Consider the following 54,730-nt stretch of genomic DNA (forward strand, 5'->3'; position numbering starts at 1 on the left):
CGCCCGGAGGGCGGGTCCGGCGGCGTCCGGTGCGTGCGATCGCAAGGCGGAGGGTCGCCCCGATACTGGATGTATCGGGGTGATCCCGACAACGCCGCGAGCGTGCGTGCCGGGCGTCGCCGGACAGGCGGGACTGTCGACACACGGCCTAGGTGTCCGTACGCTCCGCCCCGGCGGCGCAGTCGCGGCACCGGCCGAAGATCGCGAAGTGCTTGAGGTCCGTCTCGAAGCCGAAGGTCTCCCGCAGCTTGGCGGTGAACTCGGCGGCCACCTCGGTGTCCGCCTCGATGACGTCCGAGCAGTCCCGGCAGACCAGGTGGATGTGGTGGTGGCGGTCGGCCAGGTGGTACGTGGGGGCGCCGTGGCCGAGGTGGGCGTGGCTGACCAGCCCGAGCTCCTCAAGGAGCTCCAGGGTCCGGTAGACCGTGGAGATGTTGACCCCGGACGCGGTCCGGCGCACCTCGCAGAGGATGTCGTCGGGCGTCGCGTGCTCCAGCGCGTCGACCGCCTCCAGCACGAGCTGGCGCTGCGGCGTGAGCCGGTAACCGCGCTGCCGGAGGTCGGTCTTCCAGTCGGTGCTCACCACGGGGCCAGTGTACGGCCGCCCTTGCGGGGCATCACCCTGCGCGGCATCCCCCGCGCGAGGGGGATGCCGTGGGACTCGTGGGAGTTGGGCCTACTTGAAGAAGGCGATGCCGTCGTCGGGGAGGTCGCCGAGGCTCTTCGCCATCTCCTGGACCTCTTCCGGCGTGACGACCTTCTTGAGGTGCGCCGACATGTAGGGGCGCAGCTCGACGTCGGGGGTCGCCTTCTCGCCGACCCACATGAGGTCGCTGTTCACGTAGCCGTAGAGGCGCTTGCCGCCGCTGTACGGGCCGGAGGCCGCGGTGCGGGCGACCGCGTCGGTGACGACGTCGATCTGCGGCTTCTGGTCGGCGAGCTCGCCGTACCAGACCTCGACGACGCCCTGGTCGCGGACCATGACGATCTCGACCTTGCGGTCCTTGTCGATGCGCCAGTAGCCGGACTCGGACTCCAGCGGCCGGACCTTGTTGCCCTCGGCGTCGAGCACCCAGGAGTGCGACACGTATTCGAGGAAGTCACGGCCGTCGTGGCTGAAGGAGACTTCCTGGCCGAAGTTGCACTTCTCGTCGCCGGGGAAGTCGGCGACGCCCGCGCCGGCCCAGTTGCCCAGGAGGAATGCCAGCGGGACGAGGTCCCGGTGAAGGTCGGACGGAATCGAGATCATGAGCGGCTCAGGCGATCTGTGAGGGAGGGGCGGAGGTCGACGAGGGTCAGCGCTGGCCCTGGTACAGCTTCTTCACGGTCACACCGGCGAAAGCGAGGACGCCGACGCAGACCAGGACCAGCAGGGTGGAGAAGAATGCCTCAAGCACGGGAGCTCCTCGTCATGAGCGAATCGCGGCAATGGCGCCAATACGGGGCCGGGCCCCAGCCTAGTCGGTGGGGGCCCGGCTCTCTCGTTCAGGTCCTCGCGCTGCCCCGCGGTACGGCACCCGGCAGTGTTCGGTCCTGCGCTCAGCCCAGCAGCTGGTCCTGGAGGATCACGGTCTGCTGGAACGGCACCTTCGCCGTCTCCCCGCTGCCCTTGTGGGACTGCACGATCACCGCGAGGGTGTCCCCGGCGACGACGTACGCGACCCGGGTGTGCTCCTTCTCGTACGGCTTGGACTCGGTGAAGACGTTGGGCTGGACGTACTCCGGCATCGGGGCGTTCGGCCAGGACTCGTCCAGTTCCAGGCCGGTGGTGCCGTCGAGCAGCGGCTGGTCGTCGCCCCACCCGGTCAGCTCGTCGCCGAGCGCCGTGGAGAAGCCCACCGAGTTGAACTGGAGCAGGTGGATCCGGGACGAGGTGCCGTCCGGCATGGTCCAGCCGCGCGCCGTGGTGTGGCGCAGCGCCGAGTCCTGGAGTACCTGGGCGAGGTGGCTCCGGTCGTCCTCGGCGAACTCCGAGACGAGCAGCGACGAGGACACCCAGCCGCCGGTCAGCTTCTTGTCCGGCACCGATCCGGCCGGGGCGGGCAGCAGCAGGTCCCGCACGTCGGCGTAGTGGATCTCCGCGTCGTTGGAACTGTCGAAGGGACGGCCCTTGCCGGGCGGCAGCGCCGGAAGGGAGAGGGCGGGGTAATCCCACCGCCCGTCGTTCACGGTGGAGAGGCCGGGCACGTCGGTCCGCTCCATCGAGGCGATCTGGTACGCGGTGCCCGTGGAGGCGGCGCCGAGGACCAGCACCGCGACCGTCCAGCGCGCGACGGCCCGCAGGACGCGCCGGGGCTTACGGGTCCGCGCGGAAGGCTCCGGGCCGTCCGGGACGGGCACGACCGGCGCCACGGTGGGCATCGGCGGGAAGTCCGCGGGGGCGGGCGCCTGGGCGGCGGGCGCGGGGTCCGCCGGTACGGGGTCGACCGGTACGGGGGCGACCGGTACGGGCTCCGCCGGTACGGGAGCGACGGGTGCGGGTTCGACGGGTGCGGGTCCGTCCGCCCGGGACTCCGGGGGCACCGTCTGCTCGGTCATATGTACTCCCCCGGGGACTTGATGTGGTCGAGCTGGTCCTTCACCAGGTCGGCGACGACGGACATGTCCATCGGCTCCGCGCCCTCGACGGCAACGGTGATGAAGAGCTCCCCCTCGTAGGCCACGCAGGTCACGCCGTCGAGCTTCGTGTCGGTCTTCGGAGCCCGGAAGCAGCGGGCCTCCTTGTGGTCCTCGACCTTCGGTCCCTTGCGGAAGACGCCCACCGCGTCCATGAGCCCGGTGTTGGAGACCCACAGATCGTGGACGGCCCCGGTGTCCTTCATGCTCAGAATCCCGATGACGGCCTTCTGGCTGGAATCCGTCGCCACCGACACGTAGGACCGCTGGGCCATGCCCTGGATCTTCAGCCGGTCGACGCTCTTCTCGTAGGCGCGGCGCTCCCTGCCCGCGAGGCCGGGTACCGACTTCTTGACGGCGGCTGCCGCCTCCTTGGCGCTGACCTCGTTGTCGTTGCTCAGCTTGCCGATGTCCGGGCCGAGTTCCCAGGGCGCGGCGGCGGGCAGGAGCAGCTTGCTGAGTGCGGTGTCGGACCGGCCCGTCCGGGCGGCTCTGCCCCGGTCGGGCCCGCCTTTCTGCTGCCTCAGCGAGTCCGCCGCCTCCTCCTTCGTCCAGAGGGTGGTGGGCGCGGTGCGGTCCGCCGAGTCGACGGTGGCCTTGGTGTACGCGCCCGCGCCACCGATCACTCCGAGCACGAGGACGGCGGGCACCACGTACCGCGCGGCCTTCCACACCCGGCCGGAACGGGGCGGGGCCACCGGAGCCGTCTCCGGGGCCGCTTCGGGAGCCACTTCGGGAGCTGCTTCCGCGATCGCTTCCGGGGTCGCTTCCGGGGTCACGGCTTCGTTCTTCTCGTCCGTCACAGCCGCTCCAACTGGCGCTCGGCCAGAGTCCGGATGGTCGTCTTGCTGATCGGCTTGGTATCGAAGATCACGACGTCCATCACGATGTCCCCGCGCACGGCGATGGCCCTGGCCTGGTAGTTCGGCAGGTATCCCGCCTCGCGGTCGGCCGGGTAGATGAAGTAGCGGCCCTCGAGGCTGCCCTCGATCGGGTCGCCTTCGTTGCCGGCCCCGTCCTCCTCGTCCGGCAGGTACTCCATCTGGCCGTCGAAGTGGTCCTTGGCCCCGAGGAAGCTGACGGAGCGGTACTGCACGAGATCGATCTTCGTCTCGCGGTCGCCCTCCAGCCAGGACTGCCGCGCGATCCGCCGGACGCTCCCTCCGGCCACCTCGCCGAACATGTAGTCGGGGCTCTCGTACCAGGCGGCGAAGTCGGCCAGATCGATCCAGCCGCTGCCGAAGTAGTCGTCCTTCTTGGCGCCCTTGGGGGGGCTCACCACCATCTTGGTCAGGTCGCCGTCCGTCTTCACCTGACGGTCCTCGGAGGCCGGCAGCGGATCGGGGACCTTGTCGGCCGCGAGCGGCTTCGCCGGGTAGGCGAGGTGCGCCTGCGCGAGTGTTCCCAGCGGGGTCGGGTCGCGGTCGGCCTGCACGCCGTACCCGACGGCCCCGCCGATGACCACGCCGAGCACCGCGGCGGCGAGCACGATCAGCGAGGTACGGCCGCGCGGGCGGCGGCGGACGGCGTCCGGGGCGGGCTCCGGCGCCTCGGCGGACTCGGCGGCTTCCGGGGCTTCCGGCGCCGGCTCGGCCACGGCTTCCGGTGCCGCGGCGGGCACCACGGGAGCGGACGGTACGGGCTCGGGAGCGGCGGCCGGGGTCAGGTTCTCACCGGCGTCCGCGGCGGGCGGCGCCTCCGGCGACTCGACCGCGTCGCCGGAAGTGGTGTCTTTCGGTTCCAAAGGGTCCCCCCATAAGAGACCTGAAGCGCGGGTTCCAAATACCTGCGCACACAACTGACCCACAAGTCACAGGAGAGGTTGCACGGCCGCCGGTTACAGTTCGGCATATGCCGAAGAAGCTCGTGATCAAGGTGACCGCAGGGGCCGACTCCGCCGAGCGGTGCTCGCAGGCGTTCACGGTGGCGGCGGTCGCCGTCGCCAGCGGGGTGGAGGTCTCCCTCTGGCTGACCGGGGAGTCCGCCTGGTTCGCCCTGCCCGGCCGCGCCGCCGACTTCGAACTCCCGCATGCCGCACCGCTGCCCGACCTCATCGAGTCGATCATGGCGGGCGGCCGGATCACCCTCTGCACCCAGTGCGCGGCACGGCGGGACATCACGGAGCGGGACGTCATCGAGGGCGTACGGATCGCGGGGGCGCAGGTCTTCGTCCAGGAGGCGATGGCCGACGGCACGCAGGCGCTGGTCTACTGACGGAGCGTCATTCGGAGTCCGGCCTCAACGGTCGTACTTGCGCCGCTTCCTGCCGTCCAGTTCGTCCCACCACTCGTCGGACTTCGGGTCTCCGGAGGGGTACTCGTCCCACCAACGGTCCTCGGGCCCACGGCGGTTGGCGACCATCGCGGCGATCGGCGGGATGACCATGGCGACCACGCACATGCCCACGGCGACCGGCACGGACCAGAGGCGCACGACGGCCCAGGCGGACACGAAGAGGACGACGCATCCGCCCATCAGCAGGAAATAGCCGCGACGGCGCCGGGCGTACATACCTCCAGGGTAGGCCCGCAGTCGCCGATCGGTGCCGATCGGCACAGGCCGGCACCGATCGGCGCCCGGGCAGCACGAAGGGCCGCACCCCATTTCCGTCACGGGCGTCCAACCCCCGGGGTGCGGCCCTCCGGCCCTGCCTCATCGGTGCGGCCCCGGCTCGCGCCGGAGCCGCACCGATCAGCGGCTCACGTCGTTCAGACGGCGATGGCCACCTCGGAGAGGCCACCGGTCTGCGCGACGACGGTGCGGTCGGCGCTGCCGCCCGGAACCAGCGCGCGGACCGTCCAGGTCCCCTCGGCCGCGTAGAAACGGAACTGTCCGGTCGCCGAGGTCGGGACCTCGGCGGTGAACTCACCGGTCGAGTCCAGCAGGCGGACGTAGCCGGTGACGGGCTCGCCGTCGCGGGTCACGCTGCCCTGGATCGTCGTCTCGCCGGGCTTGATGGTCGAAGCGTCGGGGCCGCCGGCCTTTGCTCCACACATGGTGTTCAGTCCTTCTGGGTCGGGGGTCCTGCGAATTACTTGTTGGCGCCGAGCTCGATCGGCACGCCCACGAGGGAGCCGTACTCGGTCCACGAGCCGTCGTAGTTCTTGACGTTCTCCTGGCCGAGCAGCTCGTGCAGGACGAACCAGGTCAGCGCGGAGCGCTCGCCGATGCGGCAGTACGCGATGGTGTCCTTGGACAGGTCGACCTGCTCGTCCTCGTAGAGGGCCTTGAGCTCGTCGTCCGACTTGAAGGTGCCGTCGTCGTTGGCGTTCTTCGACCACGGGATGTTGCGGGCGCCGGGGACGTGGCCGGGGCGCTGCGACTGCTCCTGCGGAAGGTGCGCCGGGGCGAGCAGCTTGCCGCTGAACTCGTCGGGGGAGCGCACGTCGACCAGGTTCAGCGTGCCGATGGCCGCCACGACGTCGTCGCGGTAGGCGCGGATCGACTCGTCCTGGGCCTTGGCCTTGTACTCGGTGGCCGGGCGCGCCGGGACGGCGTCGGTCAGGTCGCGGGAGTCGAGCTCCCACTTCTTGCGGCCGCCGTCGAGGAGCTTGACGTTCTCGTGGCCGTAGAGCTTGAAGTACCAGTACGCGTAGGAGGCGAACCAGTTGTTGTTGCCGCCGTAGAGGACCACCAGCGTGTCGTTGGCGATGCCCTTCTCCGACAGGAGCTTCTCGAAGCCGGCCTGGTCGACGAAGTCACGGCGGACCGGGTCCTGGAGGTCCTTCGTCCAGTCGATCCGGATCGCGTTCTTGATGTGGTTCTTCTCGTACGCCGAGGTGTCCTCGTCGACCTCGACGATGGCGACCTGCGGGTCGTCGATGTGGGCCTCGACCCAGTCTGCATCGACCAGTACGTCGCTGCGGCTCATGCTGTTCTCCTCCGGGGCAGTCTGCGGCGGTGTCATGCGGAGTGAAGAGTGCTGCGGGTGCACGCGGACGCGGGGCGTGGGCGTGCGCCGGGGGCACGGACCGGCCCCGACGGTTCAACGGTCGATGGGCCGGACGGAAGCGGGACGGAACGAACGTCCTGCTCAGAAGGTGCGACAGAGCATGGCGGCGACGCGGCACAGGTCTACTGCCCGCCGCTTCGTGAGGTCCGCCTGTCGTTTCATGTGTCCGATCGTAGGGAGCCGGGGGCGGGGATGTCACCGGCATGTCGGATGATGAGACAGGATCGTCCGCGATGCGAGACAGAAAAGCGGAATCCATCCTTCCGCTCCCCCTCGGGGGGACCGGGGGCGGCGTCGTATCTGCGGTACGGACACCGACGTCTCACCATCCGGTCACATGCCCCGCACGCCCGTCCCGTACACCCGCCCCGCCCACGCCCCGCGCACCCGCTCCGCACACCCGCACCCCCGTCCTGACCCGCGCTCCACGGGGCAGGACGGGGGTGCGGCGGCGGGTGTCAGCCGGCCAGGGCGATGTCGGTGGCCTCCACGGAGATCTCCAGGCCCTCGGGCAGCGCCTCGACCTTCTTCAGCACCACACCGTTGGGCAGCCCGCCGACGGTCCGCTCGAAGTCGGTGCGGGAGCGCACCAGCCCCTCCAGCCCGGGGATGTCCTCACCCGGGACGGCGTCCGCGCGGACCCGGACCGTACGCCCGTCGACCAGGGTGACCGAGGAGACGACGCTGCGGGTGAGGTCCTTGCCGAGCACCTGCACGGTGCCGGTGACCTTCACCTTGCCGTTGTCGGCGTACTGCACGGTGACGCCGTCCTCGGCCGCGTCGCTCAGGTCCGCGTAGCTGACCAGCGCGGTGCCCTTGACCAGACCGGCCCGGGCGCTGGTGTACCCCTCGCCGATGGCGACCCGGTCGAGCTCGGCCCGCAGCTCGCTGATCCGGATGGTGTCGCCGTTGGTGCCGGCCTCGATGCCCTTGAGCGTGATGTCGACCCGGTCGAGGTCCCGGCCCACGATCTGGGTGAGGAAGGGGAAGCCGTGGATCGAGACGTCGGTCGAGGTGGCCGTGGCACCGGTGAACTCGACCCGGTCCGCCGCCTCGTTCTCGGCGAAGTGGACGGCGAGCCGGTCGACGGCCACGAACAGGCCCCCCAGCACCACCACGACGATCAGCAGTATTCGCAGTGCGCGCATGCCTGTTCTTCTCCCACTCTCGCCCGACGGAATCCGGGCTTCCCGTATGCCTGGTACGGCCACGGAAAGCCCGGAGTGAGCGACGAAGCGGGGGACCCGGTCGGTTCCCGGAAGGATCAGCCGATCATGCGGCCGACGAGGTAGACGGCCGGCGCCGCGGCGGTCAGCGGCAGTGCCACACCGGCCGTCATGTGGACGAACCGGGACGGGTAGTCGTAGCTGGCCGCCCGGAGACCGACGAGCGCGCACACGCCCGCCGCGAGCCCGGCCGCCGCCGCGCCCGCCAGGCCGAGTCCGACCAGGCCGCCGCCCAGCGCGCCCACCACCGTGGCGGCGATCAGCGACGCGACCACGGAGGCCGCTCCGGGCAGCGGCACCGCGCGCACGAGCGCGGCCACGGCGACGGCGAGCGCGCCCGCCACCACCACGTCCGGGTCCGCCGCGAGGTGCCCGCCCGCCAGCACGGCCAGGGCCGCCGACACGACGGTGGCCATCAGGCCCTGCATCCGCTCGTCGGCCCCCGCGTGGCTCCGCAGCTGGAGGACGAGGGTGAGCAGCACCCACACGCCGAGGGTGCCGAGCAGGGCGGCCGGGCCGTGCTCGCGGCCGGCGGCGAGCAGCGCGACGTCCGCGACGAACCCGCCGAGGAAGGCGAGCGCGATGCCCTGCCGGGCCGGCCACATGCCGTTGAGCCGGAACCACCCGGCCGCCGTCACGGCCTGGAGCAGCACCAGCGGTACGGCCAGGGCGTACGAGCCGATCCCGGCCCCGAGCGCCAGCAGGAGTCCGAGTACGGCGGTCAGCGCGGCGGGCTGCATGCCCGGCGCGATGATCGGCGACCGGCCCTCGGCGCGGGCGCGCTGGGCGTCGGTGATCCGGGCGTTGCCGACGGTGGTGGGGGCGCTGTAGCCGTCCGCACCGGGCTGCGCCGGGGCGGGAGCGGCCGTGGCCGCCGCCGGTACGGGCGCCGGGGCCGCCGGGGCGGTCACCGGGACCACCGGGACCTCGGGCGGCAACGGGTAGGAACCCGACGCCGCCGACACCGCCGACGCCCCGACGACCGGCGGCAGAAACGCGGTCTCCGCCGCGTCGGGCACGGCCTGCTGAACCTGCTGGGGCTGAACCTGCTGGGGCTGCTGCTGCCCGTACGCCTGCTGGGGCTGCGCGGCCTGCTGCCCGTACGCCTGCTGGGGCTGCGCGGCCTGCTGGGGCTGCTGCCCGTACGCCTGCTGCCCGTACGGCTGCGACGGCTGCTGCCCGTACGGCGGCTGCACCTGGGCGTACGCCTGCTGCGGCTGTCCGGGCTGCCCGTACGCCTGCTGCGGCTGCCCGTACGCCTGCTGGGCCTGCTGCTGCTCGTACGGGCTCGGCGGGTACTGCGCCTGCGGCCGGGCCTGCTGCGGCTGCTGTGGCGGCTGCTGCGCGTAGCCCTGCTGCGGCTCCTGCGGCTGCGCGTAGCCCTGCTGCGGCTGCTGCGGCTGGACCGTGGGCTGGTACTGGGTGTCCCAGGTCTGGCCCTGCCAGGTCTGCGCGGCGCCCGTGTCCTCGGCGGCTCCGTAAGCGGGCGCCTGCCCCGGGGCCTGCTGCCCGTAGCCGCCGCCATGGCCCTGCGGCCCGTAGCCGCCGTGGCCCTGCGGCCCGTGGCCCGGCTCCCCGTACGCCGGGGCGGCGGGGGTGCCGGGGTACGGCTGCTCCGGGTAGGCGTGCTCGGCGGGGTACGCCTCACCGCCGCCGTAGGCGTACGGCTCCTGGCCCTGCGGCCGGGGGCCGCTCTGGTCCCTGTTCTGTGCGCTGCTCATCGTCTCCGGTTCACCCTCCTGCGAACGGCGGGAGCACCTCGACCGTGCCGCCCTCGGCAAGGCGTACCGTCTCATGCCGCCGTGTCCCGACCGGATCGCCGTCGACCAGGAACGAGCACCTCAACAGCACGCGCACCAGCTCTCCGGGGTGACGTCTCCGCGCGGCGTCCAGCGCCTCGGCCAGTGTCGTCGCCGCGTACGGCTCCTCGGCCGTACCCGCGGCGGCCTTGGCCGCGGCCCAGTAGCGGATCGTGCCCGCCGCCATGGCGGCACCCCTTTCGTCGTCCGTCCGTCGTCCTGTCACACGCGCCACACACATCGCACGAGCCACATGCGTCACGCGGAACCACGCGCCCGGTCGTTCCGCGCGCGCTGTCCATGATGGGTCACGCGCCGACGGCCCAGTCGGCCATCCGGCCCAGCAGCGACTCGTCCGCCGCGTTCTCGGCGTGTCCCATGCCCCGCTCCAGCCAGAGTTCGGCGGCGCCCTCGGCCGCCGCACCGGCCAGCATCCGGGGGTGGTCCAGCGGGAAGTACGGGTCGCGGTCGCCGTGCACCACCAGCAGCGGGGCGGGCGCGATCAGCGGGACCGCCGCCACCGGGGAGAGCGGCACCGGGTCCCAGTCCCGGTCGTGGATACGGGTGCCGAGCCCGTACCGGCCCACCAGCCGCCCGGTGGGGCGGGTGACCATCCAGTGCAGCCGGCGCATCGACGCGGTGCCCCGGTAGTACCAGCGGGCCGGGGAGCTGACGGAGATCACCGCGTCGACGTGGGCGGGGCCGGCGGATTTCGCCACCCCCCGAACGGCCCCCTCATTGCCTACGGATTCCTTCGTATACAGAGCGGCCTGCCGGAGCACCACGGAACCGCCCATGGAGAACCCGACCGTAACGATTCTGCGGTGTCCCAGGGACCTCGCCCAGGCCACCGCGGCGGCCATGTCGAGGACCTCTCGATCCCCCACGGTGGACTTTCCGCCGGACTTTCCGTGGCCCCTGAAAGAGAAGGTCACCACCGCCGCACGCTGCAGGAACACCCTCGCGGCACGCCGGACCGCGGGCCGGTCGAGTGAGCCGGTGAAACCGTGCGCGACCACGATCGCCGTCTGCTCCGCGACCCCTCCCGCACCCCCTCCGGAACCTGCCGTACACGGCTCGTACACCGCCTCCACCGGGACCCCGTCATCGGTGAGCAATGTGGCGTACTGCGGGGTTCGCGTGATCAAGGGAACAGAAGAACTCACGAATCGACCCTCGGAGAGTGAACTCATGTGGGCTATTCTGCTGCGAAGAGGATCCGGGCAGAGAAGCCCCCGGATCCTTTTGTGCTTTCCGCGCGTTGTTACGGAGACGTTTCAACAAGCTCAGCGGTCCCAGGGCGCGGGACCGCACCCGTAAAACCTGTATGACGAATGCCGCAGGCACTGGCCATACAGCAGTACGAAGAAGTGCCGCATACTCCCCCGGGTCCGACCCGGGAGTGCCCCTCTCGCAGGGAACGAGGAGGACCGACGTAATGGGCGAGCGAAACGTGCACGACGATCGACCGAAGACCGAGGCAGGTGAGCGGCGATGAGCTCACTGCTGCTCCTGACGAATGCCCTTCAACCGTCGACGGAGGTGCTTCCCGCCCTCGGTCTTCTGCTCCACAGCGTGCGGGTGGCTCCCGCCGAGGGACCCGCTCTCGTCGACACCCCCGGTGCCGACGTCATCCTGGTCGACGGACGGCGGGACCTCCCGCAGGTCCGCTCCCTCTGCCAGCTGCTCCGCTCCACCGGCCCCGGCTGTCCGCTGATCCTCGTCGTCACCGAGGGCGGCCTCGCGGCCGTCACCGCCGACTGGGGCATCGACGACGTCCTGCTGGACACGGCGGGACCGGCCGAGGTCGAGGCCCGGCTCCGGCTCGCGACCGGGCGCCAGCAGATCACCGCCGACGACTCCCCCATGGAGATCCGCAACGGTGACCTCTCCGTGGACGAGGCGACGTACAGCGCGAAGCTCAAGGGCCGGGTCCTCGACCTGACCTTCAAGGAGTTCGAGCTGCTCAAGTACCTCGCGCAGCACCCGGGCCGGGTCTTCACCCGCGCCCAGCTGCTCCAAGAGGTCTGGGGCTACGACTACTTCGGCGGTACGCGCACGGTCGACGTCCACGTACGGCGGCTGCGCGCCAAGCTCGGCCCCGAGCACGAGTCGCTCATCGGCACGGTCCGCAACGTCGGCTACCGCTTCGTCGCACCGGAGAAGGCCGACCGGTCCGGCGAGAACCGGAAGCAGGCGTCCTCGAACACGGCGTCCTCGAACCTGGCTTCCTCGAACCCGGCGTCCTCGAACACGGCGTCGGGGAGCGGCACATCGCCGGAGCGGACCGGGTCGGCCGAGGCGGCCGGGGTGGCCGGGGTGGCCGAAGAACCCGTGGTGGAGCACGTCAAGGGGTGAGTGAGGTGTCCCGCGATCCGTGGTGGACGCGCGGGACACCCCTTGGTTCCATCCGCGTAGACTGCCGCGCGTGGCCAAGGTGACGCGGGACGATGTGGCAAGACTGGCGGGTACGTCGACCGCGGTCGTCAGCTACGTCATCAACAACGGACCCAGGCCGGTCGCCCCGGCCACCCGCGAGCGGGTACTCGCCGCCATCAAGGAGCTGGGTTACCGGCCCGACCGGGTTGCCCAGGCGATGGCGTCGAGGCGGACCGACCTCATAGGAATGATCGTCCCGGACGCCCGGCAGGCGTTCTTCGCGGAGATGGCGCACGCCGTCGAACAGGCCGCCGCCGAGCGCGGGAAAATGGTCCTCGTCGGCAACTCCGACTACCGCGACGAGCGCGAGGTCCACTACCTCCGGGCGTTCCTCGGCATGCGGGTCTCCGGGCTGATCCTGGTCAGCCAGGGCCCCAGCGAGCGGGCCGCGGCCGAGATAGAGGCGTGGGACGCCCGGGTGGTGCTGCTGCACGAGCGCCCCGAGGCCATCGACGACGTCGCGGTGGTCACCGACGACGTCGGCGGCGCCCAGCTCGCCACGCGCCATCTGCTGGAACACGGTTACGCGTACGTCGCCTGCCTCGGCGGCGTGGAGTCCACCCCGTCCGTCGGCGACCCGGTCGCCGACCACGTCGAGGGCTGGCGCCGGGCGATGCACGAGTCCGGCCGCTCCACCGAGGGCCGCCTCTTCCAGGCCCCGTACAACCGTTACGACGCCTACCAGGTGGCCCTCGGCCTGCTCGCCGGCCCGGACCGGCCGCCGGCGATCTTCTGCTCCACGGACGACCAGGCCATCGGCGTGCTGCGGGCCGCCCGCGAGCTGCGCATCGACGTGCCCGGCGAGCTGGCGGTGGCGGGCTTCGACGACGTCAAGGAAGCCGGGCTCACCGACCCGCCGCTGACCACGGTCTTCTCGGACCGCCCGGCGATGGCGCGCGCCGCCGTCGACCTGGTCCTCGACGACTCGCTGCGTGTCTCGGGCTCCCGGCGGGAGCGGCTGAAGCAGTTCCCGTCCGCGCTGGTGGTCCGCAGGTCCTGCGGCTGCGGGGAGCCCTCGGTACTGCGGCCGTAGGCGGTGTCCGGCGGATCGAGGCCGGACACACTCGACCGCGCCGGGTCAGGGGCTTATCCGGCCCCTACGAGGTTCTGCCCGCCTTCTCAGCGGGGGCTCAGGCTCTTCTCATGTTCCGCGGACACGCTTTCCTCATGACTGAGAGCCCCCGCCCGAGCGGCGAGTACCCGACGTATCCCACGTACGGCAACGACTCGTACGGCACCGAGTCGCACCCCGCGCAGGAGCCGGCAGCCGGCGGCGCGTACCCGCCGCCCCCGGCGTACGAGCCGGCCCAGCCGATCGCCATGGACCCGGGGACCACCGTGTGGCCGGGCGGCGCGGCGGGCGGCGCGGGCGGCGGCAGCGGTGCCGGGTTCTCGGACTTCCCGGAGTACGCGGGCTACCCCGCTCCCGCGCCGCTCCCCGAGAAGCCGGCGCGGAAGGTGAAGCGGCCCTACGCCCTGCTCGCGGCGGTCGCCATCGCGGCGGCGGCGATCGGCGGCGGCACCGCCACCCTGGTCGGCAACCTCTCGGACAACGGATCCGGCAGCACCAGCGCGAGCAGCGTCGTCAGCGGCACCACCGTCTCGGCGGGCAGCGCGGGCACGGTCGCCGGGGTCGCGGCGGCCGTCTCCCCCGCGATCGTCGAGATCGGCGCCACCTCCACGGCGGGCGACTCCACCGGTTCCGGTGTGGTCGTCACCTCGGACGGCGAGATCGTCACCAACAACCACGTGATCACCGGCGCCTCCGAGATCAAGGTGACCCTCTCCACCGGCAAGACCTACACCGCGGACGTGGTCGGCACCGACCCGGACAAGGACCTCGCCCTCATCAAGCTGGAGAACGCGAGCGGCCTGAAGACGGCCACCCTCGGCAACTCCTCCGACGTCGCGGTCGGCGACCAGGTCGTGGCGATCGGCTCCCCCGAGGGCCTGACCGGCACCGTCACCAGCGGCATCATCTCCGCGCTGGACCGGGACGTCACCGTCGCCAAGGAGGAGAGCGACTCCGCCTCCAGCGGCTCCGACTCCAGCGGCTCGGGCGGGTTCGGCGGCTTCGGCGGCGAGAGCCAGGGCGGCAGCGGCGGGCAGCAGTGGCCCTTCGAGTTCGGCGGCCAGCAGTTCAACGGCGACACCGGCTCCTCCACCACCACCTACAAGGCGCTCCAGACCGACGCCTCGCTCAACCCGGGCAACTCCGGCGGCGCGCTGATCAACATGAACGGCGAGATCATCGGCATCAACTCCGCGATGTACTCCCCCAGTTCGTCCAGCAGCACCAGCAGCTCCAGCGCCGGCAGCGTCGGCCTCGGCTTCGCCATCCCCGTCAACACGGTCAAGGCCGACCTGGAGACCCTGCGCTCCGGCGACGGCTCCTGATCACCGCCGAACCCCTGGTCCCACCGCCCGGCGTGCGAGGCTGAGACCACCCACAGCTGCGCCGCGCAGCCGAGCCGAGAAGAGGACGCCGAGCGATGAGCCCCGCCGAAGACGATCCGCAGCGCATCCTGATCGTCGACGACGAACCCGCCGTACGCGAGGCACTCCAGCGCAGCCTCGCGTTCGAGGGGTACGCCACCGAGGTCGCGGTCGACGGCTACGACGCCCTCACCAAGGCCGAGGCGTACCACCCCGACCTCATCGTGCTGGACATCCAGATGCCCCGGATGGACGGCCTCACCGCCGCACGCCGCATCCGGGCCACCGGGACCACCACGCCCATCCTCATGCTCACCGCCCGCGACACCGTGGGCGACCGGGTCACCGGCCTCGACGCGGGCGCCGACGATTACCTGGTCAAGCCCTTCGAGCTGGACGAGCTCTTCGCCCGCATCCGCGCCCTGCTGCGCCGCAGCTCCTACGCGGCGGCGGCGAGCACGGACATCACCGACGACGACGTGCTCTCCTTCGCCGACCTGCGCATGGACCTCGCCACCCGCGAGGTCACCCGGGGCAACCGCCCCGTCGAGCTGACCCGTACCGAATTCACCCTGCTGGAGATGTTCCTCGCGCACCCGCGCCAGGTCCTCACCCGCGAACAGATCCTCAAGGCCGTCTGGGGATTCGACTTCGAACCCAGCTCCAACTCCCTGGACGTGTACGTGATGTACCTGCGCCGCAAGACCGAGGCCGGCGGCGAACCCCGCCTCGTGCACACCGTGCGCGGGGTGGGGTACGCGCTGCGTTCCGGCGGTGAGGGGTGAAGCGCCTGGTGAACCGGCTCCGCACCCTGCCCCTCCGCTCCCGCCTCGCCCTGCTGGTCGCCCTCGCGGTGGCCGTCGCGGTCGCGGCGGTCGCGGTGGCCTGCTGGTTCGTGACCAAGCAGCAGCTGGAACACCGCATGGACGAGTCGCTGCGGAGCTCCCGGCTGGGCGACGACTCCGTCGGCGGCCTGCTCGCCTCCTGCAACAACGACAACCAGCAGCAGATGCCGCCCTTCGTGGGGGGCGTCTCCGTCCAGCTCATCGATTCGAGCGGCACCGTCTGCGCCGTCGACGACTCCGCCAAGCTTCCCGTCACCAGCGCCGACCGGGCGGTCGCCGAAGGCCGGGAGCGGTACGCCCTGCACACCGAGACCGCCGAGAACGGCGTACGGATGCGGGTCTACACCTACCACCTGCTCACCCGGCCCCCCACCGACACCGCTGTCACCATCGGCCGACCGATGAGCGAGGTCGACGACCCGCTCTCCGCGCTCGCCTGGCTGCTTCTCGCCGTCTCCGGGATCGGCGTCGTCGCCGCCGGGGCGGCCGGCATGTGGGTCGCGCGCTCGGGGCTGCGCCCGGTGGACGAACTGACCCTGGCCGTCGAGCACGTGGCCCGGACCGAGGACCTGACCGTCCGCATCCCGGTGGAGGGCGAGGACGAGATCGCCCGGCTGTCGCGCTCCTTCAACTCGATGACCGCCTCGCTCGCGACCTCCCGCGACCGCCAGTCGCAGCTGATCGCCGACGCCGGTCACGAGCTGCGCACGCCGCTGACCTCGCTCCGCACCAACATCGAGCTGCTGGCCCGCAGCGAGGAGACCGGCCGGGCCATCCCGCCCGACGACCGCAAGGCCCTGCTGGCCTCGGTCACCGCCCAGATGACGGAGCTGGCCGCGCTCATCGGCGACCTCCAGGAACTCGCCCGCCCGGACGCCGCCCAGCCCGGCCCGCTGGAGGTGGTGGGCCTGCACGACATCACCCGTACCGCCCTGCAACGCGCCCGGCTGCGCGGCCCCGAGCTGACCATCACCGCCGAGCTGGCCCCCTGGTACGTACGCGGCGAACCGGCCGCCCTCCAGCGGGCGATCGTCAACGTCCTGGACAACGCGGTGAAGTTCAGCCCGGCGCACGGGACCATCGAAGTGACGCTCGACCGGGGCGAGTTGAAGGTACGCGACCACGGCCCCGGCATCCCCGCCGACGACCTCCCGCACGTCTTCGAACGCTTCTGGCGCTCCCCCTCCGCCCGCCAGCTCCCCGGCTCCGGCCTCGGGCTGTCGATCGTCGCCCGCTCCGTCCAGCAGTCCGGCGGCGAGGTCGCGCTGCGCCCGGCCGAGGACGGCGACGGTACGGAGGCGGTCATCCGGCTGCCGGGGGCGCCCACGCCGCCGCCGGAGATCGTCTGAGGGGCGGGCCGGCCAGGGGGTGTCCGAGCTCGCCGCTTCGGAAACCCCCTGTGCGCGTGCTCCTGGCGGAACAGCGCACCGCCACGACCAACCGGGACGTCAGCCGAGACGCCAGTCGGGAAGTTCCAGGGGCGGGAGTTGCGGAGGCCCGGCGAGGCGGGCGGGTGCGGGGCGCGCGGTGACCTGGCCGGACGCGAAGTCGCCGCCCTGCCCTCTCCGGCGCAGCGTGCCCTGTTGCGGGCGTGCGGAGAATCCTGTGCTGGTTCCGGCGGACCGGAGTTCCTCGGACTTCGCGTCGTCCTTCTTCGCTATGTATCTGTTGGTGACGATGATGCCGACGTAGGACAGGCCCTGCATGATGGCACCCAGCGCGGACTGGACCGTCTTTCGGTAGCCTTCGAGGGTTTGGCTGTGGCCATAGGTGACCGAGCCGGCCAGGTTCAAGGCGCCGAAGAGGATTTTGACGTAACTGGGCACGTGATCGGGTTCGTTGTAGATCCGATAGCACGCCTTGACGATCTCACTCAGTCCCACCGCCCCGTTCAGTGCGACCCCGGCCGCGTAGATCTTGCCGCCCTCCGCGGTGACGAGAGCGTTGCCGATCCCTTGGACGATGAGCGGAGCGGCCTCGGGAAGTACTTCCGCCAGGAGTTTGAGGGCGGACACCAGGGCCCCGGACTCTCGCCCGTCGCTCCGTGCCACACCGCCTTCCTCCAGGTCGCCCGTGGGTACACGCTGGACCGACGGCCCGGCGTGTACGGACGGCGGTGCCGACCGTTCGCCGAACGCGCGCCCACCGCCGACGCGTTCACCGGCGCCCGCCGTCGGTGCCGGTACCTTCGCCAGGAGGTGGGCGTACGACTCCGCCTCGTTCTCGTGCCGGTCGCCCTGGGCGGAGACGCGCAGACCGGCGCCGTTGTCGGTGCCGGCGACCTGGCCACGCTGTTGCTGCCAGGTGTGGGTCAGCTCGTGCAGCAGGGTGTGTTCGTCCATGCCCTGCTCACCCGCCACGATGTGCCGGCCCGAGGTGTAGGCGCGGGCCCCGAGTTCGGCGGCCGAACGGTGCGCCTCGGGGCCGTCGTGCACCCGTACGTCGCCGAGGTCCGTACCCAGGCCCTGTTCGGCCTTGGCGCGGATGCGCGGGTCGACGGGGGCGCCGGGGGTACGGAGCACGTCGAGGACCGACGACCGTTGTACCGGTGTGCCGTGGTGGCATCCGGCACCGTGCTCGTGGTCCTGCCCCAGCGCCTTGGTCACGGCGGCGTTGCCCGCCAGGCGCTGGAGGTTCAGCACGGCCGCGGCGGTCGCGCCGACGGGTACGGCGCCCGGCCGGGCGCGGTGGTGCTGCGGGCGTAGCGGTGGGTTCCGGTCGGACTTGTCCGACGGTGTCTCGTGCGAGTGCACCAGGGTCCCTGCCCCTCATCTGGTCACGGGCGACGGCCCGTTCGGCCGTCGCTGTCCCGGGAGGGGAGGCGACAGGCCCGCGCCGGCACCGCCGATCCGTGTGGACGAGCGGGGTGAGCGGGGCGAGCAGGGTGACCGCGCAGTACGACGCGACGTGGGTTTCACGCACCACACCGTCCCGTGTGGGGTGCCACGCCGCAGCCGCCGCCGGTTACGCACCGCCGGTCCGCTCCCGGGTCTTCATCAGGTCGACAGTAGGAAGATCCAACTCTGTTGCCGTGCTGCCTTGACGCACCTCTGACGGATGGCACCGCAACGTTGACGCTTCTCTGACCCGGCCATGGGCCGGGCGCCCGCCGCCTCGGCCCCCGGTTCTCGTACTGCCGGCGGCCCAGGCGTCAGCGGCCCATCGCCGTCTCGCGGTCCATGCGTGACAGCTTCTCGGGATTGCGGACGGCGTAGAGGCCGGTGATGAGACCGGCGTCCAGACGGAGGGCCACGATCGTGTCTATCCGGCCGTCGCGGCGGATGATCAGGGCCGGGTGGCCGTTGACCAGGGTCGGTTGCAGCAGAGCGCCGCTGAGCCTGGCCAGGACCTCGGTCACGTCGGCCACGCCCACCACCGGTTCCACGGCGGCCCGGACGACTCCGCCGCCGTCCGTCAGGAGAACGACGTCCGGGGCGATCATGTCGAGGAGCGCCGTCAAGTCACCGGTTTCGATCGCCCGTTGGAAGGCGGCGAGGGCGTCGCGGGTCTGGGACGGGGAGACCGTCTCGCGAGGGCGGCGCGCGGCGACGTGGGCGCGGGCGCGGTGCGCGATCTGGCGGACGGCGGGCCGGGTCTTGTCGACAGCCTGTGCGATCTCGTCGTAGTCCAGGCCGAAGACGTCCCGCAGCACGAACACGGCACGCTCGGTCGGCGCGAGGGTCTCCAGTACGAGGAGCATCGCCATGGAGACGCTGTCCGCGAGTTCGACGTCCTCGGCCACGTCGGGTGCGACGAGCAGCGGCTCGGGCAGCCACGGGCCGACGTAGGACTCCTTGCGGCGGCGGAGTGTGCGAAGGCGGGTCAGGGACTGGCGGGTGGTGATGCGGACCAGGAAGGCGCGCGGGTCGCGGACCTCGGCGTGCTCGACGCCCGACCAGCGCAGCCACGTCTCCTGGAGGACGTCCTCGGCGTCGGCCGCCGAGCCCAGCATCTCGTAGGCCACCGTGAACAGCAGATTGCGGTGGGCGATGAAGCTGTCCGTGGCCGTGGCCGCCGCCGCCGAGTCGATACCGGTATCCCTGTCCACCATCGTCGATCCCCGACTTCCGTCCCGCTCGTGTGGTGCGTGTCGTACACGGGACGCCGCCGGACCCGGTTCCGTGACAGCCGCACCCCGTGACCCATGTCACATCCGCCCCCTGTCACGGGAGCGGGGCGGCCGGCACCTCATGGGCATCAGCCACCCGATTCCACGAGTGAGGAACCCGCGATGGAAACCCGTATGAACCTGTTCGACACCGAGCTCGGCACGAAGGTCGGCAAGCGGATCTACGCCGTCAGCCAGGTCATCCAGGAGTCGCCGCTGCCCAAGTCCACCCAGGAGTTGGTGCAGCTGCGAGCCAGCCAGATCAACGGCTGCGGCTTCTGTGTCGACATCCACGGCAAGGACGCCGCCGCGGCCGGCGAGGACCCGGCCCGGCTCGGCCTCGTCGCCGCCTGGCGGCATTCCACCGTGTTCACCGACGCCGAGCGGTCGGCGCTGGCCCTCACCGAGGAAGGCACCCGCATCATCGACGGATACGCAGGGGTCACCGACGAGACCTGGGCCCAGGTGCGCAAGCACTACGACGAGGAACAGACCATCGCTCTCGTCTCCCTCGTCGCCATGATCAACGCGACCAACCGGCTCGGCGTGATCCTCAACAACCAGGGCGGGTCCTACGCGCCCGGCGACCTGGCCGCCGTCGCCGGCTGACGCACCGGGGCCGGTCCCGGTCGAAGGACCGCGGCCGGTCCCGGTCGAGCGGGAGCGGGAGCGGTCGGGAATGGGGGCCTCCCCGCCGACCACCCCGCGTACCCGAGCCGGTGGTCGGAGTTACATCAAGAGCGGCACGTCTTGGGTAAGTTGGAGTGTGTAAGAGTGACAACACACCACCCGCAGAACCGACGAAGGTCCCGCTCCGGCCAGAGCGAGACCCTCGTCTTCGCAGTGCGCGAGCCCGGTCGCTCAGTGTGAGGCCGGGCTCGCTGCGTGCGCAGCTCCCCTTCGACCACGACCGTTCCCGCGGGTGGCCACTCAGTCGTGCTGAGTGAACTGCCCCACCAGGGCGATGATCGCCACCAGGATGCCCACCGCGGATAACCAGACCTGCGCCCGTTCGGCACCGGTCCACTTCCTGCGGGGCTTCTCCAGGTCGGAACTCACCCTCTACCTCCCTTTCATCCGAACCGGCGCCGGAGTGACGCCGGGGCCTTTGAACTCACGCCGAAACAGCGGGGGTTCAGGGGATTCCTGAGAGGTGAGGGCGATTGTACCGATGGTGTCCCGCGATCCATGCCGGATCGGCGCGACCGGCCGGAAGGGCCCTCGCCTCTCTCCGCGGGAGGCCGGGGCGCCCGGTGATCGCCGTACGGGGGTGGTATTCACTGGCCCTCATGAGTGACATCGAGCGTACGGCGAGCCGTACGGCGGTCCTGGTGTGCCAGGGCCGGGCGGCGGCAGACGGCAGGCTCGCGGCGGGTCGGTTCGCCGACCCGGTGGCGGTACGGCTGCTGCGCCCCGCCGAGCGGGTCCCCGTGGACGAGGTGCGCGCGGGCGCCCCGGGCGGGGCCGAGGACTGGAAGTCCCGTGCGGCGTACGAGAGCGTGCGGGCCTGCGCGGAGATCATGGTGCCGCGTACGGTCGCCCTCGACGACGCCTTGCGCGACCACCCGAATCCCCAGCTGGTGGTGCTCGGCGCCGGGCTGGACACCCGGGCGTGGCGGCTGCCGGAGCTCGCGGAGACGGACGTGTGGGAGGTCGACCACCCCGCGTCCCAGCAGGACAAGCGGGACCGCCTGGCCGACGCGGGCGCTACGGCCGACGGAGGCACCCCCGCCGACGCGGACCCCGCTGCCGACGCGGGCACCCTCCCCGCCACGGCTCGTTCCGTACGCTTCACCCCCGTCGACTTCGCCACCGACGACCTGGGCAGCGCGCTCCGGACCGCAGGTCACGACGCTTCCGTGCCGACGACCTGGCTGTGGGAAGGGGTCGTCCCGTACCTGACACGCGCCGAGGTACGGGCCACCGTGGCGGCGGTCGCCGGCCGCTCGGCACCGGGGAGCGCCCTGGTCCTCAACTACCAGGCCCCGTCGCCGAAGGCGTCCGTCGGCCGGCTGGTCGCCCGCGTACTGAGCAGCTCCCTCACCGCGAAGGAGCCCTGGCGCTCGCTGTGGAAGCCGCAGCGGATGGCGGCCCTCCTCGGTGACCACGGGCTGCGGGTCGTCTCCGACGAAGACCTGCTGACCGTCACGGAGCGCCTGGATACCGGCGCACGGGGACGCGCCTCGCTGCGTTCCGGCCGGGTCGCCGTAGCCGTCGTACGGCGCGGCGGGACGCCGACCGGCGGACCGGAGGGCGGGGAGCCCCGACTGCTGTAGAGGGCACTCCGCGCGACCGGGTCGGGTCCTGCGGTTCCGTCGGCTCGCGCCCACCGGAATCCGTGGGGCTCAGGTGTTGGCGGCGCCGTGGAGGAGGGCGTCGCCCTGGGGCAGCAGGTAGCCGATGTCGCGTTTCTGGGGCATCCGACCGGCCAACGTCGCCGCGTCGGCGCAGCCGGAGACCTCGTAGCCGATCACGCCCAGGCTGAAGGGCGCGCTCTCGAACGTCCTGGTCCCGACGGCGGCCAGCCACTCGTCCATCACGTCGGACCGGAAGAACGGCCGCCCGTCCCAGTAGGCGATTCCCGCGTGGTCCAGCGCCCCCAGGGGCACGTAGAAATCCAGCCAGTCGCTGCTGTCGTCACCGCCGCGGACCGCCACGCAGCCGCACACGGACATTTGGCCCGTCGGCAGCCGGACCTGACCACGGAGATGGCCGAACTCGGTCAGGGAGCCGACCGTGCAGGGAACGGACTCCTGCTCGCCGGGTTCACGGTCCGCACGGCCGACGCACCCCTGGACGTCCGCGGCGGACCACAGAGCGCTCAGCAAGGCCTGGAGGTGGGCGTCGTCGGTGGACCCCACCTCGATGGCCAGCTCGTAGTACCCGTCGGACCAGTTGGTCTGGTCCCGGAAGGCAGCAGGACTCGTCATGACGTGATCATGCTGCAGAATGCCGGTCCGGTGCCCCACGGGGTCCACCCTGCCCCGGGGGTGCCAGGTCCGGACGCCGGGCAGGTTCGGTAGCGTGATCACGACGCCGCACGGAGTGACCGTACGGCGCTTGATCGCCCCACCGGAGACTTCCGGCGGGCAGGAATGAGTGGCAATGAGCCTGGAGAAGCCCGAGATCGATTTCCCGATCGGCGACGCTCCCACGGAGCTGCAGATCGAGGACATCACCGTGGGCGACGGCCCCGAGGCGAAGGCCGGCGCCGTGGTCGAGGTCCACTACGTGGGCGTCACCTTCGAGACCGGGGAGGAGTTCGACGCCTCCTGGAACCGTGGTCAGGCGTTCCGGTTCCCCCTGGGCGGCGGCCGGGTCATCAAGGGCTGGGACCAGGGTGTCGAGGGGATGAAGGTCGGTGGCCGGCGCAAGCTCACCATCCCCGCGCACCTCGCCTACGGCAACCAGTCGCCCTCCCCGCTGATCCCGGCGGGATCGACGCTCATCTTCGTCGTGGACCTGCTCGGCGTCTGAGCCGGACCCGCTGTCCGGCCTCGCCGATCGGTGCACGACGGATCTGCGCGGATCGGAGCCGAGGCCGGGCAGCACCCTCGCCGAGCGGGCCCTGCCCCAGCCCCGCGTGACCGGTTACGGTCCGTCCGGCCCAGGGGCCCCTGGCAGTGGCGAGCCGGTGGCCAGTGGCGCGCCGATGGCCAGTGGATCGCCGATGGCCAGGCCCTCGTCGAGCCGGGCCACCAGCTCCCCGGCGAGAGCCGGAACATGGCGGGCGGCCCACTGCTCGGTGAGCGCGAGGAAGCCCCGCAGTTCCTCCCGCACGGTACGGAGGAGGTCCGGGAGCTCGCCCACCGCGATCTCGACGGGCTGCCCGGAAGACGCCTTCCCGGCGTCCCCGCCGTCCTGCCACAGCCGTACGACCTCGTCGGCGTGCTCAAGCCGTGGTGAAGGGTCGTGGCCGAGCCACACGGTTCCCCCGTCCGCGACGTCGAGCCACTCGCGCCAGTCCTCAAGGCCGCAGCAGCATCCGGGCCGGACGGTGACGCCGGTACGGGTGTCGTGGATGCTCAGCCCTCCCGGCGCGAGGACCTGGTCGGTCTCCAGCAGGCCTCGAACCGCCCCACCGGCATCGGTCGCGGGGATGTCGTCGTCGTCCGCCCGCGCGTTGTAGCCGGCCAGCACGGCCAGCGCGCTGCCGACTTCGAGCGAGGACATACGCCCCGACAGAGCCATGAACCGGTAGGGCGGCAGGTCGCCCACCGGCCAGAGCGAGAAGCCGGCGGTGTCCGAGGTTTCCAGGACTGCTTGAGCGATCAACACCGGGCCATTCTCGGCGCGTACGGGCCGGACCGCCGAGATTTTCTCCCGGGCTCCCGCTCCGAGGTACGGAGGCCCTCCCGGGGCCGTCCGCCCGGATCGTGCCGTGGCCCCGGACCACGACTCAGGAGTCGAGCACGGCCGCGACACCCTCGATCTCGACGAGTTGGTCCTCGTAACCGAGCACGGTGACACCCATCAAGGTGCTGGGGACGTCATGGTCGGCGAACACGTCCCGGACCACCCGCCAGGCAGCCACCAGGTCCTCCCGCCTGGCCGACGCGACGAGGACCCGGGTACTGATGACGTCCCGCAGTGACGCACCCGAGGCGGAGAGAGCGGCCAGCATGTTCTCCATGGCCTTCGCCGCCTGGCCCGCGTAGTCCCCGACCGCCGCTGTCGAGCCGTCGTCGTTCAGCGGACAGGCCCCGGCGAGGAAGATCAGGCGCGCCTCGGCGGGCGCCGTGGCCGCGTAGGCGTACTCGACGTCGGACAAGGAGGCGGAGCGGATCAGAGTGACGGCACGAGCCATGAGGTCGGGTCCTTTCCCATCGGATGCTGAGCGCGGACATCCTGCCAACGACCGGTTGGCTCCGCTTTCCCTTTTCGCCCCGCACCACGGCAAGGCGACGACCCCTGGCGAAGGCATCGGAGACTCAACGACGGCCGCGCGGGCCGACGTCATCGGGCAGCCCCAGCACCGCGTCCAGCCCCTCGCAACGGACGCCGGGGCCCACCTCCACACGGACGGCCCTGTCCGCCTCACCCCAGGGGCGTAACGCCCACTCGCTCCAGTTGTCCCCGTGCTGGAGCGTGAACCCGCACGCCTCGCCCCGGTGGAGCGCGCCGAGGGCCCCGATACAGCCGCCGCCCTCGTCCCAGCGCCGGGCCTGTACCTCTTCGCCGGGCGGGAGGTGGGTGGCGATCGCACGCACCTGGTCCCGGACCCAGCGGATCGCCTCCAGCGCGGTCCCGGTGGTGCAGTGCGCGGCGTCCACGATCTGGTCGGCCTCGACCGTGCTGTAGGTGACCCGTTCGCAGCGGAAGAGGCTCGGCGGCGATACGGCCGGGGGTTGCGAGTCGTGCACGGGGTGGCCTCCTTGTCGGCGCCGAGAACGCCCCCGCCTGCAACCGGCGTGACGAGCCGCAGAGCAGGGGCGCACGGGCCCATCTCCCTCAACAGGCGCAGTTGTCAAGGAAGTTGGCCGCCCTACGAGCGACGGCCGGGCGGTACGAAGCTAGCGCCTGACGCACCCTCGTATCAAGAGTTTGACGTCTAACGAGTGAACCTCGCAGTGCTACACATGTTGTACGAAAATCGAAAGCGGCCCCCACCTGCGCCGGTGAGGGCCGCCCGAAGCGCGTACCGCGATGAGACCAGTGGCGCGATCACGCCAGGTCGTCGAACTCGCCTTCCTTCGCGCCGCCCAGGAAGGCCCGGAGCTTGACGCGCGTCGTCCGGACGACCACGTCCGGGTTGTCGCTCTCGCGCAGCAGGATCTCGCCCTCGTGCTCGGCCAGCTCCAGGCAGGCATTGCCCTCGGCACCCGACGACTTCGTGGACTTGCGCCACTGAATTTCCATGGTTCTCACGCCTTCACACTTCTGATGCGATCTTTCGAATGAAGTCTCTGGACTCCTCCCGCCCGAGCGCCAGCTCCTCCACTCGGTCGAGCGCGGCACGGTAGTTAACGAGCCGGGTCTCGGCATCCAGGAATGCGGGCCCTGTCGCCGTGTCCATCTGCACGGTATCCAGCTGTGGAACCGGGCCGTAGACGTATTGTGTCGCGCTGCCGGTCTCTGGGAAGCCGCCCGCAGCGAAGGGAACCACCTTGACGGCGACGTTGTCCCGCTCCGACTCCCGAAGCAGATGATCGAGCTGGGCACGAGCGACCTGGGAGTTTCCGAACACCATCCGGAGGGCCGCCTCGTGGATCAGGAAGGTGCACATGGGCGGCACTTCCCGGTCAAGGACGTCTCGACGCTTCAGTCGATGCGAAAGCAGCCGCCGGCGGCGAGTCGGGCTCACACGCGGCACGGCTTCGTCGAAGACGGCGCGGGCGTAATCCTCCGTCTGGAGGAACCCGGGCATGTACATCAACTGCACCGCACGGATTCCAACCGCGTGATGCTCCAGCTCCGCAAGATCCAGTGCCCCACTGATGAATTCACCCCGATACTCCTCCCACCAGCCCTTGACCCGCTCCTCTGCCATCGCCGCCAGAGCCTCCACGTAGGCGGCGTCAGGACACCCGTAGCTACCAGCCCAATGCCGAACCCGCTCGCCACTCACCCCGAAGCGCCCGGATTCCGTGTTGCTGATGGCGGTACGGTCCGTACCGAGCAAGGTCGCCGCCTCGGCCAGGGCGAGCCCCGCTTGCTGACGCATCTTGCGCAGCTCGATCCCCACGCGGCACTGCCGGGCCGTGGGCGCCTTTCTCGGTGGCATCACGCTCTCCTCTGGTCGGCTCACAGTCTCGCTGGCGGCCTCACCGTAATCCATTCGGTCACTTAATGATCCGATTGCGGTGCACAAGTGAGACTGCGCGCTAGTGTCTCCTCACAGCACCGGCTTTCAGGTCGAAGAGCCCGAAGTGCAGCCGTACACGGACGCCTTGAGGGCGTTCCAGGTTACGGCCATCGCCACGGACCCCTACCGGTGCGAGCGCCACCCACCCGACAGCGACGGGAGTACGCACACATGACCACCGCCACTCCGGCCTCCGCCCCGCCCGACCCGCTCGGCGGCGAGCGCTACCGGCTCACGCTGCCCAACACCGCGTCGGCAGCCCGTATCGCGCGGGATTTCGTCGCCTCGCTGCTGGAACGGGATCAGCGCGGCGGGCTCGTGGACGACGCGCGCCTCTGCGTCACGGAGCTGGTCACCAACGCGTACCGGCACACCAGTTCGTCACTGGTTCGAGTGCATGTGGCGGTGAACCGGAAGCGGGTCACCGTCTCCGTCGCGGACCACGATCCGCGTACCGTCCAGGCGCTCGCCGCCCAGCGGCCCAACTCCGAACAGCAATGCGGGCGTGGGCTGTTGATCGTGGAGAACCTGGCGCTCGCCTGGGGCACCTATTCGCTCGACAGCCATCTGCCCGGCCACAAGGCCGTGTGGTTCACCCTCGGGCGTACGTAGTAATCGGCCCCGGCGGCGGACGGGGCCGGATCAGGGGCTCGGCGGCAGACCGTGATCGGCCACGCGAGCCCCATCAGGACCGGAACGGCCCCGCGTCGCGCTCAGCAGCCCCACCAGCCCACCCACGGCCGGCCCGACGCATCCCACGACCACGAACACCACGGGGATGTCAGGTACGAGACGGGTCAGGGCGAAGAATCCCGCCAGCACCACCAACTGGGCCGACACGTAGACCGTCACCTTGCGCCGCACACTCCAGGCGCGCACACCCGCCAGACCTGCTCGCACCGCTGCCCCCTCCGCCGTATCGGCGAACCTTCTCCGCACCGGCACCTCGACCCGAGGTCCAGGAAGAGAGGCTAGTGAGCAGCGTGCATCCAGCCACCAAGCTCAGCACGAAGCAAGGCCGACATCACATCAGGTCGTCGAACTCGCCGTCCTTCGCGCCTTCCAGAAAGGCGCGAAGCCTGGCGGGGGTGGTGTGCAGCACGCCCCCCGGATCGTCGCTCTCCCGCAGCAGGACCTCGCCATCGACCGCCGCGAGCTCCAGGCACTCACCGTCCTCCGCCCCTGACGATTCGGAGGACTTGCGCCACTGGATCTCCATCACCCTCATCCCCCTCGGAAGAACCGGCACGGCAAGCCGCATCCGCCGTGGCAGCGCACAGCGACAGCGCGCCGCAGGGTCAGTCTGCCGACCCGGAGCCCGCAGAAAACCGCCCGAAGCGAAACAGGACAGCCCCCAACCGAAGCCGCCCGGTTTTCGCCCCTCCCCTCCCCTCCCCTCCCCTCCCCTCCCCCTCTCAGCGAGGTGCACCCCATGCCCCAGCCCCCACCCCCACCCCCCGGCCGCCTGCGGTGGGCCGACGTTCCCGCCCCGCTCCGGGCCCGCCTGGAGGCGGCGCTCGGTGGGGCGGTGGCTGAAGTCCGTACACCTGACGGCGGGTTCGGCCATCAGCTCGCCGCCGCCCTGCTCCTGGAGAACGGCCGGAGGTTCTTCGTGAAGGCCGCTCCGGACGAGGACCCGCTGACCGTCGGCAACCTTCACGAGGCGGCCGTGCTGGGCGCGTTACCGCCCAGGGCCCCGGCACCGGCGCTCGTGGATGTCCATCACCGGGCCGGGTGGACGGCGGTGGTCGTCGCGCATCTCGACGGGCCGCACCCCGACCTCTCCCCCTACTCGGGCGACGTCACCGTGGTCCGGGACCTCCTGGCCGAGCTCACCGCGGATCCCGCTCCCGCCGCGTACCGCGCGGCCGTCGGGAGCGCGCCCTCCGGCGTGGCCCGGCTCCACGGCTGGGACGTGCTGCTGGCCGACCCTCCCGACGACCTGCCCGTCGAACTCCGGGCCCTGCTGCCCCTGCTGGCCGCGGTGGAGGCGCGGTGGCCCTCGTCGGCCGGCGGTGACCGGATCGTCCACGGCGACCTGCGGGCCGACAACATGGTGCGCGACCGGTTCCGAGGGGTCATGTTCGTGGACTGGGCCCACGCCACCACCGGACCGGCCTGCGTCGACGCCGTCTCGCTCGCCCCGCAGCTCGTCCTCGCCGGACACGAACCCGCGACCGTCGCCCGGCTCCTGGACGAACACCCGGCGGTGACCGCCGCCCCGGAGGCCGCATCCGCGTTCCTCGCCGCGCTCTGCGGCCATTGGCGCCTGAACGCCCGCAGGCCCGCGCCACCGGGCGCACCCGGACTCCGCCCGTACCAGAACCGGGCGGCGGCGGCCGGTCTCGCCGTGCTGCTGCACCGCCTGCGGCGGTGACCGGACCAGGCTGAACAGGCCCGGCCGAGCGGACCCCGGTCGAGCCGCACCGAAGGCCCTACCCCTCGGGATCTTGACAAATGGGGGCGACTCACCCCAGGAAGGCACTTCCGATGTTCACGTCCCTTTCAACCAACTCCCTTGGTGCGCGGCCGACATCGCCGCACACGTCACCCCTCGCGTCACCCCTGGCCGCACATCCCCCTGTCGCACAATGGCCCGATGACCGAAACCGAGAACGCCGCTGTCGCACACGCCTGGGCCGCTCTGGGAGGCCGGGACGACCTGGTGACGGGCGTGTCCTACGTCGGGGCCGGCGAAGTCCTGCCGTCCCGTCTGCCGGTGCGGGAGCTCGCACGCGCCACGGTGGGCGCCGCCTCGCTGGCGGCGGCCGAGCTGCTGGCTCTCCGCAACGACGTGCCGGTGCCCGCGGTACGGGTGCACGAGGGGGCGGTGGCCACCGCGTTCGTCAGCGAACGCCATCTGAGGATGGACGGCCTGACGTCCCCCTCCTTCGCCCCGCTGTCCGGGTTCTGGCAGGCGGCCGACGGATGGGTGCGCACCCACGCCAACTACCCTCACCACCGCGAGCGGTTGCTCCGCGCGCTCGGCATCGCGGACACCGGGCGGGACCAGGACCTCGTGGCGACGCTCACGAAGGAGCTGGCGTCGCGCCCGGCCCGGGAGATCCAGGAAACCGTCTACGCCGCGGACGGAGTGGCCGTGGCCGTGGCGTCCGAGCCCGCCCCGGCGGGTCACCCCCTGGTCGAGCGGAGGCGGGTGGACGGAGGCGGCCCCCGGCCCCTGGCCCCGGCGTCCCTCCCGGCCGAAGGGGTGCGGGTCCTCGACCTCACCCGGGTCACCGCTGGGCCGGTCGCCTCCCGCACCCTCGCGCTGCTGGGCGCCGACGTGCTGCGGGTCGACGCCCCCTGGCTCCGGGAGGACGAGAAGGCGCACGCCGACACCGGTCAGGGCAAGCGCTCCACCCTGCTGGACCTCGCCGCCCCCGAGGACGGCCGGGCCTTCGAGGAGCTGCTCGCCGAGGCGGACGTGGTGGTGACCGCCTACCGCCCCGGCGCGCTGGACCGGCACGGGCTGAGCCCCGACGCGCTCCTCGCCCGGCGCCCCGGCCTGATCGTCGCCCAGATCTGCGCCTGGGGATGGCACGGCCCCTGGGCGGACCGCCGGGGCTTCGACAGCCTGGTCCAGGCCGGTACCGGCATCTCCACGATCGAGGCGACGGCCGACGGCCGCCCCGGCGCGCTGCCCGCGCAGGCGCTGGACCACGGCACCGGTTACCTGCTCGCCGCCGCGGTCCTCCGCGCGCTGAGCGACCGCCGGACCGACGGCGGCGGACGGCACCTCCGCTTCTCCCTGGCCGGCACCGCGGCCTGGCTGATGCACGGCATCGCCCCCACCCCCGTGCACGGTGGGCCGGGCGACTACGACCCCGAGGCATGGCTCACCGACACCCCGTCGGCCTACGGGCTGCTGCGTCACGCCGTACCCCCGGTCGGCTACGACGGTGCTCCCGCGACGTGGCGCCGTCCGCCCACCCGTTGGGGCTCCGACCGGCCGAACTGGGCCTGAACGAGGGCCGATGGCCCTGCCGCACCCGATCCGCTCCCACCCGGAGCGGGTCCTCGGCGGGGCGGTCGGCCGACGCACCGGCCGGGCCCGTGCGCCGGGTGGCGCGCACCCGGCGCGCAACGGCGCGTATCGGAGTCGTAATCCGGTATTCCGCCCCACCGTCCCGCAGCCGTGCGAGATACTCCGCATGTCGGAGCCCGGGCGAATGAGAACAGGAATACGCCCTACCGATTCCGGTTCAAGAAACCCCGTCTCCGGAGTCGTTCCATCCGCTCCCCCACCGGTGATCCTCCGGTTTTCCGGCTCCTCGGCACTTCGCGCCACCATGGCCCGATAGGGCGTCGGCGAGAAACGGACAAGCTCGGAAAGGACGTTGTTTCCGAGCTCGGCGCGTACCTAACATGCGCTGTCCGTGCAGGAACAACGGGAGGAAGCACATGAGATCTTCGCGATTAGCGTCCATGCGTGATTCCGGTCGCCGCATAGGCATCGCCGTTCTCGGCGCCACCGCCGTCCTCGGCTTCGTCGCCTCGCCCGCCGAGGCGTCGAGCTACACCAGCTATCTGTCGAACGCCGGCCCGGGATTCGAGTCCTCCCGGTGGAACGACAGCGGCGGAACCACCGTCATCAAGTTCACCGGCTGCCGCGACAACTACACCGACACCGGGATGCACATCCTGCTCCGCAAGGACGTGCTCGGTGTGGACCCGGCGTACGTCAACGGGTACTTCACCAACTGCTTCACCAGCTCCACGGCCGTGTCCACCGGCACCTGGGTGGACCACGGCTCGGGCGAGTACTACTTCGTCGTCAACTCCGCCATGGTGGGCGTCAACGTCTGGGTCAACTCGCTGACCATCTCGTACTGACGGTCACGTACGGGTAGCCATCTACGGGCGGTCACCCACGGGCGGTTACCCACGGGCGGTCACCCACCTGCGGGCACGCGCTGAACCCGGCGCGCCGAACGCCACCGCTTACCGCGCTCTCTCCGTCCTCCGCCCGTCGCGCGGTGGTGGGCCCGCCGTCCCGGGGCCCACCACCGCGCACGGGCCCCTTCCAGCTCATGAGAGAAGTCCATGCCCCTGCACTACCAGTCCTGCACGTTCCGCTACGGCCGCAGGTCCCGGCCGGTCCTCGACCGGCTCGACCTCGCCTTTTCGCCCGGCCACACCGTCCTCCTCGGCCCCAACGGGGCCGGCAAGAGCACCCTGCTCGCCCTGGGGGCCGGCGCGTACCGCCCGCTCGCGGGGAACGTACGGTACGACCGGCTCGATCCCTCCGAGCGGAGCCAGGCCAACGAATACCGGAAGAAGGTCTCCTGGCTGCCCCAGCACCCCGGATTCCTCTCCGGACTCACCTGCCGCGAGCACGTGGCACATGTCGGATGGCTCAAAGGAATGCGGGAACGCGACGCCTGGCAGGCGGCGGCGAAAGCGATCGACACGGTCGGACTCGCGGAAAAGGCCGACCACAGGACCAAGACATTGTCCGGCGGCCAACGGCAACGGATCGCCATCGCCCAAGCACTCGTCCACGACGCGGAATTATTACTCCTGGACGAACCGACCGCCGGACTCGACCCGCAACAACGGCGACGCTTTCTCGACGTTCTGATCCAATTACGCGGCCGGGTCCACGTCATCGTCTCCACCCACGACATCACCGATCTGGACGAGGCGTTCGACGAAGTCGTCGTCCTCGAAACGGGGAAGCCCCGATTCCGGGGCACCGTAGGGGAATTCGAGGCGCACGCCGCACCGGACTGCGCCCCGGGCCGACGCCTGGAGAGCGCGTACGCCTCGTTCCTGGAGGCCGGCGAATGAGGGTCTCCTGGGCGAACCTGCGCTCCTCCTCCGCGCCCTGGCTGCTCCTGCCCGTCCTGGTCTACGCCGCCCTGTACATCGACGACGCCGTCTTCACCGAACCGTCGGAGTACGGAGTCGAATCCGGCGAACTCGCCGCCCGCGCCCTGGTGGTGATCGCCCCCGCCGTGGCCGCCGCCGCCGCGTGGGAGGCCGGACGCCACCGCGTCCTGCGGGCCCTCGACAGCACCGCCCGCCGCGGACCGGTACGCCGGTTCCTGCGGTCCGCGTCCCCCGTCCTCGCCCTGCTGCTCGTCCTCGTCGCCGGGTCGCTCGCGATCGCCCACCACGAGACCGGTGTGTTCCCCGGCGGGGCGGCCGGATGGCTCGCCGTCGCCCACCTCCTCGTGGTCCCCCTCGGCTGGCTCCTCATCGGCCGCAGCCTCGGCGGCGTCGCCCCCGCGAGCATCACCGCACCCGCGGTCGCCCTCGCCTGCTGGGCCTGGCTGTCGATACCGCTCTCCATGCGCGCCCTCTGGGTACGGCACCTGGGCGGCTACAGCGACCAGATGTCGAGCATCACCGACCTGCGCTCCCCCGCCGCCTACCTGGTGCCCTGGGGCGTCGTCGCCGGACTGGTACTCGCCTGCCAGGCCGCCACCACGCTGCGCCCCCGCCCGCTCGCCGCGGTGGCCGCCGTCGCCCTCGTGGCCGCCACCCTCGTCACCGGCCGGGCACTGGTCACCGACTGGGGCGACACCGCCCCCTCCACCCCCCGCTCCACCGCCCTGACCTGCGTCGGATCGGCGCCCCGGGTCTGCGTACCGCCGGAGTACGCCCCGCACGCCGCGACGATCCGGGACGAGGTCCTGGAGCCGGTCCGCCGCCTCGCCGCCGCCGGGATACCCGCACCCCGCGAACTGCGCATCGCCTCCGCCGAACTGCCGCTCGCCCCGGGCACCTGGCCGCTGTACTGGTCGCCGCCCCCGCGCGAAGGCCGCCCCTCCCCCGACGAGTACGCGGCCAACCTCGCGGAATCCGCCGTCACCGGCACCGCCGCGGCCGCCGGGCGCACCGACTGCCGCCGGCCCGGATCGACCGCAGCCGCCTGGGCCGCCCTCGTCGACGGCGTGGACGCGCAGTCCGTACAGGCGGCGCTGCCGCCCCCCGAATGGGAAGCGCTCCAGAAGGTCCGGGCCCGGCCCGCCGCCGCCCAGGCCACCTGGTTCACCGACGCCGCGGTCAGCGGGCGGCACTGCCAGGCCGTCTCATGAACCGCCACACGCTCGCCGTGAGGCAGTGGTGGGTCCTGCCGGTGGCCCTCGCCCTCCTCGTCCTCGTGTGCAAGACCGCGGGCACGGTCGAGGTACCCGTCCCGAGCCTCACCGACGGCCTGAACGGCGCCCCGCTCGCCCACTTCACGCCCCTGCTCGCGGTCATCGCCGTCATGTACTGCCTGGAACGACGGCTGGCCGAACCGGAGATCACCGCGGTGGTACCGGTACGGCTGCTGGACCAGGCGGCCGTCCTGCTCACCGGCGCGCTGGCGCTGGCCGCCGGGGCGTCGGCGGGCATGACCACCGCCCGCAACGTCCTCGTGCTGCTCGCCCTCGCGCTCCTCGCCCGGCGGGCCGCCAACGAGGCGGCGGGCACCGCGGTGGCGCTGCTGTACCTCGTCGTCGACCTCGCACTCGGGCGGACCCGCACCCCGGACGGCCTCGACGCCCACACCTGGTGGGCGCTGACCCTCTACCCGGCCTCCAGCCCGGGGGCTTGGGCCGTCTGCACGGCCGCCCTCCTCCTCGCCCTCACGGTCGCCTTCCCCCGGTACGCCTCGGGACGGTGAGGCGGGCGCGGCCCCGGGCGCTGTCCCCCGGGGCCGTACGGGAGGTCCGGGGCGGCGGGCCTTACGCGTCGCCCCAGATCTCCCCGCGCGGCTCCCACCACTTCAGGAGCCCCCAGCTCCCGAGCGCGAAGGCGGCCACCCCCACCAGGACGGGCACCCAGGGCCGGTACGTCCAGCGCCGCGTCAAGGCCCAGGCCAGTACCGGAAGAAGGGCCCCGCCGAGGACGATCAGCGGCAGATCGAGGTAGAGCACGCTCAGGTCCCGTGCGTGGCCCTCAAGGCCGCCGTCGACGTTGATGGCCGCTTTCGGCGCCCACATCAACGGCGCGGCCACCGCGCCGAGCCCGGCGAGAAGGCAGCCGGGGGTGCCGCTGGGGCGGTCGACGGGACTCATGCGCGTACCAACGGGTTCTCGCTCATGCCCACCACTGACGTACGGGGAGGGCGCGGCGGTTCCGAGCGCGATGCGAAAGAAACGCAAGCCGACATCGAGCCTTCCCGGCCCTGCCGGGTCCTGCCCCGGGGCAAGCGAAAGGGGGCGGTGGGCCGACCTCGGCCCACCGCCCCCGGAACTGCTGAACTGCCGTACCGCCGTACCGCCGTAATGCCGAACCGCTACTGCACGATCGTGATCCGGTCCGTCACCGGCGGCGCCAGCGGGGCGGAGGCCGTGGAGTGGGCCGCCAGGTAGGCGTTGAAGACGTCCAGGTCGGAGGGGCCGACCAGCTTGTTCGTACCGAGGGCGAGGGCCGGGAAGCCGTCGCCGCCGCCCGCGAGGAACTCGTTCATCGCGACGCGGTAGGTCTTCGCCGGGTCGATCGCCTCACCGTTCAGCTTGACGCTGTCCGCCGAGACGCGGGCGGCGCCGGTCTTCGTCAGGTCGAGCGTGTAGGTGAGGCCCTTGGAGACCTGGAGGATCTTCGGGCTGGCCTCGTTGAGGCCGCTGACCTGCTGCTGGAGCGTGGCGATCAGGTTGGCGCCGGACAAGTCGACGACGTTCATCATGTTGGTGAACGGCTGCACGGTGAAGGACTCGCCGTACGTCACCACCCCGTCGCCCTCACCCGAGGCGCCCGCGTAGACGAGGTCGGCACGGATGCCGCCCGGGTTCATGAACGCGACCTGCGCGCCGCCCTGGTCGGCGGGGGACAGGCCCTCCAGCTGCGCGTCGGCGATCAGGTCGCCGAGCGGCTTCTCCAGGGCCGTGGAGCCGCGTCCGTTGATGTCGGCGGAGATGAAGCCCTGCGGGCGGCCCGCGATCGGGGCGGCCAGCGCGTTCCAGCGGGCGATGAGCGCGGTCATGTCCGAGGCCGGGGCCTGGTCACGGCTGACGACGTGGTTCGCGGACTTCACCGACGTACGCACGATGTCGTTGGTGCGGCGGTCGTAGGTGAGGGTCGTGTCCGTGTAGAGCTTGCCGAAGGACGCGGCCGAGGTGACCATGCGCGGCTTGCCGGCCGGGTCCGGGATGGTGCAGACGTACGCGGTGTGGGTGTGGCCGGTGACCAGCGCGTCGACCTTCGGGGAGATGCCCTTGGCGATGTCCACGATCGGGCCGGAGACACCCGCGCCGGCGCCCGGGCTGTCGCAGTCGTAGTTGTACGAGTTGGAGGCCGGGGCCCCGCCCTCGTGGATCAGCGCGACGATCGACTTGACGCCCTGGCGGTCCAGCTCCTTGGCGTACTTGTTGACCGTCTCGATCTCGTCGTGGAACTGGAGGCCCTTGACGCCGTTGGCCGTGACGATGTTCGGCGTGCCCTCCAGGGTCACCCCGATGAAGCCGATCTTGACGCCGTTCTTCTTCCACACCCAGTACGGCTTGAGGACCGGCTTGCCGGTCTTCTCGCTGGTGACGTTGGCCGAGAGGTAGGGGAAGTCCGCGCCCTGGAACTTCTTGCCCTTCTCGTAGCAGCCGTCGACCGGGTGGCAGCCGCCCTTCTGCAGGCGGGTCAGCTCGTCGATGCCCTCGTCGAACTCGTGGTTGCCGACCGTCGTGACGTCCAGGTCCAGGCCGTTGAGCGCCTCGATGGTGGGCTCGTCGTGGAAGAGGCCGGAGAGCAGCGGGCTCGCGCCCACCATGTCGCCGCCGGCCGCCGTGACGGAGTACGGGTGCCCCTTGCGCGCGGTGCGCAGCGAGGAGGCGAGGTACGCGACGCCACCGGCGGGCACCGACTTCACGGTGCCGTCGGCCTGCGTCTCGGAGACGGTGCCGGACGAGCCGGTCGGCGGCTCCAGGTTTCCGTGCAGGTCGTTGAAGGAGAGCAGCTGCACGTCGACCGTCTTGTCGGCCGGCCGGCCGTGGCCGGAGCTCTTGCCGTGGCCGTGGTCGTCGCCACGGCCGTGGGCGCCGGCCGGCATCACGGCGAGCGCGCTCACCGTGGCCACCCCGGCCGCCAGGGCGAGCAGCCGCCGGGCTGCGCGGTTCTTCTTCACAGTCGCTGACATCGGTCCCCTTGTGAGTGTTCAGCGTGAGGTACGTGGTGTTGACATGTCTGTGTCTTGCGTGCCGCAGCCTAAGGTCAACGCGCGTAGCGCGACAGTCTTTCGGGGTTACGAGCCGGTTGCTTTCCCGTCAGAACCCGCGCCAGTCCGCCATATCGCCCAACCCGGGACCCCGCCGCACGCGGACGGGCCGGCCACCTCCCGTGCCGGGCCCGTCGGCCGCCCGTACCGCCACCTCCCGCGCCGGGCCCGTCAGCGCCCGTACCGCCGCCACCCGCCCGTACCGCCGTCGCGCGGGCCCTCCGCCGTACGCTCGACAGCATGACGACTGACGTACCCCTCCCCGCACCCGGCCGCGAGATCCAGACCCTGGACGTGCTCGCACCCGTCCAGGCCGACGCCGTACTCGACCTGCTCGCCGAGGCCGCCCGGACCGACGGCCGGCAGGCGGTCTCCGAACAGGGACGGCTCTACCTCCGGGGCGGCCACCGCGCCGGCGTCCGCCACCTGCTGCTGACCAGCGGCGGCGTCCTGGCCGGGTACGCGCAACTGGAGGACACCGACCCGGTGGAGGCCCCCGCCGCCGAACTCGTCGTCCTCCCCGAACAGCGCGGCCACGGCCACGGGCGGGCGCTGGGCGCCGCCCTCCTCGCCGCCAGCGGCAAGCGGCTGCGGGTGTGGGCGCACGGCGGCGGCCCGGCCGCCCGCCATCTCTCCCAGGTCCTCGGACTCAGCCTCTTCCGCGAGCTGCGCCAGCTCCGCCGCCCGCTGGTCCCGCTCGACATCGCGGAACCGGTGCTGCCCGAGGGTGTCACCGTCCGCACCTTCGTACCCGGCCAGGACGACGCCGCCTGGCTCGCCGTGAACAGCGCCGCCTTCGCCCACCACCCGGAGCAGGGCGGCCTCACCCAGCGGGACCTCGACGACCGCAAGGCCGAGCCCTGGTTCGACCCGAAGGGCTTCTTCCTCGCCGAGCGCGACGGCGAGCTCGTCGGCTTCCACTGGACGAAGGTGCACGCCGAGGAGCACCTCGGCGAGGTGTACGTGGTCGGCATCCGGCCCGACGCGCAGGGCGGCGGCCTCGGCAAGGCGCTCACCGCGATCGGCCTGCGCCACCTCGCCGCCGAGGGGCTGCCCGACGCGATGCTCTACGTGGACGCGGACAACGTGGCGGCCGTGACGGTGTACGAGCGGATGGGCTTCACCACGCACGAGACCGACCTGATGTACCGCACGGAGTCGTAGCCCTCGACGCCGTACGACGGTTCGTCATCTTCTGTCCCCCAGTGCCACATTGATCCTCCAGAACCACAACTACCCCAGGGGCGGCGTCACTTGACGCCGCCCCTTCCTTGCCCCACCCTTTCACTACTCAACTAGTGAAAGGGTGTTGACCGCATGGCAGAATCCGCAGCGGTCGAATTCCGCATCGACCGGCGCAGCGGCGTCTCCACCTATCTGCAGATCGTCCAGCAGACCAAGCAGGCGCTGCGCCTGGGAGTCCTGCGGCCGGGCGACCGGCTGCCCACCGCGCGCGAGGTCGTCGAAGCCACCGCGATCAACCCGAACACGGTGCTCAAGGCCTACCGCGAGCTGGAGCGCGAAGGACTGGTCGAGGGCCGGCGCGGCCTCGGCACCTTCGTCCGCCGCACCCTGGGCGGCGCCGCCCACGAGGACGCCCACACACCGCTCCGCGCCGAACTCGCCGACTGGATCGGCCGGGCGCGCACCGCCGGACTGGAACGGGACGACATGACCGCGCTCTTCGGCACGCTTCTGGACAGCACATGGGGGCTGGCCGGCACAGGCGAACCGACCGGCGCATTCGAGGGGGAAACGAACGCATGACCACCGCCGCGATCGAGGCCGACGGCCTCGGCACGACGTACCGGCGCGGGAAGGACACCTGGCCCCTGCGCCACTGCTCCTTCCGGCTGCCCACCGGGCGGATATCCGCCCTCGTCGGCCCCAACGGGGCAGGCAAGTCCACCCTGCTCGCCCTCGCCGCCGGGGTACTCCGGCCCGCCGAGGGAACCCTGCGGGTGCTCGGCACCTCGCCCGCCGAGGCCCGTAACCGCATCGGGTACGTGGCCCAGGAGAAGCCGCTCTACGGGCAGTTGACCGTGGCCGAGACACTGCTGACGGGCGCCGAGCTCAACCCCGGCAGCTGGGACGCGGAGACCGCCGAGCGGTTCGCCGGGGACCTGCCCCGCGCCGCCCGGGTCCGTACCCTCTCCGGCGGCTCGCGCACCCGGCTCGCCCTCGCGCTCGCCCTCGGCAAGCGGCCCGAACTGCTGCTGCTGGACGAGCCGATGGCCGACCTCGACCCGCTCGTACGCCACCGGCTGATGGGCCTGCTGATGGCGGAGGCCGCCGACCACGGCACCACCATCGTCATGTCCTCGCACATCCTCAGCGAGCTGGAGGGCGCCTGCGACCACCTTCTCCTCGTCGACGGCGGCCGGGTCCGGCTCGCCGGGGACACCGAGGAGATCCTCGCCGCGCACGCCGTCCTCACCGGACAGGCCGCCGACCTCGCCCCGCACACCGTCGTCGAGTCCCGCACCACGGGCCGCCAGCTCACCGCGCTGGTACGCCCCGAAGGCCCGGTGGACCGGGACGCCTGGCTGGTCACCGCCCCTTCCCTGGAGGACCTGCTGCTCGCCCACCTGCGGTCCCCCGACGCCCCGGCACTGACCCTCACCGGCCCCTTCGCCGGCTCTCCCGACGAAGCCCTCCGGACGGTGAACGCGTCATGAGCACCCTCGCCCCGCCCCGCCCGGCGGCCGCCCGCGCCACCGCCTCCGCCGGTCTGCGCGGGCCCGCCCGGACCGTCGTCCGCCAGCACCGGCGCACCTTCCAGCTGCTGATCCTCCTCACCCTGCTCGCCGTCGCCGGGGTGGTGGCCGTCGCCCTCTGGATCGGCCACGACGCCGGGGTCTTCGCCGGGACGGGCTGCCAGGTGAACGACACCGCCCCGACCTTCGCCTGTGCGCAGTCCGTCCGCGACTACATGGACAGCCAGTACCTCCTCACCCACGTCCAGGGCTACGCCGCGACCCTGCTGATCGCGCTGCCCGCCGTGTACGGGGCGTTCATGGCGGGCCCGGCGATCGGGCGCGAGCTGGAGAGCGGGACCTACCGGCTCGCCTGGACGCAGTCCGTCGCGCCCGCCCGCTGGCTCACCGCGAAGCTGGCCGTCCCCACCGCCCTGGCCGTGGCGTGCACGCTCGTGCTGACGGCCACCTGCACCTGGCTCTCCACCCGGCCCAAGGAGGGCGGCTACCTCTGGTACCAGCGCGAGGTGTACGCCGCCACCGGTACGGTCCCCGTCGCCTACGCGCTCTTCGGGCTGGCCGTCGGCACCCTCGCCGGCCTGCTGCTGCGCCGCACCCTCACGTCCATGGCCCTGGCCGTGGCGGTCCAGGGCATCGCGGTCTGGGGGCTGGACACCGTACGCGACCACCTGTGGCCCGTCATGACGCAGAACCTTGCGCTGAACGGTACGTCCCGCTTCCTCTCCGAAGGAAAGCCCTCCCTCGTCGACTGGGGATACCGCACGGCCTCCGGTGCGCGGTTCCCCTCCGACACCTGCGTCACCGCCGGTCTCACCGGCACCCAGGACGACCGCCTCACCTGCCTGGACCGGCTCGGCGTGACCGCCAGCTACGCGGACTACCACCCGGAATCCCACCGCTGGCCGCTCCAGCTCGTGGAGAGCGGCATCCTGCTCGCCGCAGCCGCCTTGGCCGTGTTCACCGCCTACCGGCTGCTGCGCCGCCTGCACGCCTGATCCCGGGCCCGCCCCGCACACCACCGCGCCGCGCGGACTCCACGAGGGGGGAGCCCGCGCGGCGCGGCCGTACACGGTCCGCCACTGTCCCGGTAACCGGACAACGGGGTCATACCCGCCCCCGGTACCCACAAGGGGGCGCGAACGGCCAGGTGAGCGCCCCCTTGGGGCACCACCCTGCGTCCACACCGCTTCCTGCATGTCATGTCGCCGTTACCGTCCATTCAGACTCGCTTGCGACGCTCACGGAATGCAGCCAGCTGTACCCGCCCCCCGCAACGGAAAGCCCCAGCGCCCTCCCGGACCTTCCGCGATCTTTCCCCGCTCCGACGCGCCCATTGGGCCATTCAGCGGGAAGAATGGGTCCATGAGCCAGCAGCCCAGCGCCGACGTCCCGGTCCAGCAGCCCTCGTCGACTCCTCCGGCCCAGCCGTCGGTGGGGTCCCTCGCCGCTCATCGCCCGCCCGCGGTGTCCAAGGGCACCCGCGGCTTCTCCACCGCCGCGGACCTGGATCCCGATCTCGACGCCGACGCCGACTCCTACGAGCCGCGCCGCGACGGCGGCGGCCTCCCCGGGGACCGCTTCCTCGACCGGGAACGCAGCTGGCTCGCATTCAACGAACGCGTTCTCGAACTGGCCGAGGACCCCGCGACCCCCCTCCTCGAACGGGCTAACTTCCTCGCCATCTTCGCGTCGAACCTCGACGAGTTCTTCATGGTCCGGGTCGCCGGACTCAAGCGCCGCATCGCGACCGGCGTCGCCACCCGCTCCGCGTCCGGGCTCCAGCCCCGCGAGGTCCTGGAACAGATCTGGACCCGCTCCCGCGAGCTCATGGCCCGGCACGCCGCCTGCTACCAGCAGGACATCGCCCCCGCCCTCTCCGACGAAGGCATCCAGCTGATCCGCTGGCCCGACCTGACGGAGAAGGAGCAGGCCCGCCTCTTCACCTTCTTCCGCCAGCGCGTCTTCCCCGTCCTCACCCCGCTCGCGGTGGACCCGGCGCACCCCTTCCCGTACATCTCCGGCCTCTCGCTCAACCTCGCCGTCGTCGTACGCAACCCGGTCAGCGGCCACCGCCACTTCGCCCGGGTCAAGGTGCCGCCGCTGCTCACCCGGTTCCTGGAGGCGTCCCCGCAGCGCCACGTCCCCATCGAGGACGTCATCGCCGCCCACCTCGAAGAGCTCTTCCCCGGCATGGAGGTGCTCGCGCACCACATGTTCCGGGTCACCCGCAACGAGGACCTGGAGGTCGAGGAGGACGACGCCGAGAACCTCCTCCAGGCCCTGGAGAAGGAGCTCATGCGGCGCCGCTTCGGCCCGCCGGTCCGCCTGGAGGTCGAGGAGTCCATCGACCCGTACGTCCTCGACCTGCTGGTCCGCGAGCTGAAGGTCACCGACGCCGAGGTCTACCCGCTGCCCGGCCCGCTCGACCTCACCGGACTCTTCGGCATAGCGTCGCTGGACCGCCAGGAGCTGAAGTACCCCAAGTTCATCGCGGGCACCCACCGCGACCTCGCCGAGGTCGAGTCCGCGTCCGCGCCGGACGTCTTCGCCGCCCTCCGCGAACGCGACGTGCTGCTCCACCACCCGTACGACTCCTTCTCCACCTCCGTCCAGGCGTTCCTGGAACAGGCGGCGGGCGACCCGGACGTACTGGCGATCAAGCAGACGCTCTACCGCACCTCCGGCGACTCCCCGATAGTGGACGCCCTGATCGACGCCGCCGAATCCGGCAAGCAGGTCCTCGTCCTCGTCGAGATCAAGGCCCGCTTCGACGAACAGGCCAACATCAAGTGGGCCCGCAAGCTGGAAGAGGCCGGCTGCCACGTCGTCTACGGCCTCGTCGGGCTGAAGACCCACTGCAAGCTGTCGCTCGTCGTCCGCCAGGAGGGCGACACCCTGCGCCGCTACTCCCACGTCGGCACCGGCAACTACCACCCCAAGACCGCCCGGCTCTACGAGGACATCGGCCTGCTCACCGCAGACCCCCAGGTCGGCGCGGACCTCTCCGACCTCTTCAACCGGCTCTCCGGCTACTCCCGCCGCGAGACCTACCGCCGGCTGCTGGTCGCCCCCAAGTCGCTCCGCGACGGCCTCGTCGCCCGCATCAACAAGGAGATCGCCCACCACCGCGCCGGGCGCCCCTCCTACGTCCGCTTCAAGGTCAACTCCATGGTCGACGAAGCGATCATCGACGCCTGCTACCGGGCCTCGCAGGCCGGTGTCCCGGTGGACATCTGGGTACGCGGCATCTGCGCGATCCGCCCCGGAGTCGCCGGGCTCTCCGAGAACATCCGGGTCCGTTCGATACTCGGCCGCTTCCTCGAACACTCCCGGCTCTTCTCCTTCGGCAACGGAGGCGAACCCGAGGTCTGGTTCGGCAGCGCCGACATGATGCACCGCAACCTCGACCGCCGGATCGAAGCCCTGGTCCGGGTCACCGACCCCGCCCACCGCGCCGCACTCAGCCGGCTCCTGGAGACCGGCATGGCCGACACCACCTCGTCCTGGCACCTGGGTCCCGACGGCGAATGGACCCGCCACTCCACGGACGCGGACGGCCAGCCCCTGCGGCACGTACAGGAAATGCTCATCGACGCACGGAGGCGCAGGCGTGCGACGCCCTGACCAGCAGACGCCCGGTACCGCCACGGCACTCTCCGCCGAGGCGGTCCTCGCGCCCTACCTGCGCGCCCAGGCCGCCGACTTCCTCCGGAGTCTGCGCCTGCACCGCGAACAGAGCGCCCCCACCGACTCCGGCAGCCGGGGCGCGGAGGAGGCCGCCCGCGCCCTGCGCCGCTCGGCCCGCCGCATCAGCGGAACCCTGCACACCTTCAAGGGGCTCCTCGACCCCGGCTGGGCCGACCAGCTCCGCGCCGAACTGGCCTGGCTCTCCGGCACCCTCGCCCGCGAGCACGACTGCTCCACCCGGCTGCTGCGCCTCCTCGAAGCCCTCCACCGGCTCTCCGGCGCCCACCTCCCGGCCGCCCGCACCGGCAAGGCGGCCGCCACCGGCACGGGCCCCGGCACGGGTACGGGTACGGACCGGGCGGCCCTGGACGTCGGCGCCGCCCGCGCCGGAGCCCTGCTGGAACGCCAGCTCACCCTGGCCCGCACCCGCGCCCACTCCGCGGCGCTCCAGGCGCTCGGCTCCTCCCGCTTCCACGCGGTCGCCGACTCCGTCGCGCTGCTCGCCTCCGAGGTCCCGCTGACCGCCGCGGCCACCGCCCCCGCCGCCGAAACCCTCCTCGGCCCCTCCGAACACGCCCGCGGCCGGCTGCTCGGCGCCGTCGCCGCCCTGCCGCCCGGCGAAGCCGCCGACGTCTACAACGAGGCGCACGACGCGCACTGGCACCAGATCCGGCTGCTGCTCCGCCTCCACCGGTACGCCCACGAAGTCGTGGCCGGCGCACCCGACCCGGTCCTGGGCGGCCCGGAACACGCCCTCGACCTGCACCGGGAGGCCTCCGAAGCCGCCTCCGCCGCGTCGGCGGCGGCCCGCACCCCACGCATCGCCCCCGCCACCGCGTACGCCCTCGGCGTCCTCCACGCCGACCAGCGCCACGAGGTCGACGCCGCCCGCTGCGTGTTCCGCGAGACCTGGCCGTACGCGGCGGCCGTACCGGCGCCATGAGCTCCCCCGGCCCGGTGCTCGCCGCCGGCTGCGTGCTCTGGCGCCGCTCCCCGTACGACGGCGCCCTGGAGGTCTGCCTCGTGCACCGGCCGCGCTACGACGACTGGTCGCACCCCAAGGGGAAGCTGAAGCGCGGCGAGAGCCCACGGGACGCGGCGGTGCGCGAGGTACTGGAGGAGACCGGCCACCACTGCGAGCCCGGCGCCGCGCTGCCGACGCTGCGGTACGAGGTGAACGGGCACCCCAAGGAGGTCTTCTACTGGGAGGCCCCCGCCACCGGCGGAGCCTTCGTACCCAACGACGAGGTGGACCGCGTCGCCTGGCTCACCCCCGCCGCCGCCCGCGACCGGCTGACCCGCCCCGCCGACCGGGTACCCCTCGACGCGACGGTCGCCGCACTGCCGGACGCCTGACCCCGCACGCCTGACGCCGGACGCCTGACGGATCGGCATCGGCATCGGCATCGGCATCGGCATCGGCAAGCCGGAGAACCGGCGGGCCGAAACCTCGGGCCGGAGACCTGCCCGGAGCCGCGCCCTCGCGCGTCAACACAGCACGCACCACCCCGCCCGCGGCCGCTCCCGCGCGCGTCAACACGGCACCCTCCCCTTCACCCCGGGCCGCACCGCGACCGGGGCGGCAGGCGCGCCCGCAACCCCGCACCGTCCGACACGGTTCACCTTCCGTTCACTCCCCCCCGTAGGGCGCTTCACCTGTTCTGCCTAATTTCGGACTTACACGGTGCGAGGCGCTCGGCCAACCCACCATTCCTCATCGCACGCCGTCGTAGAACGTATCGACCACGGCGGCTCCTGGAAGGAACACCCGAAAGTGAAGCTTCAGCGCAAGAACCGGCTTCGTGCCACCGCGCTCGGTGCCCTCGCCGTCTCCGGCGCCCTGGTCCTCACGGCGTGCGGTTCGGACGACAACACCAGCAGCAGCACGACCGGCGGGTCCAGCCAGTCCGCCTCCGCCGCTGCCTCGGACATCTCCTGCGACGGTGCCACCGGCCAGCTCCTGGCCTCCGGTTCCAGCGCGCAGAAGAACGCCGTGGACCTCTGGGTGAAGAACTACATGGCCGCCTGTTCGGGCGTCGAGGTCAACTACAAGTCCTCCTCCTCCGGCGAAGGCATCATCGCCTTCAACCAGGGCACCGTCGGCTTCGCCGGCTCCGACTCCGCGCTGAAGCCGGAAGAGGTCGCCGACTCGAAGAAGATCTGCAAGACCGGCCAGGGCATCAACCTCCCGATGGTCGGCGGCCCGATCGCGATCGGCTTCCACCTCGAAGGTGTCGACAGCCTGACGCTGGACGCCCCCACCCTCGCGAAGATCTTCGACACGAAGATCAAGAAGTGGAACGACGACGCCATCGCCAAGCTCAACCCGGGCGTCAAGCTGCCGGACAAGGCGATCCAGCCCTTCCACCGCTCCGAGGACTCCGGCACCACGCAGAACCTCGGCAAGTACCTCGCCGCCACCGCAGGCGACAACTGGAAGTACGAGCCCGAGAAGAAGTGGCCGGCCCCCGGTGGCCAGGCCGCGACCGGCTCCGCCGGTGTCGCCGCCCAGGTGAAGCAGGTCGACGGCTCGATCGGCTACTTCGAGCTCTCCTACGCCACCTCGCAGTCGATCTCCACCGTCGACATCAACACCGGCGCCTCCGCCCCGGTCAAGGCCTCCCCGGAGACCGCCTCCGCCGCCATCGCCGCCGCCAAGATCAAGGGCACCGGCAAGGACCTGGCGCTCGACCTCGACTACACCACCAAGGCCGAGGGCGCCTACCCGATCGTCCTCGTCACGTACGAGGTCGTCTGCGACACCGGCAACAAGGCCGAGACCCTCCCGACGGTCAAGTCCTTCCTGACCTACACCGCCTCCGACGCGGGCCAGAAGCTCCTCACCGAGGCCGGCTACGCGCCGATCCCGACCGAGATCAACACGAAGGTCCGCGAGACCATCGCCGCCCTCTCGTAATCACCGCTCCACCCGCTCCACCCGCTCGTTCCGCTCCACCCCTCCGCCTCCGGCGGAACCCCGTACGGCCCGGCCCCCGACCCGGACCGGGCCGTACGGACACGAACGACCGGCGGCCGGTACGGCAGCAGACCCGCGAGGGCCTCGGCCACCGACCGGCCGCCGCGCAATCCCATCCGGTGCACCGCCGCCAGGGGAGCCCCGCTCCCCCACACAGACCGGAAAGACCATGGCCTCCACCACACCGATAGACATCCCACCGGCACCGCCGGCCCGTCAGACCCGCCCGGCGAAGTCCACCGGGCGCGCGGGCGACAAGATCTTCCTGGGCCTCTCCCGGGGCTCGGGCATCCTGCTCCTGGTGATCATGGCGTCTATCGCCGTGTTCCTCACCTACCGCGCCGTACTCGCCGTCTCGAAGGACGAGGGCAACTTCCTCACCACCTTCGACTGGAACCCGGCGGGCGACCCGCCGGTCTTCGGCATCGCGGTCCTGCTCTTCGGCACCGTCGTCAGCTCGATCGTCGCGATGGTCATCGCGGTCCCGGTCGCCGTCGGCATCGCCCTCTTCATCTCGCACTACGCGCCGCGCAAGCTGGCAGCCCCCCTCTCGTACGTGGTCGACCTGCTCGCCGCGGTCCCCTCGATCGTCTACGGCATCTGGGGCGCCCTCGTCCTGGTCCCGCACCTGGAGGGCCTCAACCTCTGGCTCGACGAGTTCTTCGGCTGGACGTACATCTTCGAGAAGACCGAGGTCGGCGTCGCCCGCTCGCTCTTCACCGTCGGCATCCTGCTCGCGATCATGATCCTGCCGATCGTGACCAGCGTCAGCCGCGAGGTCTTCCTCCAGGTCCCCCGGATGAACGAGGAAGCCGCCCTGGCCCTCGGCGCCACCCGCTGGGAGGTCATCCGCCTCTCGGTGCTGCCCTTCGGCCGCTCCGGCGTCATCTCCGCCTCGATGCTCGGCCTGGGGCGCGCGCTCGGCGAGACGATGGCCGTCGCCACGGTCCTCTCGCCCAGCTTCCTCATCTCGTTCCACCTGCTCAACCCGGGCGGCGGCACCTTCGCCCAGAACATCGCCGCGAAGTTCGACGAGGCCACCCAGCTCGGGCGTGACGCCCTGATCGCCTCCGGTCTCGTGCTCTTCGTGCTCACCCTGCTGGTCAACGGCGCGGCCCGGCTCATCATCGCCCGCCGCAAGGAGTACTCGGGGGCCAACGCATGAGCCACGCACCGACCGGCGTCCAGGACCGCCGGACCCCCTCCGGAGGCGCCCTCAGCAGCCGCGCCCTCCCCCGCTGGGCCCCCCTCGGGTTCGCCGTCGCCGCGATCGTCCTCGGAGTCGGCATCGGCGCCGCGGCCGGCCTGGACAGCAAGATCCAGTGGGGCCTGATCGCCGCCCTGCTCTTCCTGGCGCTCTCCTACGTGACCACCACGGTGGTCGAGAACCAGCGCCAGGCGAAGGACCGCCTCGCGACCAGCGTCGTCTGGGTCTGCTTCATCCTCGCGATCGTCCCGCTCGCCTCCCTCGTCTGGACGACGGTGAGCCGCGGCGCGAAGGTCCTCGACGGCTACTTCCTCACCCACTCGATGGCCGGCGTGCTCTCCACCGAGCCCGGCGGCGGCGTCTACCACGCACTGATCGGCACCCTGGAGCAGGTCGGCATCGCCACCGTCATCTCCGCGCCGATCGGCCTGCTGACCGCCGTCTACCTCGTCGAGTACGGCAAGGGCGCCCTCGCCAAGGCCGTCACCTTCTTCGTCGACGTGATGACCGGCATCCCCTCCATCGTCGCCGGCCTCTTCATCCTCTCGATCATGCTCATGGCCGACCTGGGGCCCTCCGGCCTCATGGGCTCGCTCGCCCTGTCGATCCTGATGATCCCGGTCGTGGTCCGCTCCACCGAGGAGATGCTCAAGCTCGTCCCGAACGAGCTGCGCGAGGCGTCGTTCGCCCTCGGCATCCCGAAGTGGCGCACCATCCTGAAGGTGGTCCTGCCGACCGCGATCGGCGGCATCGCGACGGGCGTCATGCTCGCCATCGCCCGCGTCGCCGGTGAGACCGCGCCGATCATCCTGCTCGTCTTCGGCAGCCAGCTGATCAACACCAACCCCTTCAGCGACCCGCAGTCCTCGCTCCCGTACTACATCTGGGAGCAGTACAAGGTCGGTTCCGAGGCGTCGTACGACCGCGCCTGGGGTGCGGCACTGGTGCTGATCGCCTTCGTCATGATCCTCAATCTGGTGGCCCGCGGCATCGCCCGCTGGAAGGCCCCGAAGACCAGCCGCTGACCGCGGCCACGAAAGAAGCAGTGATTCAGATGGCGAAGCGCATCGACGTCAGCGGCCTCACCGCCTACTACGGCACCCACAAGGCCATCGAGGACATCTCGATGACCGTGGAACCCCGCTCCGTGACGGCCTTCATCGGCCCCTCCGGCTGCGGCAAGTCCACCTTCCTGCGCACCCTGAACCGGATGCACGAGGTCACCCCCGGCGGCCGCGTCGAAGGCAAGGTGCTGCTCGACGACGAGAACCTGTACGGATCGAACGTCGACCCGGTCTCCGTACGCCGCACGGTCGGCATGGTCTTCCAGCGCCCCAACCCCTTCCCGACCATGTCGATCTTCGACAACGTGGCGGCGGGCCTGAAGCTGAACGGCAAGTACCGCAAGAGCGAGCTGAACGACGTCGTCGAGAAGTCGCTCCAGGGCGCCAACCTCTGGAACGAGGTCAAGGACCGCCTGAACAAGCCGGGCTCCGGCCTCTCCGGCGGCCAGCAGCAGCGGCTCTGCATCGCCCGCGCCATCGCGGTCGAGCCCGAGGTCCTGCTGATGGACGAGCCCTGCTCCGCGCTCGACCCGATCTCGACCCTCGCGGTCGAGGACCTGATCAGCGAGCTGAAGGAACGCTTCACGATCGTCATCGTGACGCACAACATGCAGCAGGCGGCGCGCGTCTCCGACCGCACGGCCTTCTTCAACCTCGCCGCGGTCGGCAAGCCGGGCCGTCTCATCGAGATAGACGAGACGGAGCGGATCTTCGCCAACCCGTCGGTCCAGGCCACCGAGGACTACATCTCGGGCCGCTTCGGATAAACCGGTCCGGGTCCCGGGCCGCTTCGGACGAACCGGTCCAGCCCTCCCCCGCCGCCCCGGACCTCCGGGCGGCGGGCCCCCGAACAGCCTCGCGGTGCTGCATGGCGGTGCCACCGTAAGGCCGAAAAGGGGCCGCCCCCGTTCTCTGCGAAGAGAACGGGGGCGGCCCCACATCCACACTCGGTCGGTCGGTTCGTGCCTCAGCCGAAGAGCAGGTACACGATGCCGTAGCTTCCCGCGGCGACGAGCCCCGCCGCGGGCATGGTGATGAACCAGCCCAGGATGATGTTCTTGGCGACGCCCCAGCGGACCGCGTTGACCCGCTTGGTCGCGCCGACACCCATGATCGCGGAGGTGATGACGTGCGTGGTGGAGATCGGGGCGTGGAAGAGGAACGACGAACCGAACATGATCGACGCGCCGGTCATCTCGGCCGCGAAACCCTGCGGCGGGTCCAGCTCGATGATCTTCCGGCCGAGCGTGCGCATGATGCGCCAGCCGCCCGCGTACGTACCGAGCGAGAGCATCAGCGCACAGACGATCTTGACCCAGACCGGGATCTCGTCGTTCGGGCCCTCGACATCGGCGATGACCAGGGCCATCACGACGATACCCATCGTCTTCTGGGCGTCCTGGAGACCGTGGCCCAGCGCCATGGCGGCCGCCGAGACCGTCTGCGCGATCCGGAAACCACGCTTGGCCTTGTGCGGGTTGGACTTCCGGAACATCCACATGATCGCGACCATGAAGAGGTAACCGACGACCAGGCCGATGACCGGGGAGAGGAACATCGGAATGACGATCTTCTCCAGCACCCCGTCCCAGTGCACCATCGTCCCGCCGGCCAGCGCCGCCCCGACCATGCCGCCGAACAGGGCGTGCGAGGAGGAGGACGGCAGGCCGAAGTACCAGGTCACGAGGTTCCAGACGACCGCGCCGACCAGCGCAGCGAAGAGGATGCCCATCCCCTTCGAGCCCTCGGGGGTGGCGATGAGCCCCTCACTGACCGTCTTGGCGACGCCCTGTCCGAGGAACGCACCGGCCAGGTTCATCACCGCGGCCATCGCCAGAGCCGCCCGCGGGGTCAGCGCCCGGGTGGAGACCGAGGTGGCGATGGCGTTCGCGGAGTCGTGGAAGCCGTTCGTATACGTGAAGCCGAGCGCGACGCCAATGGTCACGATCAGCGCAAAGGTGTCCACTGAAGTCAGGACTCCTTGACCGCGATGGTCTCCACGGTGTTGGCGACGTGCTCGAACGCGTCGGCCGCCTCTTCCAGCACGTCCACGATCTGCTTCAGCTTGAGCACCTCGATGGCGTCGTACTTGCCGTTGAAGAGGTGGGCGAGCAGCTTGCGGTGGATCTGGTCCGCCTGGTTCTCCAGCCGGTTGACCTCGATCCAGTACTCGGTGAGGTTGTCCATGGTCCGCAGCCCCGGCATGGCCTCGGCGGTCAGCTCCGCCGCCCTGGCCAGCACCTCGATCTGCTGCTCGACACCCTTCGGGAGCTCCTCCACCTGGTACAGGACGACCAGGTCGACGGCCTCCTCCATGAAGTCCATGATGTCGTCGAGCGACGACGCGAGGTTGTAGATGTCCTCGCGGTCGAACGGCGTGATGAAGGAGGAGTTCAGCTGGTGGAAGATCGCGTGGGTGGCATCGTCCCCCGCGTGCTCGGCCGCCCGCATGCGCTCCGCGATCTCGGCCCGGGAGGAAGAATCCGCTCCGAGCAGTTCCATCAGGAGTTTCGAGCCCGTGACGATGTTGTCCGCTGATGCGGAAAACATGTCGTAGAAGCTCGTCTCCCTGGGGGTCAGACGAAAGCGCACGTGGGGTCCTCGGGATGCTTTGGGTTCGGTCAGGCTGATGCTAGGCGCATCATCCGGCCACGGCTAACCGGCATTCTTCAGTGTCGCCCATCCACCAGCGTGATCAGCACGGCCCCCGGGTCACGTTTCGGCTCGATTCGTTACCATATACCCGCCCGGGGTATACAGCCCCGGAAGAGACCTGGGGGCGGCATCCGGCGACCCGGCCGGCCGGAGTGCGGGAGCGGGTACGGCCACCGACCCGGCCGCGGACACGTCCGGGTACGACACAACGGGAGGACCCATGACCACCACCGAGGCCGCCGGCCAGACCGGACCCACGCCCCCGGAACCCGTCGGGACCCCGCCCGAGCGTCCGGCCGGTGCCGCCACCGACCACGACCGGGGCATCCACGGCTACCACCACCAGAAGGACGAGCACCTCAAGCGCCTGCGCCGGATCGAGGGCCAGATCCGCGGCCTCCAGCGGATGGTGGACGAGGACACCTACTGCATCGACATACTCACCCAGGTCTCGGCGTCCACCAAGGCGCTGCAGTCCTTCGCGCTCCAGCTGCTGGAGGAACACCTCCGCCACTGCGTCGCCGACGCCGCCGTCAAGGGCGGGGACGAGATCGACGCGAAGGTCGACGAGGCCACCAAGGCCATCGCCCGCCTGCTCCGTACCTGACGGCCGTGCCGCCCGGGCCCGGCCCCCGGCGCACCTCTCCGCGCACGTGACACGTGACACGTGCCACACCGTCCGGTCGGGTCAGGGCCTTCGTTCGGACTGGAGGGGGATGTTGCCGGACGGACCGGCGGCCTCGCCCGCGTTGAGCACCTCGTCGATACGGTCCGGACTGAGCCGGTCCTCGGGGCTGGAGGATGCGGCGATCATCAGCTCGCCGCAGAGCTCGATCTCGGCGAGGGCCACGTACTCCTGTGCGTTCGGAGCGCTGAGCGTCACCACCTGCGTCACCTCTTCTCTCTACCGTCGCCGGCCCTCGGGGCTGTCCCGTGATCCCTGGCGCATGCGCGACCACGGCCACGGCGCCCAGGGCCCTTTGCCCGGACCGGCCCCGGCCGCGCTGCCGGAACGTCCGCATACATCCCGGATGCGAACGCCCCTCCGCCTCGCGACGCACCGTGTCCGACGCCGCACACTGATCCACCGCGGATCACGGGAGAGTCCTTCGGCGCACAGACTCCAAGCGTAGGGACCGGCAAGCGCCGCGCGCATGACACGGACGGGCCATTTCGGCCCCTCCCAAGAGGACTGCTCTCCCCCGTCGAACGCCCGTACACACGGCCGACCACCCGGCCGACCACCCGGCCGACCTCCCGGCCAACCGCTCGGTCGGCCGTCCCGCCCGCGCCCGTACGAACGTCGATATCCAGCCACCCGTGTCGACCGGGGCGCCGACCCGGATGCCGGCCCGTCGGCACGGCCGCGGGTGCCGCCGCCCCTGCCGCCGGGCCTGCCGTCACCCCCGCCGCCGGGCTTGCCGCCGTCACCACCACCACCGCCTCAGCTCTGCCGGATCTCGCCCGTGTAGAGGTCCGCCCCGTCCGGCAACTCCACGGTCACCGGCGTCCCGAACCCGTACAGCAGCATCGTCGAGACCACCGTCACCGCAGGGCCGTCGGCCGCGAAGGTGAAGCGGTGACGGACCTTCCGGAGCCGGCCCTCGTCGTCCAGGTAGGCGTCGAAGGGCACCGCGTGCGTGCGGAAGCCGTCCGCCGCGGCGCTCAGCGCCGCCCGCGACAGGGGCGAGGCGGCCCCCGCCGCGCTGCCGATGTCCGCCGTCCCCCGGTAGTGGCGGACCCCGATGCCCGCCAGCTCGGTCCGCCCCACGTACGTCACGCCCCGGGCCTCGCGCAGCAGCTCGGCGGCGGCCATCGGGTCGGTGACCCCGCCGGTGACGAGGTTGCCGTCCGCCAGCACCGTGGTGTCGATCCGCACCCACTTGCCCTCAGGGACCCCGGCGCCCCGGTTCTTCATGTAGAGCGCGCCGGGCGTCAGCAGCTCGGTGATCGGCCGGTGCTCGTCCGACCCGGCGGCGTCCTTCGGCAGCACCACCTTGATACGGCCGAGCTGCCTGCGGAAGTCGTACGCCCCCTGACCCCGGATGGTCACCCGGGTGCCGCCGGCCGAGGTCTCCATCGAGGTGTTGGTCTCCGCCCCTCCGAACGCGGCGAGCACGTCCGCCGCCCGGTCGAGCACCCGCGCGGGCGGCTCGTCCGCCGGAGCGCCCGCGACCGTCCCGCTCTCCCCGCCGGAACAGCCGGCCAGCACCGCGAGCACGCCCGCCACGGCCAGCGCGCGGACAGCCAGTGCCGCGCCTTCGCACCTGTGCTGCCGCACCACCATCGCCTGCCAACCCCCAACGACGTCACGCCGGAACCGGGCCCTCGCCCGTCCCGCATAACGACGGCCGCCGTCCCCCGTCACGCCGGGTCACCCCGATCGGCGGCGGGCCCGCGGTAACCCCTCCCGCCCGGACCGCCCCGCCAGTACCGTGGACGCGTGCATCAGGAAGCTTTTCTCCCCGCCCGGCGCACCCCGGTGCGTACGGCCCCGCCGTCCGGCACCGTCACTCCTGCCGAGCCCGTTGCCGCAGCTCAGGACCATGCGACGACCACCACCGAACGCGGCTCGTTCTGTCTCGCCCGCTGCACCTGCGGCTGGTCGGGACCGGCCCGCCGCTCCCGCGACCTGGCCCGCACCGACGCCGAACGCCACCGGACAGGATCCTGACCGAACGGGTGCGGTGCCCACCAGCGCCCTGTACCCGGCTCTTCCACCGCAACGGCCCCGGAGGCCCTTCCATGAAGCAGCCGCGCCTCCCGGGCATGGTGACCCCCGCACCCCGGCACCCGAACCCCGTACCCGCCCCGGCCGCCCTGCCGCCCGCCCGCCGCACGGTGCTGGCCGCCGGGGCGCTCGCCGCGCTCACCTCCGCAGCCGCGTCCTGCTCCGCCCCGGGAGCGGACTCACCGGGCGCGGACGCGTCGGGGACCGGCCGCCCCGGTGTCCCCCGTCCCGCCACCGGCTCGCCCACTCCGACGAGGTCCCCCGCCGCGTCGGCCGGCGGGGCCCCGGCGGACTGGCAGGCGCTCGGCCGCGGGCTCGACGGCACCCTCGTACGGCCCGAGGACTCCCCGTACGACACCGCACGCCGCCTCTACAACACCCGCTTCGACACCCAGCGGCCCGCGGCCGTCGCCTACGTCCGGCACGAGGACGACATACGCGCGTGCCTCGCCTTCGCCCGTACGACCGGGACCCCCGTGGCGATCCGCAGCGGCGGCCACTCCTACGCGGGCCTCTCCGGCGGCACCGGGCGCCTGGTCGTCGACGTCTCGGCCCTCTCCGGCGTCGAGGCGGACGGCACCATCGGCGCGGGCGCCCGGCTCGGCGACATCTACCGGGGACTCGGCGCCCACGGCCTCACCGTCCCGGGCGGCTCCTGCGCCACGGTCGGCATATCCGGCCTCACCCTCGGCGGCGGCCACGGCGTGGCCTCTCGCGCGTACGGCCTGACCTGCGACAACCTCACCTCCGCCACCCTGGTCACCGCCGACGGCCGCACCCTGACCGCCGACGCCGGCCAGAACCAGGACCTCTTCTGGGGGCTGCGCGGCGGGGGCAACGGCACCTTCGGCGTCGTCACCCGGCTCCACTTCCGTACCTCGCCCGCCCCGCAGACCGTCGTCTGCAACCTCGGCTGGCCGTGGTCCCGGGCCGGCGCGGTGCTCGCCGCCTGGCAGGAGTGGGGACCCGACCAGCCGGACGAGATCTGGTCCTCGCTCCACTTCGAGGCGGGCGCGGACGGCGCCGACCCGACCGTGTCGCTCGCGGCGTTCAGCCTCGGCACCTACGGCGACCTCCAGAACGCGGTGGACCGGCTCGCCGACCGCGCCGGATCCCCCGCCTCCACCGTCTCCCTGCGCCGACGCGGCTACGAGGACGCGATGCTGGCCTACGCCGGCTGCGCGGGCCTCACCGCCGACCAGTGCCACCTGCCTGGTACGACCCCGGGGCGCACCGCCCGGGGAGTCCTCGGGCGCGAGACGTACGCGGCGGCCTCCGACTTCTTCACCCGCTCGCTGCCGCCCGAGGGGCTGCGCGCCCTCACC

At 71.6% G+C, this 54,730-nt stretch carries 60 protein-coding genes (1 of these 60 cut by a window edge); 30 read left to right on the forward strand and 30 right to left on the reverse strand.

Features of this window, described 5'->3' with window-relative positions; translation table 11 throughout:
• Nucleotides 1–148: 148 nt before the first annotated feature.
• From ACWCWD_RS32905 to ACWCWD_RS32925, 5 genes are all read right to left on the reverse strand, one after another.
• The gene (locus ACWCWD_RS32905) at nt 149–586 is read right to left on the reverse strand and encodes a Fur family transcriptional regulator (RefSeq protein ID WP_450778618.1); all 438 of its coding nucleotides are present in this window, start codon (nt 584–586) and stop codon (nt 149–151) included.
• Nucleotides 587–676: 90 nt separating this feature from the next.
• On the reverse strand, nt 677–1,249 hold the full coding sequence (locus tag ACWCWD_RS32910; protein WP_266706086.1) for an FABP family protein: 573 nt from the start codon (nt 1,247–1,249) through the stop codon (nt 677–679).
• Nucleotides 1,250–1,539: 290 nt separating this feature from the next.
• Nucleotides 1,540–2,538 carry a hypothetical protein gene (locus ACWCWD_RS32915; protein WP_450778620.1) on the reverse strand — a complete coding sequence of 333 codons (999 nt, stop codon included), beginning with the start codon at nt 2,536–2,538 and terminating at the stop codon, nt 1,540–1,542.
• Nucleotides 2,535–3,419, reverse strand: coding sequence for a hypothetical protein (locus tag ACWCWD_RS32920; protein WP_450778621.1), 885 nt, complete (start codon nt 3,417–3,419; stop codon nt 2,535–2,537). Before ACWCWD_RS32920 ends, ACWCWD_RS32915 begins: the two co-directional genes overlap by 4 nt.
• Nucleotides 3,416–4,360 carry a hypothetical protein gene (locus ACWCWD_RS32925; RefSeq protein WP_450778623.1) on the reverse strand — a complete coding sequence of 315 codons (945 nt, stop codon included), beginning with the start codon at nt 4,358–4,360 and terminating at the stop codon, nt 3,416–3,418. The genes ACWCWD_RS32920 and ACWCWD_RS32925 overlap by 4 nt, the downstream gene beginning before the upstream one ends.
• Before the next feature lie 107 nt (nt 4,361–4,467).
• On the opposite strand from ACWCWD_RS32925, the gene ACWCWD_RS32930 reads away from it, so the two are divergent.
• Nucleotides 4,468–4,830: a DsrE family protein gene (locus ACWCWD_RS32930; RefSeq protein ID WP_450778625.1), complete on the forward strand. Its 363-nt coding sequence runs from the start codon at nt 4,468–4,470 to the stop codon at nt 4,828–4,830.
• A 24-nt stretch (nt 4,831–4,854) separates the two neighbouring features.
• Here the strand turns inward: ACWCWD_RS32930 and ACWCWD_RS32935 are convergent, their stop codons facing one another.
• The 8 genes from ACWCWD_RS32935 to ACWCWD_RS32970 form a co-directional block, all read right to left on the reverse strand.
• Nucleotides 4,855–5,127, reverse strand: coding sequence for a DUF3099 domain-containing protein (locus ACWCWD_RS32935; RefSeq protein ID WP_450778627.1), 273 nt, complete (start codon nt 5,125–5,127; stop codon nt 4,855–4,857).
• Nucleotides 5,128–5,324: 197 nt separating this feature from the next.
• Nucleotides 5,325–5,612 carry a DUF1416 domain-containing protein gene (locus tag ACWCWD_RS32940; protein ID WP_030925040.1) on the reverse strand — a complete coding sequence of 96 codons (288 nt, stop codon included), beginning with the start codon at nt 5,610–5,612 and terminating at the stop codon, nt 5,325–5,327.
• Between the two features lie 35 nt (nt 5,613–5,647).
• Nucleotides 5,648–6,487, reverse strand: a complete 840-nt coding sequence (locus ACWCWD_RS32945) for a sulfurtransferase (RefSeq protein WP_450778629.1) — start codon at nt 6,485–6,487, stop codon at nt 5,648–5,650.
• Between the two features lie 162 nt (nt 6,488–6,649).
• The gene (locus ACWCWD_RS32950; RefSeq protein ID WP_350310325.1) at nt 6,650–6,730 is read right to left on the reverse strand and encodes a putative leader peptide; all 81 of its coding nucleotides are present in this window, start codon (nt 6,728–6,730) and stop codon (nt 6,650–6,652) included.
• A gap of 296 nt (nt 6,731–7,026) precedes the next feature.
• Nucleotides 7,027–7,716: an LmeA family phospholipid-binding protein gene (locus ACWCWD_RS32955; RefSeq protein ID WP_450778631.1), complete on the reverse strand. Its 690-nt coding sequence runs from the start codon at nt 7,714–7,716 to the stop codon at nt 7,027–7,029.
• A gap of 116 nt (nt 7,717–7,832) precedes the next feature.
• Complete coding sequence (locus ACWCWD_RS32960; protein ID WP_450778633.1) at nt 7,833–9,515, reverse strand: hypothetical protein; 1,683 nt, start codon at nt 9,513–9,515, stop codon at nt 7,833–7,835.
• 10 nt (nt 9,516–9,525) lie between these two features.
• A complete protein-coding gene (locus ACWCWD_RS32965) occupies nt 9,526–9,780 on the reverse strand; it encodes a MoaD/ThiS family protein (RefSeq protein ID WP_450778635.1) in 255 nt (84 codons plus the stop codon).
• 121 nt (nt 9,781–9,901) lie between these two features.
• Entirely contained in the window at nt 9,902–10,786 is an 885-nt protein-coding gene (locus ACWCWD_RS32970; protein WP_450778637.1) for an alpha/beta hydrolase, read from the reverse strand.
• 301 nt (nt 10,787–11,087) lie between these two features.
• Here ACWCWD_RS32970 and ACWCWD_RS32975 point away from each other — a divergent pair, with 301 nt between their 5' ends.
• From ACWCWD_RS32975 to ACWCWD_RS32995, 5 genes are all read left to right on the forward strand, one after another.
• On the forward strand, nt 11,088–11,951 hold the full coding sequence (locus ACWCWD_RS32975; RefSeq protein WP_450778639.1) for a response regulator transcription factor: 864 nt from the start codon (nt 11,088–11,090) through the stop codon (nt 11,949–11,951).
• Nucleotides 11,952–12,021: 70 nt separating this feature from the next.
• Nucleotides 12,022–13,065, forward strand: coding sequence for a LacI family DNA-binding transcriptional regulator (locus ACWCWD_RS32980; RefSeq protein ID WP_450778641.1), 1,044 nt, complete (start codon nt 12,022–12,024; stop codon nt 13,063–13,065).
• A gap of 134 nt (nt 13,066–13,199) precedes the next feature.
• Nucleotides 13,200–14,429, forward strand: a complete 1,230-nt coding sequence (locus ACWCWD_RS32985) for a S1C family serine protease (RefSeq protein WP_450778643.1) — start codon at nt 13,200–13,202, stop codon at nt 14,427–14,429.
• Between the two features lie 95 nt (nt 14,430–14,524).
• On the forward strand, nt 14,525–15,253 hold the full coding sequence (locus ACWCWD_RS32990; protein ID WP_450778645.1) for a response regulator transcription factor: 729 nt from the start codon (nt 14,525–14,527) through the stop codon (nt 15,251–15,253).
• Complete coding sequence (locus ACWCWD_RS32995; RefSeq protein ID WP_450778647.1) at nt 15,250–16,662, forward strand: sensor histidine kinase; 1,413 nt, start codon at nt 15,250–15,252, stop codon at nt 16,660–16,662. Before ACWCWD_RS32990 ends, ACWCWD_RS32995 begins: the two co-directional genes overlap by 4 nt.
• A 99-nt stretch (nt 16,663–16,761) precedes the next feature.
• Here the strand turns inward: ACWCWD_RS32995 and ACWCWD_RS33000 are convergent, their stop codons facing one another.
• Both ACWCWD_RS33000 and ACWCWD_RS33005 read right to left on the reverse strand, forming a co-directional pair.
• On the reverse strand, nt 16,762–18,066 hold the full coding sequence (locus ACWCWD_RS33000; RefSeq protein ID WP_450778649.1) for an eCIS core domain-containing protein: 1,305 nt from the start codon (nt 18,064–18,066) through the stop codon (nt 16,762–16,764).
• A gap of 398 nt (nt 18,067–18,464) precedes the next feature.
• Nucleotides 18,465–19,364: an RNA polymerase sigma-70 factor gene (locus ACWCWD_RS33005; RefSeq protein WP_450778651.1), complete on the reverse strand. Its 900-nt coding sequence runs from the start codon at nt 19,362–19,364 to the stop codon at nt 18,465–18,467.
• A 180-nt stretch (nt 19,365–19,544) separates the two neighbouring features.
• Here ACWCWD_RS33005 and ACWCWD_RS33010 point away from each other — a divergent pair, with 180 nt between their 5' ends.
• Nucleotides 19,545–20,030: a carboxymuconolactone decarboxylase family protein gene (locus ACWCWD_RS33010; protein WP_450778653.1), complete on the forward strand. Its 486-nt coding sequence runs from the start codon at nt 19,545–19,547 to the stop codon at nt 20,028–20,030.
• 321 nt (nt 20,031–20,351) lie between these two features.
• Here the strand turns inward: ACWCWD_RS33010 and ACWCWD_RS33015 are convergent, their stop codons facing one another.
• Nucleotides 20,352–20,480, reverse strand: coding sequence for a hypothetical protein (locus ACWCWD_RS33015; protein ID WP_450778655.1), 129 nt, complete (start codon nt 20,478–20,480; stop codon nt 20,352–20,354).
• A gap of 230 nt (nt 20,481–20,710) precedes the next feature.
• On the opposite strand from ACWCWD_RS33015, the gene ACWCWD_RS33020 reads away from it, so the two are divergent.
• Nucleotides 20,711–21,697, forward strand: coding sequence for a class I SAM-dependent methyltransferase (locus tag ACWCWD_RS33020; RefSeq protein WP_450778657.1), 987 nt, complete (start codon nt 20,711–20,713; stop codon nt 21,695–21,697).
• A gap of 69 nt (nt 21,698–21,766) precedes the next feature.
• On the opposite strand, the gene ACWCWD_RS33025 is transcribed toward ACWCWD_RS33020, so the two are convergent.
• The gene (locus ACWCWD_RS33025) at nt 21,767–22,351 is read right to left on the reverse strand and encodes a hypothetical protein (RefSeq protein WP_450778659.1); all 585 of its coding nucleotides are present in this window, start codon (nt 22,349–22,351) and stop codon (nt 21,767–21,769) included.
• 175 nt (nt 22,352–22,526) lie between these two features.
• Between ACWCWD_RS33025 and ACWCWD_RS33030 the strand changes: the two genes are divergently transcribed.
• Nucleotides 22,527–22,898, forward strand: a complete 372-nt coding sequence (locus ACWCWD_RS33030) for an FKBP-type peptidyl-prolyl cis-trans isomerase (protein WP_450778661.1) — start codon at nt 22,527–22,529, stop codon at nt 22,896–22,898.
• A 114-nt stretch (nt 22,899–23,012) separates the two neighbouring features.
• On the opposite strand, the gene ACWCWD_RS33035 is transcribed toward ACWCWD_RS33030, so the two are convergent.
• The 5 genes from ACWCWD_RS33035 to ACWCWD_RS33055 all read right to left on the reverse strand — a co-directional run bounded on the left by ACWCWD_RS33035 (nt 23,013) and on the right by ACWCWD_RS33055 (nt 26,145).
• The gene (locus ACWCWD_RS33035) at nt 23,013–23,699 is read right to left on the reverse strand and encodes a hypothetical protein (protein WP_450778663.1); all 687 of its coding nucleotides are present in this window, start codon (nt 23,697–23,699) and stop codon (nt 23,013–23,015) included.
• A gap of 121 nt (nt 23,700–23,820) precedes the next feature.
• Nucleotides 23,821–24,228 (reverse strand): RidA family protein, encoded by a 408-nt coding sequence (locus ACWCWD_RS33040; RefSeq protein WP_450778665.1) that lies wholly within the window; start codon nt 24,226–24,228, stop codon nt 23,821–23,823.
• 124 nt (nt 24,229–24,352) lie between these two features.
• Nucleotides 24,353–24,784, reverse strand: a complete 432-nt coding sequence (locus ACWCWD_RS33045; RefSeq protein ID WP_450778667.1) for a hypothetical protein — start codon at nt 24,782–24,784, stop codon at nt 24,353–24,355.
• 301 nt (nt 24,785–25,085) lie between these two features.
• A complete protein-coding gene (locus ACWCWD_RS33050) occupies nt 25,086–25,280 on the reverse strand; it encodes a DUF397 domain-containing protein (protein WP_450778669.1) in 195 nt (64 codons plus the stop codon).
• A 13-nt stretch (nt 25,281–25,293) separates the two neighbouring features.
• Entirely contained in the window at nt 25,294–26,145 is an 852-nt protein-coding gene (locus tag ACWCWD_RS33055) for a DUF5753 domain-containing protein (RefSeq protein ID WP_450778746.1), read from the reverse strand.
• A 252-nt stretch (nt 26,146–26,397) separates the two neighbouring features.
• On the opposite strand from ACWCWD_RS33055, the gene ACWCWD_RS33060 reads away from it, so the two are divergent.
• On the forward strand, nt 26,398–26,838 hold the full coding sequence (locus ACWCWD_RS33060; protein ID WP_450778671.1) for an ATP-binding protein: 441 nt from the start codon (nt 26,398–26,400) through the stop codon (nt 26,836–26,838).
• A gap of 30 nt (nt 26,839–26,868) precedes the next feature.
• Here ACWCWD_RS33060 and ACWCWD_RS33065 read toward each other — a convergent pair whose 3' ends face one another.
• The gene (locus ACWCWD_RS33065; RefSeq protein WP_450778672.1) at nt 26,869–27,126 is read right to left on the reverse strand and encodes a hypothetical protein; all 258 of its coding nucleotides are present in this window, start codon (nt 27,124–27,126) and stop codon (nt 26,869–26,871) included.
• 124 nt (nt 27,127–27,250) lie between these two features.
• Nucleotides 27,251–27,445 carry a DUF397 domain-containing protein gene (locus tag ACWCWD_RS33070; RefSeq protein ID WP_450778748.1) on the reverse strand — a complete coding sequence of 65 codons (195 nt, stop codon included), beginning with the start codon at nt 27,443–27,445 and terminating at the stop codon, nt 27,251–27,253.
• Nucleotides 27,446–27,658: 213 nt separating this feature from the next.
• Between ACWCWD_RS33070 and ACWCWD_RS33075 the strand changes: the two genes are divergently transcribed.
• The 6 genes from ACWCWD_RS33075 (at nt 27,659) to ACWCWD_RS33100 (ending at nt 33,844) form a co-directional block, all read left to right on the forward strand.
• Entirely contained in the window at nt 27,659–28,603 is a 945-nt protein-coding gene (locus ACWCWD_RS33075) for a phosphotransferase family protein (protein WP_450778674.1), read from the forward strand.
• 222 nt (nt 28,604–28,825) lie between these two features.
• Nucleotides 28,826–30,193: a CoA transferase gene (locus ACWCWD_RS33080; RefSeq protein ID WP_450778676.1), complete on the forward strand. Its 1,368-nt coding sequence runs from the start codon at nt 28,826–28,828 to the stop codon at nt 30,191–30,193.
• A gap of 461 nt (nt 30,194–30,654) precedes the next feature.
• Nucleotides 30,655–31,062 (forward strand): hypothetical protein, encoded by a 408-nt coding sequence (locus tag ACWCWD_RS33085; protein WP_450778678.1) that lies wholly within the window; start codon nt 30,655–30,657, stop codon nt 31,060–31,062.
• Between the two features lie 210 nt (nt 31,063–31,272).
• Entirely contained in the window at nt 31,273–32,019 is a 747-nt protein-coding gene (locus tag ACWCWD_RS33090) for an ABC transporter ATP-binding protein (RefSeq protein ID WP_450778680.1), read from the forward strand.
• On the forward strand, nt 32,016–33,272 hold the full coding sequence (locus tag ACWCWD_RS33095) for a DUF7224 domain-containing protein (protein ID WP_450778682.1): 1,257 nt from the start codon (nt 32,016–32,018) through the stop codon (nt 33,270–33,272). The genes ACWCWD_RS33090 and ACWCWD_RS33095 overlap by 4 nt, the downstream gene beginning before the upstream one ends.
• Nucleotides 33,269–33,844, forward strand: a complete 576-nt coding sequence (locus tag ACWCWD_RS33100; RefSeq protein WP_450778684.1) for a hypothetical protein — start codon at nt 33,269–33,271, stop codon at nt 33,842–33,844. The genes ACWCWD_RS33095 and ACWCWD_RS33100 overlap by 4 nt, the downstream gene beginning before the upstream one ends.
• A 61-nt stretch (nt 33,845–33,905) precedes the next feature.
• Here ACWCWD_RS33100 and ACWCWD_RS33105 read toward each other — a convergent pair whose 3' ends face one another.
• Together ACWCWD_RS33105 and ACWCWD_RS33110 are read right to left on the reverse strand one after the other, a co-directional pair.
• On the reverse strand, nt 33,906–34,238 hold the full coding sequence (locus tag ACWCWD_RS33105) for a hypothetical protein (protein WP_450778686.1): 333 nt from the start codon (nt 34,236–34,238) through the stop codon (nt 33,906–33,908).
• Nucleotides 34,239–34,459: 221 nt separating this feature from the next.
• On the reverse strand, nt 34,460–36,289 hold the full coding sequence (locus ACWCWD_RS33110; RefSeq protein WP_450778688.1) for a bifunctional metallophosphatase/5'-nucleotidase: 1,830 nt from the start codon (nt 36,287–36,289) through the stop codon (nt 34,460–34,462).
• Nucleotides 36,290–36,607: 318 nt separating this feature from the next.
• Here ACWCWD_RS33110 and mshD point away from each other — a divergent pair, with 318 nt between their 5' ends.
• The 11 genes from mshD to pstB all read left to right on the forward strand — a co-directional run bounded on the left by mshD (nt 36,608) and on the right by pstB (nt 48,786).
• A complete protein-coding gene (mshD, locus tag ACWCWD_RS33115; RefSeq protein ID WP_450778690.1) occupies nt 36,608–37,531 on the forward strand; it encodes a mycothiol synthase in 924 nt (307 codons plus the stop codon).
• A gap of 153 nt (nt 37,532–37,684) precedes the next feature.
• Nucleotides 37,685–38,134, forward strand: a complete 450-nt coding sequence (locus ACWCWD_RS33120) for a GntR family transcriptional regulator (protein ID WP_450778692.1) — start codon at nt 37,685–37,687, stop codon at nt 38,132–38,134.
• Nucleotides 38,131–39,045, forward strand: coding sequence for an ABC transporter ATP-binding protein (locus tag ACWCWD_RS33125; RefSeq protein ID WP_450778694.1), 915 nt, complete (start codon nt 38,131–38,133; stop codon nt 39,043–39,045). The genes ACWCWD_RS33120 and ACWCWD_RS33125 overlap by 4 nt, the downstream gene beginning before the upstream one ends.
• Nucleotides 39,042–40,079, forward strand: coding sequence for a hypothetical protein (locus ACWCWD_RS33130; protein ID WP_450778696.1), 1,038 nt, complete (start codon nt 39,042–39,044; stop codon nt 40,077–40,079). The genes ACWCWD_RS33125 and ACWCWD_RS33130 overlap by 4 nt, the downstream gene beginning before the upstream one ends.
• Nucleotides 40,080–40,446: 367 nt before the next feature.
• A complete protein-coding gene (locus tag ACWCWD_RS33135) occupies nt 40,447–42,708 on the forward strand; it encodes an RNA degradosome polyphosphate kinase (protein ID WP_450778698.1) in 2,262 nt (753 codons plus the stop codon).
• Nucleotides 42,695–43,714 (forward strand): CHAD domain-containing protein, encoded by a 1,020-nt coding sequence (locus tag ACWCWD_RS33140; protein ID WP_450778700.1) that lies wholly within the window; start codon nt 42,695–42,697, stop codon nt 43,712–43,714. Before ACWCWD_RS33135 ends, ACWCWD_RS33140 begins: the two co-directional genes overlap by 14 nt.
• Entirely contained in the window at nt 43,711–44,127 is a 417-nt protein-coding gene (locus ACWCWD_RS33145) for an NUDIX hydrolase (RefSeq protein WP_450778702.1), read from the forward strand. The genes ACWCWD_RS33140 and ACWCWD_RS33145 overlap by 4 nt, the downstream gene beginning before the upstream one ends.
• Before the next feature lie 418 nt (nt 44,128–44,545).
• Entirely contained in the window at nt 44,546–45,688 is a 1,143-nt protein-coding gene (gene pstS / locus ACWCWD_RS33150; protein ID WP_450778704.1) for a phosphate ABC transporter substrate-binding protein PstS, read from the forward strand.
• A gap of 229 nt (nt 45,689–45,917) precedes the next feature.
• The gene (gene pstC, locus ACWCWD_RS33155) at nt 45,918–46,913 is read left to right on the forward strand and encodes a phosphate ABC transporter permease subunit PstC (protein ID WP_450778706.1); all 996 of its coding nucleotides are present in this window, start codon (nt 45,918–45,920) and stop codon (nt 46,911–46,913) included.
• Nucleotides 46,910–47,980 (forward strand): phosphate ABC transporter permease PstA, encoded by a 1,071-nt coding sequence (pstA, locus tag ACWCWD_RS33160; protein ID WP_450778708.1) that lies wholly within the window; start codon nt 46,910–46,912, stop codon nt 47,978–47,980. The genes pstC and pstA overlap by 4 nt, the downstream gene beginning before the upstream one ends.
• A gap of 29 nt (nt 47,981–48,009) precedes the next feature.
• The gene (gene pstB / locus ACWCWD_RS33165; protein WP_450778710.1) at nt 48,010–48,786 is read left to right on the forward strand and encodes a phosphate ABC transporter ATP-binding protein PstB; all 777 of its coding nucleotides are present in this window, start codon (nt 48,010–48,012) and stop codon (nt 48,784–48,786) included.
• 200 nt (nt 48,787–48,986) lie between these two features.
• Here pstB and ACWCWD_RS33170 read toward each other — a convergent pair whose 3' ends face one another.
• A complete protein-coding gene (locus ACWCWD_RS33170; protein WP_450778712.1) occupies nt 48,987–49,985 on the reverse strand; it encodes an anion permease in 999 nt (332 codons plus the stop codon).
• Nucleotides 49,986–49,990: 5 nt separating this feature from the next.
• Nucleotides 49,991–50,611 (reverse strand): DUF47 domain-containing protein, encoded by a 621-nt coding sequence (locus ACWCWD_RS33175; protein ID WP_266706158.1) that lies wholly within the window; start codon nt 50,609–50,611, stop codon nt 49,991–49,993.
• Between the two features lie 283 nt (nt 50,612–50,894).
• On the opposite strand from ACWCWD_RS33175, the gene ACWCWD_RS33180 reads away from it, so the two are divergent.
• Nucleotides 50,895–51,281, forward strand: coding sequence for a metal-sensitive transcriptional regulator (locus ACWCWD_RS33180; protein ID WP_450778714.1), 387 nt, complete (start codon nt 50,895–50,897; stop codon nt 51,279–51,281).
• A gap of 81 nt (nt 51,282–51,362) precedes the next feature.
• Here the strand turns inward: ACWCWD_RS33180 and ACWCWD_RS33185 are convergent, their stop codons facing one another.
• Together ACWCWD_RS33185 and ACWCWD_RS33190 are read right to left on the reverse strand one after the other, a co-directional pair.
• On the reverse strand, nt 51,363–51,569 hold the full coding sequence (locus ACWCWD_RS33185; protein WP_450778716.1) for a hypothetical protein: 207 nt from the start codon (nt 51,567–51,569) through the stop codon (nt 51,363–51,365).
• Between the two features lie 549 nt (nt 51,570–52,118).
• On the reverse strand, nt 52,119–52,961 hold the full coding sequence (locus ACWCWD_RS33190; RefSeq protein ID WP_450778718.1) for a hypothetical protein: 843 nt from the start codon (nt 52,959–52,961) through the stop codon (nt 52,119–52,121).
• 156 nt (nt 52,962–53,117) lie between these two features.
• Between ACWCWD_RS33190 and ACWCWD_RS33195 the strand changes: the two genes are divergently transcribed.
• Nucleotides 53,118–53,348 carry a hypothetical protein gene (locus tag ACWCWD_RS33195; RefSeq protein WP_450778720.1) on the forward strand — a complete coding sequence of 77 codons (231 nt, stop codon included), beginning with the start codon at nt 53,118–53,120 and terminating at the stop codon, nt 53,346–53,348.
• 95 nt (nt 53,349–53,443) lie between these two features.
• Nucleotides 53,444–54,730: the 5' portion of an FAD-binding oxidoreductase gene (locus ACWCWD_RS33200; RefSeq protein ID WP_450778750.1), read on the forward strand. 384 nt of this gene lie beyond the right edge of the window; 1,287 of the gene's 1,671 nt are visible here — the first part of the coding sequence; the start codon lies at nt 53,444–53,446; the stop codon falls past the right edge of the window.

Source organism: Streptomyces sp. NPDC001493 (genome assembly GCF_053597235.1).

Coding starts and splice junctions, on each gene's coding strand:
- mshD (WP_450778690.1), top strand. CDS start 36,608: ATGACGACTGACGTACCCCTCCCCGCACCCGGCCGCGAGATCCAGACC.
- ACWCWD_RS32965 (WP_450778635.1), bottom strand. CDS start 9,780: ATGGCGGCGGGCACGATCCGCTACTGGGCCGCGGCCAAGGCCGCCGCG.
- ACWCWD_RS33105 (WP_450778686.1), bottom strand. CDS start 34,238: ATGAGTCCCGTCGACCGCCCCAGCGGCACCCCCGGCTGCCTTCTCGCC.
- ACWCWD_RS33040 (WP_450778665.1), bottom strand. CDS start 24,228: ATGGCTCGTGCCGTCACTCTGATCCGCTCCGCCTCCTTGTCCGACGTC.
- ACWCWD_RS33070 (WP_450778748.1), bottom strand. CDS start 27,445: ATGGAGATCCAGTGGCGCAAGTCCTCCGAATCGTCAGGGGCGGAGGAC.
- ACWCWD_RS32960 (WP_450778633.1), bottom strand. CDS start 9,515: ATGAGCAGCGCACAGAACAGGGACCAGAGCGGCCCCCGGCCGCAGGGC.
- pstA (WP_450778708.1), top strand. CDS start 46,910: ATGAGCCACGCACCGACCGGCGTCCAGGACCGCCGGACCCCCTCCGGA.
- ACWCWD_RS33130 (WP_450778696.1), top strand. CDS start 39,042: ATGAGCACCCTCGCCCCGCCCCGCCCGGCGGCCGCCCGCGCCACCGCC.
- ACWCWD_RS33100 (WP_450778684.1), top strand. CDS start 33,269: ATGAACCGCCACACGCTCGCCGTGAGGCAGTGGTGGGTCCTGCCGGTG.
- ACWCWD_RS33055 (WP_450778746.1), bottom strand. CDS start 26,145: ATGCCACCGAGAAAGGCGCCCACGGCCCGGCAGTGCCGCGTGGGGATC.
- ACWCWD_RS32935 (WP_450778627.1), bottom strand. CDS start 5,127: ATGTACGCCCGGCGCCGTCGCGGCTATTTCCTGCTGATGGGCGGATGC.
- ACWCWD_RS32975 (WP_450778639.1), top strand. CDS start 11,088: ATGAGCTCACTGCTGCTCCTGACGAATGCCCTTCAACCGTCGACGGAG.
- ACWCWD_RS33030 (WP_450778661.1), top strand. CDS start 22,527: ATGAGCCTGGAGAAGCCCGAGATCGATTTCCCGATCGGCGACGCTCCC.
- ACWCWD_RS32985 (WP_450778643.1), top strand. CDS start 13,200: ATGACTGAGAGCCCCCGCCCGAGCGGCGAGTACCCGACGTATCCCACG.
- ACWCWD_RS33050 (WP_450778669.1), bottom strand. CDS start 25,280: ATGGAAATTCAGTGGCGCAAGTCCACGAAGTCGTCGGGTGCCGAGGGC.
- ACWCWD_RS32955 (WP_450778631.1), bottom strand. CDS start 7,716: ATGCGCGCACTGCGAATACTGCTGATCGTCGTGGTGGTGCTGGGGGGC.
- ACWCWD_RS33010 (WP_450778653.1), top strand. CDS start 19,545: ATGGAAACCCGTATGAACCTGTTCGACACCGAGCTCGGCACGAAGGTC.
- ACWCWD_RS33060 (WP_450778671.1), top strand. CDS start 26,398: ATGACCACCGCCACTCCGGCCTCCGCCCCGCCCGACCCGCTCGGCGGC.
- ACWCWD_RS33090 (WP_450778680.1), top strand. CDS start 31,273: ATGCCCCTGCACTACCAGTCCTGCACGTTCCGCTACGGCCGCAGGTCC.
- ACWCWD_RS32910 (WP_266706086.1), bottom strand. CDS start 1,249: ATGATCTCGATTCCGTCCGACCTTCACCGGGACCTCGTCCCGCTGGCA.
- ACWCWD_RS33125 (WP_450778694.1), top strand. CDS start 38,131: ATGACCACCGCCGCGATCGAGGCCGACGGCCTCGGCACGACGTACCGG.
- ACWCWD_RS33075 (WP_450778674.1), top strand. CDS start 27,659: ATGCCCCAGCCCCCACCCCCACCCCCCGGCCGCCTGCGGTGGGCCGAC.
- ACWCWD_RS32930 (WP_450778625.1), top strand. CDS start 4,468: ATGCCGAAGAAGCTCGTGATCAAGGTGACCGCAGGGGCCGACTCCGCC.
- ACWCWD_RS33120 (WP_450778692.1), top strand. CDS start 37,685: ATGGCAGAATCCGCAGCGGTCGAATTCCGCATCGACCGGCGCAGCGGC.
- ACWCWD_RS33080 (WP_450778676.1), top strand. CDS start 28,826: ATGACCGAAACCGAGAACGCCGCTGTCGCACACGCCTGGGCCGCTCTG.
- ACWCWD_RS32950 (WP_350310325.1), bottom strand. CDS start 6,730: ATGAAACGACAGGCGGACCTCACGAAGCGGCGGGCAGTAGACCTGTGC.
- ACWCWD_RS33110 (WP_450778688.1), bottom strand. CDS start 36,289: ATGTCAGCGACTGTGAAGAAGAACCGCGCAGCCCGGCGGCTGCTCGCC.
- pstB (WP_450778710.1), top strand. CDS start 48,010: ATGGCGAAGCGCATCGACGTCAGCGGCCTCACCGCCTACTACGGCACC.
- ACWCWD_RS33020 (WP_450778657.1), top strand. CDS start 20,711: ATGAGTGACATCGAGCGTACGGCGAGCCGTACGGCGGTCCTGGTGTGC.
- ACWCWD_RS32945 (WP_450778629.1), bottom strand. CDS start 6,487: ATGAGCCGCAGCGACGTACTGGTCGATGCAGACTGGGTCGAGGCCCAC.
- ACWCWD_RS32940 (WP_030925040.1), bottom strand. CDS start 5,612: ATGTGTGGAGCAAAGGCCGGCGGCCCCGACGCTTCGACCATCAAGCCC.
- ACWCWD_RS33190 (WP_450778718.1), bottom strand. CDS start 52,961: ATGGTGGTGCGGCAGCACAGGTGCGAAGGCGCGGCACTGGCTGTCCGC.
- ACWCWD_RS33135 (WP_450778698.1), top strand. CDS start 40,447: ATGAGCCAGCAGCCCAGCGCCGACGTCCCGGTCCAGCAGCCCTCGTCG.
- ACWCWD_RS33025 (WP_450778659.1), bottom strand. CDS start 22,351: ATGACGAGTCCTGCTGCCTTCCGGGACCAGACCAACTGGTCCGACGGG.
- ACWCWD_RS32915 (WP_450778620.1), bottom strand. CDS start 2,538: ATGACCGAGCAGACGGTGCCCCCGGAGTCCCGGGCGGACGGACCCGCA.
- ACWCWD_RS33085 (WP_450778678.1), top strand. CDS start 30,655: ATGCGTGATTCCGGTCGCCGCATAGGCATCGCCGTTCTCGGCGCCACC.
- ACWCWD_RS33180 (WP_450778714.1), top strand. CDS start 50,895: ATGACCACCACCGAGGCCGCCGGCCAGACCGGACCCACGCCCCCGGAA.
- ACWCWD_RS33145 (WP_450778702.1), top strand. CDS start 43,711: ATGAGCTCCCCCGGCCCGGTGCTCGCCGCCGGCTGCGTGCTCTGGCGC.
- ACWCWD_RS32970 (WP_450778637.1), bottom strand. CDS start 10,786: ATGAGTTCACTCTCCGAGGGTCGATTCGTGAGTTCTTCTGTTCCCTTG.
- ACWCWD_RS33005 (WP_450778651.1), bottom strand. CDS start 19,364: ATGGTGGACAGGGATACCGGTATCGACTCGGCGGCGGCGGCCACGGCC.
- ACWCWD_RS33095 (WP_450778682.1), top strand. CDS start 32,016: ATGAGGGTCTCCTGGGCGAACCTGCGCTCCTCCTCCGCGCCCTGGCTG.
- ACWCWD_RS32990 (WP_450778645.1), top strand. CDS start 14,525: ATGAGCCCCGCCGAAGACGATCCGCAGCGCATCCTGATCGTCGACGAC.
- pstC (WP_450778706.1), top strand. CDS start 45,918: ATGGCCTCCACCACACCGATAGACATCCCACCGGCACCGCCGGCCCGT.